This window comes from Streptomyces sp. NPDC047515, from assembly GCF_040643055.1.
Classification (GTDB): Bacteria; Actinomycetota; Actinomycetes; order Streptomycetales; family Streptomycetaceae; genus Streptomyces.
Window position 1 is genome coordinate 1 of record NZ_JBEYTM010000043.1, and the last position, 57,671, is coordinate 57,671.

General features: G+C 71.1%; 52 protein-coding genes (1 of these 52 running past the window's edge). 38 read left to right on the top strand and 14 right to left on the bottom strand.

Annotation, left to right across the window (positions count from 1 at the left end; genetic code table 11):
- The first annotated feature begins 414 nt into the window (after positions 1-414).
- Positions 415-1,128 (top strand): tetratricopeptide repeat protein, encoded by a 714-nt coding sequence (locus ABZ826_RS28350; RefSeq protein WP_361454351.1) that lies wholly within the window; start codon positions 415-417, stop codon positions 1,126-1,128.
- A gap of 56 nt (positions 1,129-1,184) precedes the next feature.
- Here ABZ826_RS28350 and ABZ826_RS28355 read toward each other — a convergent pair whose 3' ends face one another.
- A complete protein-coding gene (locus ABZ826_RS28355; RefSeq protein ID WP_361454192.1) occupies positions 1,185-2,462 on the bottom strand; it encodes a DUF1015 domain-containing protein in 1,278 nt (425 codons plus the stop codon).
- Positions 2,463-2,534: 72 nt separating this feature from the next.
- Here ABZ826_RS28355 and ABZ826_RS28360 point away from each other — a divergent pair, with 72 nt between their 5' ends.
- Complete coding sequence (locus tag ABZ826_RS28360) at positions 2,535-3,563, top strand: HAD hydrolase-like protein (protein WP_361454195.1); 1,029 nt, start codon at positions 2,535-2,537, stop codon at positions 3,561-3,563.
- Between the two features lie 181 nt (positions 3,564-3,744).
- Positions 3,745-4,587, top strand: a complete 843-nt coding sequence (locus ABZ826_RS28365) for an ABC transporter ATP-binding protein (protein ID WP_361454198.1) — start codon at positions 3,745-3,747, stop codon at positions 4,585-4,587.
- Positions 4,588-4,649: 62 nt separating this feature from the next.
- Here the strand turns inward: ABZ826_RS28365 and ABZ826_RS28370 are convergent, their stop codons facing one another.
- The gene (locus tag ABZ826_RS28370) at positions 4,650-4,997 is read right to left on the bottom strand and encodes an SCP2 sterol-binding domain-containing protein (protein ID WP_361454201.1); all 348 of its coding nucleotides are present in this window, start codon (positions 4,995-4,997) and stop codon (positions 4,650-4,652) included.
- A gap of 43 nt (positions 4,998-5,040) precedes the next feature.
- Here ABZ826_RS28370 and ABZ826_RS28375 point away from each other — a divergent pair, with 43 nt between their 5' ends.
- The 6 genes from ABZ826_RS28375 (at position 5,041) to ABZ826_RS28400 (ending at position 11,120) form a co-directional block, all read left to right on the top strand.
- Positions 5,041-5,379 carry a hypothetical protein gene (locus tag ABZ826_RS28375; protein ID WP_361454204.1) on the top strand — a complete coding sequence of 113 codons (339 nt, stop codon included), beginning with the start codon at positions 5,041-5,043 and terminating at the stop codon, positions 5,377-5,379.
- Between the two features lie 7 nt (positions 5,380-5,386).
- Complete coding sequence (locus ABZ826_RS28380) at positions 5,387-6,202, top strand: TlyA family RNA methyltransferase (protein WP_361454207.1); 816 nt, start codon at positions 5,387-5,389, stop codon at positions 6,200-6,202.
- Entirely contained in the window at positions 6,199-7,104 is a 906-nt protein-coding gene (locus ABZ826_RS28385; protein WP_361454210.1) for an NAD kinase, read from the top strand. The genes ABZ826_RS28380 and ABZ826_RS28385 overlap by 4 nt, the downstream gene beginning before the upstream one ends.
- A 108-nt stretch (positions 7,105-7,212) precedes the next feature.
- Positions 7,213-8,958: a DNA repair protein RecN gene (gene recN, locus ABZ826_RS28390; protein ID WP_361454213.1), complete on the top strand. Its 1,746-nt coding sequence runs from the start codon at positions 7,213-7,215 to the stop codon at positions 8,956-8,958.
- Between the two features lie 114 nt (positions 8,959-9,072).
- Positions 9,073-9,837 carry a hypothetical protein gene (locus ABZ826_RS28395; protein ID WP_361454216.1) on the top strand — a complete coding sequence of 255 codons (765 nt, stop codon included), beginning with the start codon at positions 9,073-9,075 and terminating at the stop codon, positions 9,835-9,837.
- A 185-nt stretch (positions 9,838-10,022) separates the two neighbouring features.
- Complete coding sequence (locus tag ABZ826_RS28400; RefSeq protein WP_361454219.1) at positions 10,023-11,120, top strand: glycosyltransferase family 4 protein; 1,098 nt, start codon at positions 10,023-10,025, stop codon at positions 11,118-11,120.
- 67 nt (positions 11,121-11,187) lie between these two features.
- Here the strand turns inward: ABZ826_RS28400 and ABZ826_RS28405 are convergent, their stop codons facing one another.
- Positions 11,188-12,813, bottom strand: coding sequence for a PucR family transcriptional regulator (locus tag ABZ826_RS28405; RefSeq protein ID WP_361454222.1), 1,626 nt, complete (start codon positions 12,811-12,813; stop codon positions 11,188-11,190).
- Between the two features lie 262 nt (positions 12,814-13,075).
- Between ABZ826_RS28405 and ABZ826_RS28410 the strand changes: the two genes are divergently transcribed.
- Positions 13,076-13,957, top strand: a complete 882-nt coding sequence (locus ABZ826_RS28410) for a sulfurtransferase (protein ID WP_361454225.1) — start codon at positions 13,076-13,078, stop codon at positions 13,955-13,957.
- Positions 13,958-14,289: 332 nt separating this feature from the next.
- On the opposite strand, the gene ABZ826_RS28415 is transcribed toward ABZ826_RS28410, so the two are convergent.
- The 5 genes from ABZ826_RS28415 to ABZ826_RS28435 all read right to left on the bottom strand — a co-directional run bounded on the left by ABZ826_RS28415 (position 14,290) and on the right by ABZ826_RS28435 (position 20,450).
- Positions 14,290-15,081, bottom strand: coding sequence for a class I SAM-dependent methyltransferase (locus tag ABZ826_RS28415; protein WP_361454228.1), 792 nt, complete (start codon positions 15,079-15,081; stop codon positions 14,290-14,292).
- Positions 15,082-15,165: 84 nt separating this feature from the next.
- Complete coding sequence (locus tag ABZ826_RS28420; protein WP_361454231.1) at positions 15,166-15,564, bottom strand: hypothetical protein; 399 nt, start codon at positions 15,562-15,564, stop codon at positions 15,166-15,168.
- Positions 15,557-17,701 (bottom strand): Mu transposase C-terminal domain-containing protein, encoded by a 2,145-nt coding sequence (locus ABZ826_RS28425; RefSeq protein WP_361454234.1) that lies wholly within the window; start codon positions 17,699-17,701, stop codon positions 15,557-15,559. Before ABZ826_RS28425 ends, ABZ826_RS28420 begins: the two co-directional genes overlap by 8 nt.
- The gene (locus tag ABZ826_RS28430) at positions 17,698-18,396 is read right to left on the bottom strand and encodes a TnsA-like heteromeric transposase endonuclease subunit (protein ID WP_361454237.1); all 699 of its coding nucleotides are present in this window, start codon (positions 18,394-18,396) and stop codon (positions 17,698-17,700) included. Before ABZ826_RS28430 ends, ABZ826_RS28425 begins: the two co-directional genes overlap by 4 nt.
- Positions 18,397-18,647: 251 nt before the next feature.
- Positions 18,648-20,450 (bottom strand): glycoside hydrolase family 15 protein, encoded by a 1,803-nt coding sequence (locus ABZ826_RS28435; RefSeq protein ID WP_361454240.1) that lies wholly within the window; start codon positions 20,448-20,450, stop codon positions 18,648-18,650.
- 406 nt (positions 20,451-20,856) lie between these two features.
- On the opposite strand from ABZ826_RS28435, the gene ABZ826_RS28440 reads away from it, so the two are divergent.
- From ABZ826_RS28440 to ABZ826_RS28500, 13 genes are all read left to right on the top strand, one after another.
- Positions 20,857-22,542 carry a CTP synthase gene (locus tag ABZ826_RS28440; RefSeq protein WP_361454243.1) on the top strand — a complete coding sequence of 562 codons (1,686 nt, stop codon included), beginning with the start codon at positions 20,857-20,859 and terminating at the stop codon, positions 22,540-22,542.
- An 89-nt stretch (positions 22,543-22,631) separates the two neighbouring features.
- A complete protein-coding gene (locus tag ABZ826_RS28445; RefSeq protein WP_361454246.1) occupies positions 22,632-23,258 on the top strand; it encodes an NUDIX hydrolase in 627 nt (208 codons plus the stop codon).
- Positions 23,259-23,551: 293 nt separating this feature from the next.
- On the top strand, positions 23,552-25,615 hold the full coding sequence (locus ABZ826_RS28450; RefSeq protein ID WP_361454249.1) for a tetratricopeptide repeat protein: 2,064 nt from the start codon (positions 23,552-23,554) through the stop codon (positions 25,613-25,615).
- A gap of 143 nt (positions 25,616-25,758) precedes the next feature.
- Positions 25,759-26,874, top strand: a complete 1,116-nt coding sequence (gene ald / locus ABZ826_RS28455; protein ID WP_361454354.1) for an alanine dehydrogenase — start codon at positions 25,759-25,761, stop codon at positions 26,872-26,874.
- 368 nt (positions 26,875-27,242) lie between these two features.
- On the top strand, positions 27,243-28,361 hold the full coding sequence (locus tag ABZ826_RS28460; RefSeq protein WP_351074738.1) for a ParA family protein: 1,119 nt from the start codon (positions 27,243-27,245) through the stop codon (positions 28,359-28,361).
- Positions 28,358-28,975, top strand: coding sequence for a hypothetical protein (locus tag ABZ826_RS28465; protein ID WP_361454358.1), 618 nt, complete (start codon positions 28,358-28,360; stop codon positions 28,973-28,975). The genes ABZ826_RS28460 and ABZ826_RS28465 overlap by 4 nt, the downstream gene beginning before the upstream one ends.
- A 110-nt stretch (positions 28,976-29,085) precedes the next feature.
- Positions 29,086-30,165, top strand: coding sequence for a ScpA family protein (locus ABZ826_RS28470; RefSeq protein WP_361454254.1), 1,080 nt, complete (start codon positions 29,086-29,088; stop codon positions 30,163-30,165).
- Entirely contained in the window at positions 30,162-30,809 is a 648-nt protein-coding gene (gene scpB, locus ABZ826_RS28475) for an SMC-Scp complex subunit ScpB (protein ID WP_361454257.1), read from the top strand. Before ABZ826_RS28470 ends, scpB begins: the two co-directional genes overlap by 4 nt.
- Positions 30,809-31,939 (top strand): pseudouridine synthase, encoded by a 1,131-nt coding sequence (locus ABZ826_RS28480; protein WP_361454260.1) that lies wholly within the window; start codon positions 30,809-30,811, stop codon positions 31,937-31,939. The genes scpB and ABZ826_RS28480 overlap by 1 nt, the downstream gene beginning before the upstream one ends.
- 147 nt (positions 31,940-32,086) lie before the next feature.
- Positions 32,087-32,734: a nicotinamide riboside transporter PnuC gene (gene pnuC, locus ABZ826_RS28485; protein WP_361454263.1), complete on the top strand. Its 648-nt coding sequence runs from the start codon at positions 32,087-32,089 to the stop codon at positions 32,732-32,734.
- On the top strand, positions 32,731-33,810 hold the full coding sequence (locus tag ABZ826_RS28490) for an AAA family ATPase (RefSeq protein ID WP_361454266.1): 1,080 nt from the start codon (positions 32,731-32,733) through the stop codon (positions 33,808-33,810). Before pnuC ends, ABZ826_RS28490 begins: the two co-directional genes overlap by 4 nt.
- The gene (locus ABZ826_RS28495) at positions 33,807-34,541 is read left to right on the top strand and encodes an NUDIX domain-containing protein (RefSeq protein ID WP_361454269.1); all 735 of its coding nucleotides are present in this window, start codon (positions 33,807-33,809) and stop codon (positions 34,539-34,541) included. Before ABZ826_RS28490 ends, ABZ826_RS28495 begins: the two co-directional genes overlap by 4 nt.
- Positions 34,538-35,560 (top strand): ADP-ribosylglycohydrolase family protein, encoded by a 1,023-nt coding sequence (locus tag ABZ826_RS28500; protein WP_361454272.1) that lies wholly within the window; start codon positions 34,538-34,540, stop codon positions 35,558-35,560. Before ABZ826_RS28495 ends, ABZ826_RS28500 begins: the two co-directional genes overlap by 4 nt.
- A gap of 243 nt (positions 35,561-35,803) precedes the next feature.
- Here ABZ826_RS28500 and ABZ826_RS28505 read toward each other — a convergent pair whose 3' ends face one another.
- A complete protein-coding gene (locus ABZ826_RS28505) occupies positions 35,804-36,508 on the bottom strand; it encodes a nucleotidyltransferase domain-containing protein (RefSeq protein WP_361454275.1) in 705 nt (234 codons plus the stop codon).
- Between the two features lie 168 nt (positions 36,509-36,676).
- On the opposite strand from ABZ826_RS28505, the gene ABZ826_RS28510 reads away from it, so the two are divergent.
- From ABZ826_RS28510 to der, 6 genes are all read left to right on the top strand, one after another.
- Positions 36,677-37,186, top strand: coding sequence for a YidB family protein (locus tag ABZ826_RS28510; protein WP_361454278.1), 510 nt, complete (start codon positions 36,677-36,679; stop codon positions 37,184-37,186).
- 70 nt (positions 37,187-37,256) lie between these two features.
- Positions 37,257-37,619 carry a chorismate mutase gene (gene aroH / locus ABZ826_RS28515; RefSeq protein WP_361454281.1) on the top strand — a complete coding sequence of 121 codons (363 nt, stop codon included), beginning with the start codon at positions 37,257-37,259 and terminating at the stop codon, positions 37,617-37,619.
- A complete protein-coding gene (locus ABZ826_RS28520; protein WP_361454284.1) occupies positions 37,616-38,701 on the top strand; it encodes a prephenate dehydrogenase in 1,086 nt (361 codons plus the stop codon). The genes aroH and ABZ826_RS28520 overlap by 4 nt, the downstream gene beginning before the upstream one ends.
- A gap of 124 nt (positions 38,702-38,825) precedes the next feature.
- On the top strand, positions 38,826-39,542 hold the full coding sequence (cmk, locus tag ABZ826_RS28525; RefSeq protein ID WP_361454287.1) for a (d)CMP kinase: 717 nt from the start codon (positions 38,826-38,828) through the stop codon (positions 39,540-39,542).
- Positions 39,539-40,222 (top strand): lysophospholipid acyltransferase family protein, encoded by a 684-nt coding sequence (locus ABZ826_RS28530; RefSeq protein ID WP_361454290.1) that lies wholly within the window; start codon positions 39,539-39,541, stop codon positions 40,220-40,222. Before cmk ends, ABZ826_RS28530 begins: the two co-directional genes overlap by 4 nt.
- A 63-nt stretch (positions 40,223-40,285) precedes the next feature.
- Positions 40,286-41,755: a ribosome biogenesis GTPase Der gene (der, locus tag ABZ826_RS28535; protein ID WP_361454293.1), complete on the top strand. Its 1,470-nt coding sequence runs from the start codon at positions 40,286-40,288 to the stop codon at positions 41,753-41,755.
- Between the two features lie 69 nt (positions 41,756-41,824).
- Here der and ABZ826_RS28540 read toward each other — a convergent pair whose 3' ends face one another.
- A complete protein-coding gene (locus ABZ826_RS28540; protein ID WP_361454296.1) occupies positions 41,825-42,163 on the bottom strand; it encodes a hypothetical protein in 339 nt (112 codons plus the stop codon).
- Between the two features lie 137 nt (positions 42,164-42,300).
- Complete coding sequence (locus tag ABZ826_RS28545; protein WP_361454361.1) at positions 42,301-43,080, bottom strand: hypothetical protein; 780 nt, start codon at positions 43,078-43,080, stop codon at positions 42,301-42,303.
- Between the two features lie 357 nt (positions 43,081-43,437).
- On the opposite strand from ABZ826_RS28545, the gene ABZ826_RS28550 reads away from it, so the two are divergent.
- The 4 genes from ABZ826_RS28550 to ABZ826_RS28565 all read left to right on the top strand — a co-directional run bounded on the left by ABZ826_RS28550 (position 43,438) and on the right by ABZ826_RS28565 (position 47,212).
- Positions 43,438-44,721: a glycosyltransferase gene (locus ABZ826_RS28550; protein WP_361454300.1), complete on the top strand. Its 1,284-nt coding sequence runs from the start codon at positions 43,438-43,440 to the stop codon at positions 44,719-44,721.
- Positions 44,718-45,560: a transferase gene (locus ABZ826_RS28555; protein WP_361454303.1), complete on the top strand. Its 843-nt coding sequence runs from the start codon at positions 44,718-44,720 to the stop codon at positions 45,558-45,560. The genes ABZ826_RS28550 and ABZ826_RS28555 overlap by 4 nt, the downstream gene beginning before the upstream one ends.
- Positions 45,561-45,617: 57 nt before the next feature.
- A complete protein-coding gene (locus tag ABZ826_RS28560) occupies positions 45,618-46,577 on the top strand; it encodes a YafY family protein (protein ID WP_361454306.1) in 960 nt (319 codons plus the stop codon).
- Positions 46,578-46,996: 419 nt separating this feature from the next.
- The gene (locus tag ABZ826_RS28565; RefSeq protein WP_361454309.1) at positions 46,997-47,212 is read left to right on the top strand and encodes an I78 family peptidase inhibitor; all 216 of its coding nucleotides are present in this window, start codon (positions 46,997-46,999) and stop codon (positions 47,210-47,212) included.
- Between the two features lie 143 nt (positions 47,213-47,355).
- Here ABZ826_RS28565 and ABZ826_RS28570 read toward each other — a convergent pair whose 3' ends face one another.
- On the bottom strand, positions 47,356-48,366 hold the full coding sequence (locus ABZ826_RS28570) for a phosphatase PAP2 family protein (protein ID WP_361454312.1): 1,011 nt from the start codon (positions 48,364-48,366) through the stop codon (positions 47,356-47,358).
- Positions 48,367-48,945: 579 nt separating this feature from the next.
- Here ABZ826_RS28570 and ABZ826_RS28575 point away from each other — a divergent pair.
- Positions 48,946-50,652: an MFS transporter gene (locus tag ABZ826_RS28575; protein ID WP_361454315.1), complete on the top strand. Its 1,707-nt coding sequence runs from the start codon at positions 48,946-48,948 to the stop codon at positions 50,650-50,652.
- A gap of 73 nt (positions 50,653-50,725) precedes the next feature.
- Positions 50,726-51,940 carry an acyl-CoA dehydrogenase family protein gene (locus ABZ826_RS28580; protein WP_361454318.1) on the top strand — a complete coding sequence of 405 codons (1,215 nt, stop codon included), beginning with the start codon at positions 50,726-50,728 and terminating at the stop codon, positions 51,938-51,940.
- Between the two features lie 21 nt (positions 51,941-51,961).
- Here ABZ826_RS28580 and ABZ826_RS28585 read toward each other — a convergent pair whose 3' ends face one another.
- A complete protein-coding gene (locus ABZ826_RS28585) occupies positions 51,962-52,405 on the bottom strand; it encodes a cell division protein SepF (protein ID WP_361454321.1) in 444 nt (147 codons plus the stop codon).
- 308 nt (positions 52,406-52,713) lie between these two features.
- Here ABZ826_RS28585 and ABZ826_RS28590 point away from each other — a divergent pair, with 308 nt between their 5' ends.
- Positions 52,714-53,940, top strand: a complete 1,227-nt coding sequence (locus ABZ826_RS28590) for a DUF5685 family protein (protein ID WP_361454364.1) — start codon at positions 52,714-52,716, stop codon at positions 53,938-53,940.
- Between the two features lie 173 nt (positions 53,941-54,113).
- On the opposite strand, the gene ABZ826_RS28595 is transcribed toward ABZ826_RS28590, so the two are convergent.
- Positions 54,114-55,049 (bottom strand): ABC transporter substrate-binding protein, encoded by a 936-nt coding sequence (locus tag ABZ826_RS28595; RefSeq protein WP_361454324.1) that lies wholly within the window; start codon positions 55,047-55,049, stop codon positions 54,114-54,116.
- Between the two features lie 531 nt (positions 55,050-55,580).
- Between ABZ826_RS28595 and ABZ826_RS28600 the strand changes: the two genes are divergently transcribed.
- Both ABZ826_RS28600 and ABZ826_RS28605 read left to right on the top strand, forming a co-directional pair.
- The gene (locus tag ABZ826_RS28600; protein ID WP_361454327.1) at positions 55,581-56,447 is read left to right on the top strand and encodes an amino acid ABC transporter permease; all 867 of its coding nucleotides are present in this window, start codon (positions 55,581-55,583) and stop codon (positions 56,445-56,447) included.
- Positions 56,444-57,671 carry the 5' portion of an FAD/NAD(P)-binding protein gene (locus ABZ826_RS28605; protein WP_361454330.1) on the top strand. Its footprint extends 629 nt past the window's final position, so the window shows 1,228 of its 1,857 coding nt (coding positions 1-1,228); the start codon lies at positions 56,444-56,446; its stop codon lies off the right edge, out of view. The genes ABZ826_RS28600 and ABZ826_RS28605 overlap by 4 nt, the downstream gene beginning before the upstream one ends.

A 57,671-nucleotide genomic window follows, 5' to 3' on the forward strand; every position in this document is an offset into this window, starting at 1 on the left:
TTCCGTCGGGATGACAGCCGGGGTGGTTCCGGTGGCGGCTTCCGCCGCGACGACCGGGACCGGGATCGTGGGCCGCGTCGTGATGACGACCGCGGTGGATTCCGCGGACCGCGCCGCGACGACGACAGCCGTGGTGGGCGTCCCGGGGGTGGCTTCGAGCGGCGCGACGACCGGCCGCGCGGGCCGCGCCGTGATGACGACAGCCGTGGTGGCGGGTACCGGCGTGACGACAGCCGTGGCGGGGGCTATCGCGGCCAGCGGGACGATCGTGGTGGCCGGGGCGGTTACCGCGGGCGTGACGACCGTGGTGGGTACGAGCGGCGCGACGACCGGGACCGTGAGCCCATCAAGCGGCTTCCGATTCCGGAGGACGTCACCGGCGACGAGATCGACAAGGATGTGCGGCAGGAGCTGATGAGCCTGCCCAAGACCCTGGCCGAGGATGTCGCCAGGAACCTCGTCATGGTGGCCCGCCTGATCGACGAGGACCCCGAGCAGGCGTACGCGTACTCGCGGATCGCGCTGCGGCTGGCCTCGCGGGTTGCGGCCGTGCGTGAGGCTGCCGGGTTCGCCGCGTACGCGACGCAGAAGTACTCGGAGGCACTGGCGGAGTTCCGTGCTGCCAAGCGGATGACCGGTTCCGTGGAGCTGTGGCCTGTCATGGCCGACTGCGAGCGTGGACTCGGGCGCCCCGAGCGGGCGATGGCGATGGCCGGCGAGCCCGAGGTGCAGAAGCTGGACAAGGCCGGTCAGGTCGAGATGCGTCTGGTGGCTGCCGGGGCCCGTCGGGACATGGGGCAGATCGACGCGGCCATCGTCACGCTGCAGAGCTCCGAACTGGCTTCGAACGCCGTGCACCCGTGGACGCCGCGACTGCGCTACGCGTACGCGGACGCGCTGCTGGCGGCGGGGCGCGAGGACGAGGCGCGTGAGTGGTTCGGGAAGGCGCTGGAGGCCGACAAGGACGGCGCCACCGACGCGTCGGACCGGCTCGCCGAGCTGGATGGTGTCGAGTTCGTCGATGCTCTGGATGAGAACGACGAGGGTGAGAACGACGTCGCCCAGTCCTCGGCCGCCGCGGCGGACGACGACCAGGAGAAGGACCAGGGCGGTACGCCCGAGGCGTAAGGCATGAGAAAGGGCGGCACCCCTGCGGGGGTGCCGCCCTTTTGCCGTTGCGGGGGTCAGTCGAGAGCGAGGCTTCGCAGGACCAGCCCGCTGGCCGGCTTGGGGCCGAAGGAAGTCGACTTGCGGGGCATGGTGACACCCTGTCGGGCGAGGTCCCGGACGACTTCCTCGCGCACCGGATGCATCAGGACCGCCGTGGCGTTGTGGCGTTCGGCCTGTTCGACGGCGGCCGCGGTGTCGTGGATGTACGCGATGTCTTCAGGGGCGTCGGGGATCTGCCACACGTGGTCGAGCAGAGCCGCGTGCAGGACCGTCGCGTCGAGGGTCTGCCAGGCGGTCGGACGATCGGCCGGAATCGTACGTGCCAACAGGGCGGCGTCGGGGCGGTCGACGAGGTGGAAGGGGCCGTCGCCCGCGAGCAGGAACGCGTTGCCTTCGACGGCCGCCTCGGCGAGTGCCTCCAGGGCCAGGGGAAGCGGGCCGTCGATGTCGCGGACGCGGAAGAGGCCGTTCAGCGCGGCGAGCGCGTCGGCGACGGGGAGGCGGTGCAGCAGCCGGTGGATGGCGCGGACCCGGAGCGGGTAGCGGGCCGTGTCGACGAGGAGGACCAGGCCGAAGTCCCAGGGGCCGGGAGCGGAGTGCTCCTGTTGCAGCCGGAGATAGGTGGCCCAGCGGTGATGGCCGTCGGCGATCAGGGCCTGGTGGTGGGCCAGATCGGCCTCGATCTCGGCTCGCTCGGCCGGGTCGGTGACGGCCCACAGCCGGTGGCTGTAGCCGTCCTCGGTGGTGGTGGCGAGCAGCGGTGGATGCTCGATGGTCCGCTCGATGACGGCGGTCGCGCCCGAGACTTCCTCGTCGCCGCGGTAGGTGAGCAGCAGCGGTTCGAGATGGGCGGCCGTGGTGCGCATCAAATCGGCCCGGTCCTCGACGACATGGGCCATCACGTCCTCGTGCGGCAGGACGATGCCTTCGGCGGGCGCGGAAAGTGCCAGTGCCCCGACGATGCCGCGTTGCAGGATCTCGGCGTCGCGCTGCTCGTAGACGTACAGCGCGGGCTCGGCATCGGGAGCGAGCACGCCCTCGGCCAGCCAGCGGTCCAGAGTCTCGGCGGCCTGCTTGTGGCGGGCCGCGGCGGTGTCGGCCTGCGGCAGGATCAGGCGGACGATGTTGTGCGGGTCCGCCGACTCCAGGTGATGGAGTCCGTCGGGCCGTACGACGACGTCGTACGGCGGCGAGGTCACGGCTGCGAGACTGCCGACCCGCTCGGGGACGTAACGCAGCCCACGGAACGGGGCCAGACGCAGTCCCTGGCCGGCCGGACCTGATGTGTTCATTTCTGCATCGTATGTGTGCGGCGGGGATGCGCGATGATTCGGGACAGAAGCATGGAATGAGGAGCGCAAAGAATGAGTCAGGTGAGCAGGACCAGGCCGAGCGGCAGCCGCACCGCGTTGAACGAGGCGTACGACACGGCGCTGCTCGATCTCGACGGGGTGGTGTACGCGGGCGGTCATGCGATCGTCCACGCCGTCGACTCGTTGGGAGCGGCGCGGGAGGGCGGGATGCATCTGGCGTACGTGACCAACAACGCCCTGCGGACCCCGGGCGCGGTGGCCGAGCACCTGACCGACCTGGGGGTGCCGGCCGAGCCCGGCGATGTGATCACCTCGGCGCAGGCGGTGGCGCGACTGATGGCGGATCAACTGCCCGCCGGGGCACGCGTGCTGGTAGTGGGTGGCGAGGGGCTGCGCGTCGCACTGCGCGAACGCGGGCTGGTGCCGGTGGAATCGGCGGACGACGAGCCGGCCGCGGTGGCGCAGGGGTACGGCGGGCCCGACATGGCGTGGGGGCGGTTCGCCGAGGCGGCTTACGCGATCGCGCGGGGGGTGCCGTGGTTCGCGTCCAACACGGATCTGACGATTCCGAGTGCCCGGGGGATCGCGCCGGGGAACGGTGCGGCGGTGGAGGTCGTACGGATCGCGACCGGGGCCGAGCCGCAGGTCGCCGGCAAGCCGCTGCCGCCGATGCACCGGGAGACGGTGCTGAGGACCGGGGCCGAGCGTCCGCTGGTGGTCGGGGACCGGCTGGACACGGACATCGAGGGTGCCTTCAACGGCGGTGTGGACTCCCTGCTGGTGCTCACCGGGGTGACGGACGCGGCGCGGCTGCTGGCCGCCGGGCCGAAGCACCGGCCGACGTATGTGGACGCGGACCTGCGCGGGCTGCTGACCGGCCAGCCCGAAGTGACGCGGACGGGGGACGGGTTCGGCTGTGGTGGCTGGACGGCGTCGGTGCGTGGTGACGACCTGGTGATCGAGGGGGACGGGGACGTACTCGACGGCCTGCGGGCACTCTGCGGGGCGGCGTGGTCGTACGCCGGGGACGGCTCGTGCGGGCTGGTCACGGCGAAGGCGGTCGCCGGGCTGGGGCTCTAGGAACGGCTCCCGGCGCTTCGATGACAAAGGAGGGTAGGCTAACCTAACTTTGTTCTGCTCGGTGTGCCGCTGTCCGGACGGCCGACCCGCCCGGCGGGTGGGGCCGGGCTCGGGCCCACCCGCCGCCTGTGGTGAAGGACGGCCCTCGCGCCCGATCACCCCCGACCCCGGGAGTACGACCATGCAGCGCCTCACCGCGGACTCGGTGACCCTCGGCTACGGCCGGCGGGTCATCGCGGAGAATCTCTCCGTCGAGATCCCCGACAACTCGTTCACGGTGATCGTCGGCCCCAACGCCTGTGGCAAGTCAACCCTGTTGCGCGCGCTCGCGCGGATGCTGAAGCCGAGCAGCGGACGGGTGGTCCTGGACGGGCAGGCGATCCACGGGATGCCCGCGAAGAAGGTCGCCAGGACGTTGGGACTGCTGCCGCAGTCCTCCGTCGCGCCGGACGGCATCACCGTCGCCGACCTCGTCGGGCGCGGTCGGTATCCGCATCAGGGGCTGCTGCGTCAGTGGTCGCCGGACGACGAACGGATTGTCGAGGAATCGATGGCGGCGACCGGAGTCGACGCCCTCGCAGATCGCTATGTCGATGAATTGTCCGGCGGGCAGCGGCAGCGTGTCTGGATCGCCATGGCGCTCGCCCAGCAGACGCCGCTCCTGCTGCTCGACGAGCCGACGACGTACCTCGACATCCAGCATCAGATCGATGTCCTCGACCTCTGCGCGGAACTGCACGAGGCGCAGGGGCGCACCCTGGTGGCCGTCCTGCACGATCTCAACCACGCCGCGCGGTACGCCACGCATCTCATCGCGATGCGGGAGGGCGAGGTGATCGCCGAGGGGGCGCCGGGCGAAGTCGTCACCGCGGAGCTGGTGGAGCGGGTCTTCGGGCTGCGCTGCCAGGTCATCGACGATCCGGAGACCGGTACGCCGCTGGTGGTCCCGGCCGCACGCAAGCCGCGGAGCGGCGGGGCGGGCACACGGGGCAAGGCGTCCGCCGGGGCCTCGACGGGAGGCTGATGGAACGAAGGTGACGGAACGAGCCGCCGCGCCACGGGCCGGGGGAGGGGGCCGCGCGGTGGCTACAGCAGCGACCTGAGTCTCAGCAGGTCGCGGAGGCCGGCTTCCAGCCGGACCCGGCCCGTGCCCCATGCCTTGGCGAAATTCAGTTCACCGTCCACCATGGCCACCAGATCGTCGCCGGTCATCGCGAGCCGGATCTCGGCCCTCTCCCGGGGTGGGCCGTCGATCGTGTCCAGGACCTGGATCCGGCCATTGACCAGCCGCCCGGTGAAGGTGATGTCGAGGTCCTTGATGTGGCAGCTCAGTGAGCGGTCGAGGGCGGCCGCGCTGCGCACGTCGCCGTCGGCCCCCGCGAGGTTGCCGGAGAGTTTGTCGAGTGCGCTGCGGCACTCCGCCATGGTCGCCATCGTGACCGACGGTACCGCAGCCCTTCGCGGTAGCGTTTCCCGTATGAGCGACTCGATGCCGGGGCCCGGGGCGGTATATGGAACAGCGCCCGGAGCGACGCCCGGGGAAGCGGCGCAGGGTCCGGCCGACGGCGGCCCGGCCCCGCTTGCCGCACGCCCGTCCGAGCCCGCCGCACCCGCTCCCCTCGGTGTCGGACGCACTCCTACCGGCAACGCCGAGGTCGACGCGCGGCTGGAGCGGCTGGCCGATGCGGACCACCTCCCGGCGGAAGGGCACATCGAGGTGTACGAGGATGTACACCGTGGGCTGCGCGACGCGCTGACCGCGCTGGACGCCGGACCCGCACCCGCACCGATGCCCTCGTACAACCACAGGAGCTGAACCCAACGTGGCAGGAGTGACACGTCGCCGCCTCGACGCCGAGCTGGTACGCCGTGAGCTCGCCCGCTCGCGCGAGCACGCGAGCCAGCTGATCGCCGCGGGGCGGGTGACCGTCGGCGGCAACACCGCGACCAAAGCCGCCACCCAGGTCGAGACCAGCGCCGCCGTCGTCGTGATCAAGGACGACAGCGATCCCGAATACGTCTCGCGCGGCGGACACAAGCTCGCCGGGGCCCTCGCCGCCTTCGTACCCCTCGGGCTGAAGATCGAGGGGCGGCGGGCGCTGGACGCCGGGGCGTCGACCGGTGGCTTCACCGACGTACTGCTGCGGGCCGGCGCCGGTCATGTCGTCGCCGTCGATGTCGGCTACGGACAGCTCGCCTGGTCGCTGCAGTCGGACGAGCGCGTCACCGTCAAGGACCGTACCAACGTGCGTGAGCTGACCCTGGAGGCGATCGACGGGCAGCCGGTGGATCTGGTGGTCGGCGATCTGTCGTTCATCCCGCTGGGGCTGGTCCTGCCCGCCCTGGCCGGCTGCGCGGCCCCCGACGCCGACCTGGTCCTCATGGTCAAGCCGCAGTTCGAGGTCGGCAAGGAGCGGCTCGGCAGCGGCGGTGTGGTGCGCAGCCCCGAACTGCGCGCCGAAGCGGTACGGGAGGTGGCGCGCCGTGCCTGGGCGCTGGGCCTCGGAGTGCGGGGGGTGACGGCGAGCCCGCTGCCGGGGCCCGCCGGAAATGTCGAGTACTTTCTGTGGCTGCGGGCCGGAGCGCCCGAGCTCGACCCGGCGGATGTCGACCGTGCAGTGGCGGAGGGGCCTCGTTGACGACGAATGCGGCACGAACTGTCTTTCTTCTGGCGCACACCGGCCGCCCGGCCGCGATCCGCAGCGCCGAACTCGTCGTACAGGGACTGCTGCGCAGCGGCCTCGGTGTGCGGGTGCTGGCCACCGAGGCGGCCGATCTGCCGCTGCCGTCGTCCGTCGAGACGGTCACGGACACCACGCCCAGGGCCGTGGACGGCTGTGAGCTGCTGATCGTGCTCGGCGGGGACGGGACGCTGCTGCGCGGCGCCGAGTTCTCCCGTGCCTCCGGGGTGCCGATGCTCGGCGTCAACCTCGGCCGGGTCGGCTTCCTCGCCGAGGCCGAGCGGGACGACCTGGACAAGGTCGTCGACCGGGTCGTCACCCGGGCGTACCAGGTCGAGGAACGCATGACGCTCGATGTCGTCGTGCACAGCAACGGCGACGTCGTCCACACCGACTGGGCGCTCAACGAAGCGGCCGTGCAGAAGGTGTCGCCCGAGCGGATGCTGGAGGTCGTCCTGGAGATCGACGGCCGACCGGTGACCGGGTTCGGCTGCGACGGGATCGTCTGCGCGACGCCGACCGGATCGACCGCCTACGCCTTCTCGGCGGGCGGTCCCGTCGTCTGGCCCGAGGTCGAGGCGCTGCTGATGGTGCCGATCAGCGCCCACGCGCTGTTCGCCAAGCCGCTGGTGACCTCGCCGGACTCGGTGCTCGCCGTCGAGGTCCAGCAGCACACCCCGCACGGGGTGCTGTGGTGCGACGGGCGCAGGACCGTGGAGCTGCCCTCGGGGGCGCGGGTCGAGGTACGGCGTGGTGCGGTGCCCGTGCGGCTGGCGCGGCTGCACCACGCCTCGTTCACGGACCGGCTGGTGGCGAAGTTCGCGCTGCCCGTCTCGGGGTGGCGGGGCGCGCCGCACTGACCGGCGGACATGCCTGCGCCGGCGGTGCGAATGCTTCAGGAGCACACGGGAGAGTGAACCCCTGGGGGCGGGGTCCGTCGCACATCGGGGCCCGGACCTCGTAAGGTCATGTCCGTGTTGGAGGAGATGCGGATACGGTCGCTCGGAGTCATCGACGACGCGGTGGTCGAGCTGTCACCCGGTTTCACCGCGGTGACGGGCGAGACCGGCGCGGGCAAGACCATGGTCGTCACCAGCCTGGGGCTGCTGCTCGGCGGGCGTGCCGACCCCGCCCTCGTACGGATCGGGGCCAAGGCCGCCGTCGTCGAGGGGCGGATCACGGTGTCCGAGGGCGAGGCCGTGGCCCTGCGGGCCGAGGAGGCCGGGGCCGAATTCGACGACGGCGCGCTGTTGATCAGCCGCACCGTCTCCGCGGAGGGGCGCTCCCGGGCGCATCTCGGCGGGAGATCGGTGCCGGTGGGGGTGCTCGCCGAGCTGGCCGACGAACTCGTCGCCGTGCACGGCCAGACCGACCAGCAGGGGCTGCTCAAGCCCGCGCGGCAGCGACAGGCCCTGGACCGGTACGCGGGCGACGGCGTCGCCGTGCCGCACGCAAAGTACGCGACGGCGTACCAGCGGCTGCGGGCCGTCGTCACGGAGCTCGACGAGCTGACGACGCGCGCCCGTGAACGTGCCCAGGAAGCGGATCTGCTGCGTTTCGGGCTGGGCGAGATCGCCGGGGTCGAACCGTTGGCGGGCGAGGACGGCGAGCTGGCCGCCGAGGCCGAACGGCTCGGCCACGCCGAAGCCCTCGCCTCCGCGGCGGCCCTCGCGCACACCGCGCTCGCGGGCAATCCGGAGGACCCGGAGGGCGTCGACGCGACGACCGTGGTCGCGGCCGCCGGGCGGTCCCTGGACGCCGTGCGGGCCCACGATCCGGCGCTGGCCGCGCTCGCCGACCGGATCGGCGAGATCTCGATCCTGCTCGCCGACGTGGCGGGCGAACTGGCCGGGTACGCCGACCAGCTGGACGCCGATCCGCTGCGGCTCGCCGCGGTGGAGGAGCGGCGCGCCGCGCTCACGGGGCTCACCCGCAAGTACGGCGAGGACATCACCGCCGTGCTCGCCTGGGCCCGGGAAGGGGCCGCCCGGCTCACCGAACTGGAGGGCGACGACGACCGCATCGGCGAACTGACGGCGGAGCGCGACGCGCTGCGGGCCGAACTCTCGGGCCTCGGACAGGCGTTGACCGACGCGCGTACGGGGGCGGCAGAGCGCTTCGCCGAGGCGGTCACTGCGGAGCTGGCCTCCCTCGCGATGCCGCACGCCCGGGTCTCCTTCGACATCCGGCAGACCGAGGCGGCCGACGAGGCCTCCGGCATCGAGGTCGGTGGGCGGAGCGTGGTCTACGGCCCGTCCGGCGCCGACGAGGTCGAGCTCCTGCTGGCCCCGCACCCGGGAGCCCAGCCGCGGCCGATCGCCAAGGGCGCGTCGGGCGGCGAGCTGTCCCGGGTGATGCTCGCCGTCGAGGTGGTCTTCGCCGGCTCCGACCCCGTCCCCACGTACCTCTTCGACGAGGTGGACGCGGGCGTCGGCGGCAAGGCCGCCGTGGAGGTCGGGCGGCGGCTGGCGAAGCTCGCCAGGTCCGCTCAGGTCGTCGTCGTCACGCACCTGCCGCAGGTGGCGGCCTTCGCCGACCGGCAACTGCTGGTCGAGAAGACCGTCGACGGGGCGGTGACCAGCAGTGGGGTCACGGTCCTGGAGGGCGAGGACCGGGTACGGGAGCTGTCCCGGATGCTCGCCGGGCAGGAGGACTCGCAGACGGCGCGGGCCCATGCGGAGGAGCTGCTGGCGGCGGCGCGGGCGGACGGGTAGCGGGGGGCTTCGCGGCCGGTCGCCGGGCGTCCTCGCCTTTGGCGGGCGCCCGGCGGTGCGCGTACCGGACGGCCGCCGGACGGCCCCGGCGGGCCGCTGCGTAGCCTGGCCCGCATGGGAACAGCATGCAGCAGGGCCGTGGTGTCCGGTGCGGTCGCCGCCGCCGTCGCGGGGGGCGTCTACCGGGTGCTGCGGGCCCGGCCGCGCGGGCGCTGGCAGCGCACCAACTACGCGGGCCGTACCGCCGACCTGTACGCGGGCCCGGCCGTCGCGCTCGGAGCCGTGGCCGGAACCGCCGCCCTTCCGCTGTCTGCCCGCACCAAGTACGCCGCCGCGCTCGCCGTGCTCGCGGCCGGCGGCTGCGGCGCCTACGACGACCTCGCCGGTGCGGACGATCCGCGCCGCGGGTTCCGGGCCCACCTGGGGGCGCTGCGGGGCGGCGAGGTGACCAGCGGCGCGGTGAAACTTCTCGGGATCGGGACCGCCGGGCTCGCGGCCGGCGCGCTGCTCAAGGAGCGTCCCGTCGACCGGATCCTCGCCGGGGTCGTGATCGCCGCAACCGCGCACCTCGTCAATCTGACGGATGTACGGCCCGCCGCTGCCGCCGCCACCGTGCTCGCACTCGGGGCCCCGGGGCTGCCGGGGCCCGCGCTCGCCGCCGCGCCGATGGGCGCCGCGGCGGCCCTCGTCGCCGACGACCTGGGGGAGCGCACCATGATCGGGGACACCGGGGCCCATGCCCTGGGCGCCGCGCTCGGCGTCGCCGTCGTCGCGGGCCGCGGCCGGGCCGGTCTCGTCGCTCACACCGTGGGGCTCGTCGTGGCGGCGGTCCACGGGGACCGGGTCAGCCGGCTCGTCCGGATGCTGTGGGACCGCTGACGGAGGAGGCCGGACCACGGACACGTCAACATCACGCCACCTTTTCACCTGTACGAGTGGTAGGTCGCGGCCGGTTGCTGTTGTATGCGGCGGGACCATGGCCCGACCGTGCCGGAACGTGCGTACGGACTGGCATCCTTGGCGTGCCATCACCGCCGACTCGGGAGCCCCGGGAGCCATTCAACGTGTCACAGCTGCGTACGGTCCAAGTCCTGGGCGGCGGCAGCGCGGGCAGCAGTGCCCACGTCAGCTCGCTCGCCGCGGGGCTGGTGGCGAGAGGCGTGCACGTCACCGTCTGCGCCCCGGCCGAACTGGACCACGCCTACGACTTCTCCGGTGCGGGAGCCGACTTCGCCCCCGTACCGCGACGCAGTGACCCCACCGCCGTCGCCGCGCTGCGTACCGCGTGCCTGACCGCGGACGTGGTCCACGCGCACGGTCTGCACGCCGCCGTACGGGCCGCTCTCGCGCTCGGCGGCCGACGCGTCCCGCTGGTCGTCACCTGGCACGCCCGCGCCCACGCCGAAGGCGCCCGCAGCCGACTGCTGCATCTGGTGGAGCGAAGGGCCGCCCGTGCGGCAGCAGTTGTGCTCGGCACGACATCGGACCTGGTCGACCGGGCGCGGCGCCGAGGAGCGCGCGACGCCAGGCTCTCGCCGGTCTCGGCCCCCGTGCCGCAGCTGCCCGCCGTCGTCCACGAGGGCAAGGCGCGGGCCGAACTCGGTGTGATGGAACGACCGTTGATCGTGTCGTACGGAAGTCTCGTGCCGCACCACGGGTACGACACCCTGCTCGACGCCGCACGGATGTGGCGCCGGCTCGACCCCGCGCCGCTGCTGGTCATCGCGGGGGAGGGGCGGGAACGGGCGGCCCTGCAGCGCCGGATCAGGGACGAGGAGCTGCCCGTCCGGCTCATCGGCAGCCGCGACGACATCGCCGAACTGCTCGCCGTAGCCGATCTGGCCGTGCTGTCCAGCCGGTGGGAGGCGCGCTCGGTGCTGGCCCAGGGTGCGCTGAGGCTCGGCGTCCCGCTGGTCGCCACCGCGGTCGGAGGGGTACCCGAACTCGTCGGCGACGGGGCGGAGCTCGTGCCGTGCGGCAACGGCGAGGCGCTCGGGCGGGCGGTCGTCAGGCTGCTCGGTGATCCGGAGCGGTGTGAGCAGTTGGTGGCCGCGGGGCGCGCGCAGGCCGCCGACTGGCCGACGGAGGACGACACGATTACGCAAGTCCTCGCCGTCTACGACGAGTTGACGCAGCCGCTGGCGGTGGCCCGGACGCGGTGAGCGTTCCCCTGCCGCGCTCCGAGGGCCCGGGGCCATGGGGCTGCGACGTGCGGCGGCGGGCCCGGGGCTACGACGTGTGGCGGCGGGCCCGGAGCGCCAGGCTCAGGGCCAGGACCGCCTGGGGGTCGTCGAGGTCGGTGCCGAGCAGCTCGCCGATGCGGGCCAGCCGGTTGTACAACGTCTGCCGGTTCAGATGGAGTTCGCGTGCCGTCTCCGCCTTGCGGCCCGCGTGGGCCAGGTACGTCTCCAGCGTCGGCAGCAGCGGAGGGCGCGAGCTGCGGTCGTGGTCGCGCAGCGGGCCGATCGCCCGGTCCACGAACGCGGCCAGATCCGGATGGTCCCGCAGCCGCCACAGCAGCAGATCGATGTCCAGCCGCCGGGCGTCGTACCAGGGCCGGTCGCTGAGCCCCTGCGCGGCCGTCGCCGTCTCCGCGGCGTGCCGCAGCCCGGCACCGGCCGCGGCCCAGCCGCCGGCCACGCCCACCACCACGACCGGCGGATGCGATCCGGCCCGCTCCAGACCGGCGCGTTCCACACCGGCCCGCAACGCCGCCGCGACCCGGTCCGCGACCGCCGTGCGCTCCGTCTCGGACCGTAGCCCCAGCAACACCGGAACCCGGCCCTCCACGGGCCGCACGCCGAGCAGCACCGGCACGCCCACCGACGAGAGCTCCTCCAGCACCGCCCGCGCCAGCAGCGCCCAGTTCCCCGACACGGACAGCTCGGGGGCCAGCCGCATCACCACCGGCAGCAGCGGCGTCCCGCCCGGTTTGAAGCCCAGCACGCGGGCCTGCGCCGGGGCGTCCTCCGGAGTGATCCGGCCCTCCGCGAGATCCGACAGGAAGTCGCCCCGGCCACGCGCCGCGAGCTCCTCCTCCTGACGGGCCTGCATCAGCACGACGGCGAGGATCCCCGCCGCCCGTTCCGCCGCCATCCGGTGCACCGTCACCAGCGGTGCGGACACGGCCAGCAGCACCAGCCTGGCCCGTACCGAGCCGGTTCCCGGGCCGCCGCCCGGCACATCCACCAGCACCGAACCCGTGGGCGGCGTCTCGCGGGCCGCCCGGCCGCCGCGCATCCCGTCCCACACCTGGAGCGGATCGGCGGACACCGGGCCGGACCCGGGGCCGGCCGCGTACAGCAGTTGGCCGTCCGCCGTCTCCAGGAAGACCGGGTTGGCCGCGAAGTCCGCCAGGATGCCCAGCACCTGGGGCACCCCGCCACCGCCGAGGAGCGCCTCCGTACACCTGCGGTGCACGTCCTCGGCCTGCCGCAGCAGGGCGTAGTGACCGTTGACGATCTCGGTGTGTATCTCCTCGGTCACCGTCACGAACGGCACCTCGCGGTGCAGCTGCACCAGCGGCAGACCGGCCGCGCGGGCGGCGTCCACGATCGATGCGGGCAGCCTGCTGAAGCGCGGACCGAGCTCCACCACCAGGGCGGCGATCCCGCGGTCGGCGAGCCTGCGGACGAAGGCGCGCTGCTCGGCGGGGCGGGTACCGAGCCCCAGTCCGGTGGTGAGCAGCAGTTCACCGCCCTTGAGCAGCGAAGCGATGTTCGGGACCTCGCCCGCGTGCACCCAGCGCACCGTACGGTTCAGCCGGTCCGCACCGGCCACCACCTCCGGGAGCCCGCTGCGCAGCCCCGGCAGCTCAAGGGCTCGCTGCACGGTGATTCCGCCTTGCGTCTCCACTGGCTCTGGCCTCGCGTTTCCATTCGGGTCGGACGGGGGGTCGCCCTGATTCAGGAAGGTACCGGCCTCGGGCGCGGGAGGCGCGGTCGGGGAGGTGCCGAGGCAGTCCGCCGACCGGGAGCGGCGGTCCTGATCTGCCACTTTCGACCTGTCCGGGGACATGGAACCACGGTTGACACGGGTCGGGGCCGCTGCGATCTTGTGACCGCCGCGCGGTTCGGGCCGCATGGCTCTCCCGAGCGGACCTGGACCTGGAGCAGACGTGGACGACGACGTATCGGCGTACGCAAGCCGGGTGGACCTTCCTGGCCCGCTGGTCGGGGCCGACTGGCTCGCGCCGCGGCTGGGCGAGCCCGGACTGGTGGTCCTGGACGCCTCCGTGGGCGCGCACCGGGGCTCCGGGCGGCGGATCCCGGGAGCGCGGCCCTTCGACATCGACGGGGCACTGTCCGACCACTCCGGACCACTGCCCCACACGATGCCCGACGCCCGCCGGTTCACCGAGGAACTGCGCTCCCTCGGCGTCCACGACACCGACACCGTCGTCGTCTACGACGGCGCGGGCATCTACTCCAGCCCGCGTGCCTGGTGGATGCTGCGCGCGATGGGTTTCGACCGGGCCGCGGTGCTCGACGGCGGCCTGCCCGCCTGGACGGACGCCGGGCTGCCGCTGGAGAACGGCCGGCCCGCGCCTGCCGCGGAGCGCGGCGACTTCACGGCCCGGCCGCGCGCCGGACTGATCGTGGGCAGCGACGAGGTGGTGGCGGCCCTGGCCGACCCCGCGGCGGCGGTCTTCGACGCCCGCTCCGGGGAGCGGTATTCCGGCGTGGTCGCCGAGCCGCGGCCGGGACTGCGCGCCGGTCATATGCCGGGGGCGGTCAATCTGCCCTTCGGCGAGCTCCAGCGCGACGGCCGGATGCGCCCGGCGGAGGAGCTGCGGGCCGTGTTCGCCGCCCTCGCCGGGGACCGGCAACGGCTGATCTTCAGCTGCGGATCGGGCGTCACCGCCTGCGTGCTGACGCTCGGGGCGGAGCTGGCCGGGTACCGCGAGCCTGCCGTGTACGACGGGTCCTGGAGCGAATGGGGACTGCCTTCGAAGCTGCCCGTCGTGACCGGCGCGGGCAGCGCCGGGCAGCCGCACTGACAGGGCTCACCGGAGACCCCTACGGGCGCACCCGGAACCGGAGCGGGGCAGGTCCTGCCGGCGAACGGAGGCGAACGCAAGGGGGCGGACACCGCTCGCGCGATGCCCGCCCCCTTCCCGAGGTGTAGGTTTCCGACACCTGACGCTCCGTTAGGTCCTCTGACCTGGGGTTTTATGATCCATTTCTACCGTTGTGCCGGTGGCTTCGTCCCGTGGCGCTGTCGTTTTCCTCAGAGCAAAGGGGCTCGGCGAAGTTAGTGGGGGTCGGGCCGGCACAGCGCTCCACTTGGCCATTCGGAGACATGGCCGTCCCGGTCGGCCCCACGGCCGGGTCAGCCCGGCTTGACCGCCAGCGTCGCAAAATAGTTCGACATGTATTGAGCGGATGCGTTGGATTGGTGCGGCGCTTCCGCGAAGCCGGTGAGGACGAACCCCGCGGCGAGTTGCCCGCCGATCTGGTCGGTGAGGGTGTGGCTGTATTCAAGAGCGGCATCCGCGCCGAACTTCGTGGCGCGTTCCTCGGCGGAGTACTGCGTGACATCGCTGTAGGGCAGCTTGTGCACGACGATCAGCTCGCCGCGCTCGTCGAGCGCCTCGTGGTCGAACAAGTACACATCAGGGTTGAGGAAGCCCACGAGCAGAGTTCCGCCCGGTCGCAGGACGCGGAAGCACTCACGCCACACCAGTGCCAAGTCTGGTACGAATAGGTTGGAGACCGGATGGAATACGATGTCGAATGTCGCGTCGCCGAAGGCGCTGAGGTCGCGCATGTCGCCTTGGACGGTGCGCAGCTCGAGTCCGTCGCGCGCCGCCACCATCTGGTCCTGGCCGAGCTGGCGGGGTGAGTTGTCGAACACGGTGACCCTCGCCCCTGCAGCGGCGAGGATCGGACCCTGCTGGCCACCGCCGGAGGCCAGGCACAACACGTCCTTGCCGGTCAGGTCCGTCGGCAGCCAGGAGCGGTCGACTGGCTCACGCCCGATGAGAACAATCGACCAGTCGCCCATGCGGGCGCGCTCGACATCCTCAGCACTCACCGGCCTCGACCACTCGTTGCCCTCTTGGACATACCTGTCCCAGGCTGCCCGATTGTGGGCAACGGGGTCGACAACAATGTCCTGCACGTTTAACTCCCTGCTACAGCCAAGCGGACACCTGCGGTGCTGACGGTTCGGTGCCGCTAGCCAACACGTTTGCAGGGTGCGGGCTCAACTAAATTTGCGGGCATCGAGGTGTCCACGGGCTCGACGGGTGGTCGCGCAGCGGGTGCGTAGACCCGGGAAGGCGTCGAGGGCGATCCCGCCCTTGACCTTGTCGCCATCCTGGTCGTTGCTATCGAAGATGTCCCAGAGATCTTCGTGCAGGGCCTGCATTTGCCAGGTGTCCAGCGGGCCGAGGTTCGCGTGCCACTTGCGGCGGGCGCGGTTGTACTCGGCCAGCGCCTCCTCAGGTAGCTTCTTCAACTGCCGACGGGACAGAAGCTCGGGACGGATCCGGCGCGGGGCGTTGGCGAAGCGGACGAAGCCTTCCTTACGGGACAGTGTGACGTGGTCCAGCCGGGAGCGCAGATCGGCTTCCTCGGACAGGGCCCGGGGCGTCTTACTCATCGTCATCGACGTCCTTCAAAGCTGTGGCGTAGAAGTCGAGTTCTTCGTCCAACTCCTCCAGACCGTCCGCGTCGTCATCCCCCTCGTTGGTGTCGCTGGACTCGATGGCTGGCGCCGAGGGCTGTTCGGGAAGGGACAGCACGCGGGCGACCGACGGCAGGACGCTGACCTCGGAGACTTCCTCCCTGGGCAGGTCCACGGCGGCCTGTTCGCGAGACAACCGCAGGGCTATGCGCCGCTCGACCAGGGAATTGCCGAGCCCGAGATTCCACCGCTCCAGCAGCAGCGCGACGGCGAGCCGGTCGTTGGGGTAGGTGTACTGCTTCGCGGCCAGGCGCCGGGCGAACTGCAAAGCCTCCTCGCTCAGCGGCATCTGGAGACTTGGTGCGTGTTCCCAGCGAAGCGTGTGCCACGTGCGCTCGGCGTCGCGGAAGTAGATGCGGGTGACGTCATCGGGGTCGGCGAAGAACTCAAGCCGCCGCTGGGACAGCGAAATGTCTGATCCGGCCATGTCTCGCAGGCCGTCGAGCCCCGGACCGTCGTAGCGGCGTCCCTTGATCTCGACGCCGTAGTGCTGGACGGTCCGCATCGTGACCTCCAGGAACTCGTAGGCCAGGTCCGGATCGCGGGGCACTTCGATGTAGCCGGCCCGCGCGAGCCCGTGCTCGAACATCGAAGTCGGCGACAGGTCCACACTCGGAAGGTGCGGATCGACGAGACCGCTGTGTGGCCTGCGGTGATACACACAGGCAACCCACTCGCGGATGATCGCCTCAAGCTCGTGCAGGAAGAAGAAGGCGTCCCTTTCGGGGTTGAGTCCCCGCGAATGGATGTCGGGTCCCTTGTAGCCGGGCAGCAGCTGCAGCACGTCTTCCCGCAGGGTCCGGAAAAATCTCTCGATCGGGCCCTTGTCCCGGCCGGTCCGTAGCCGGGCCGGCTGGATCGACATCCCCAGCCGGCGGCAGACGCTGGTCAGATGGGCAGAGAGGTAGATCTTGCCGTGGCCGACGATGACCGTCTCCGCCGCAAGTGCCGGGCCGACGGCCCCCGTGACGGGGCCATGGACCGCCTCGGCTTCCACCAGCACACCGCGGGGGATCCCGTGATCGGGCCGGGCTGCTTCCTTCGGCCAGGTCTCGGGGACGGGCCGGGGCCGGTAGGTCTGGAACAGGACGGCCGCCGCGTCGACGGCCTTGGTCGACACCGGTGTGACGCGGATGCCGGTGATGCAGCGGGTGTACCAGTCCATCGCGACGGTCAGCTCCGCTTGCACCCACTTCAGGGTCACTGGGTCGAAGGCGAAGACGTCCAGTCGTGTGGTGTCCATCAGCACGTACTCACCCGGCCGGGTGGGTCGCAGCTTCCCGTAGACGCCAGCGGGACGAGCCGCGATGTCACGGTTGAGTTTCGTGCTCAGCCGGAACGTCGGATGACGCCGATCGAGCTCGTGCATCCACCGATAGCCTGCCGTCCGCTTCGGCAGCGGCACTACCTTGGGCCCGAAACGCTCCTCCAGTCGGGCCTGCACCCGCTCCAGCACGAGCTTGATCGAGGGCCGGGACTCCTCCTCGTACTCGCCCAGAACCTCTTCAGCCACCTCCACCCAGCGCGGATCGGCATGAGACAGACCGCCCTCCGCCTGGGCCTTCTTCGGGACGAGCCCCACCTCACCGCTCTCAAGGAACGCGCGTGCCCAGCGCTCCACCGACCGCACGGTCGCACCCAGCTCGGACGCCTTGGCCGCATACCGCTTCCCCAGCGAAAGGCCGGGAGCGTACTGAGGTCGCGGCTCGCCGGGCCGTGCCAACTCCTCGGAACCCGAGCGGTAACCCGTCAGGGTCTCCTGGATGTGCTCGGCCCGTTCCAGAACGTCCTTGCGTTCCTCCTTGGTCAGCCGGGCCAGCACCACGGAGACCATGTCCCCGTCGTCCGTGGCCAGCCCCTGGCCCTCGGGGATCACCTCAGCCCGGTCCGAAGTCAGCAGTTCCCGCATCGACATCCGCACCAGCCGGTCACGGGCATCCTTGAGGATGACCTCCATGCCCGTGGCCAGGCTCGTGAACTCCACAACCTTGACCGTCTCGCCGTCGAGCCGAAAGCGTGTGCCGACCCCGAGCCGCGTTCCCGCCCCGCTCATGCGACCCTCCTCAGCACGTGCCCCGGGCTGAGCGGCCGGTCCAGCTCCGTCGTCACGTGCCCCGACCACAACAGGTGCAGCACCGCTGACTTCACCAGCGGCCGGGGCCGGTCGGGCAGCAGCCGGAAAGCCTCGCCCAGTGAGAGTCCCTCCAGCTCACAGGCCCGCAGGCCGTCCAAGAGGCCCGGATCGAACAGCCAGTCCCTGCGGTAGCCGGCGAGGAAGCGGACGTTCTCCAGCTCATGAGAGTCCGGTTCACTCCAGACCTCGTAACGCCACCCGCGGGAGGCGACCGCCGCACGAGTCCACGCGAACGTGAACGCGACCTTCGGCCGCTCCACCCGATGCCGCGGCTTGACATCCACGACCACCGGCCCGTCATCGGTCAGCAGCAGATAGTCCGGGATGTGCCGCCGCAACCTGCCCTCAACCACTGCCTTGAGCAGGAAAGGCTGAGCGACGACAAGCCGGACGTCCGGCGCGAAGTCCGCGAACAGCAGCCGGGCCAGCTCCAGCGGCGACTCGTAGATCACGTGGCCGCGTACCGTCGCCGCCCAGTACGTCCCCGAGTAGTGCTGCTGGCCCTTGTACCAGCGGAACGTCCGCCACGGCTGTGCGTTCCGCAGGAGATCGAGCGGCGCGGACGCCCACTCCAAGTCCTCCACCACACACTCGTCGGCCTGCCGGACACTCACCTGTACCGACGTAGCCCAATCTGTCGTGCTCACCGGACCCCCAGCCTCGCGTTCTCCACGGCAGCCTGATCGGCCGCCGAACGCTGCTGGCATGCCCCGATCGTCTGTGTTGATGACGACCGGGACGGTCCGGTACACGAAGAGTGGAACTGCTCGAGTTAGAGGCATGAATCCCGCTCACCTGTCGTATCCGACACGGCTACGACAGCCCCGCGCGGAATCCGACACGGGGAACGGGATCCCACACGAGGTCAGCCGACGTACGCCCCGCTCGCCGTCAGGCGCAGCGCCGTGTCGATCAGCGGCACGTGACTGAACGCCTGGGGGAAGTTCCCCACCTGGCGCTGCAGGCGGGAATCCCACTCCTCCGCGAGCAGGCCCAGATCGTTGCGCAGGGACAGCAGCCGCTCGAAGAGCTGGCGCGCCTCGTCGACCCGGCCGATCATCGCCAGGTCGTCGGCCAGCCAGAACGAGCAGGCCAGGAACGCGCCCTCGTCGCCCTCCAGACCGTCGACGCCGGCGTGCTCGCCCTTGGTGGGGTAGCGCAGCACGAAGCCGTCCTCGGTGGACAGCTCGCGCTGGATCGCCTCGATCGTGCCGATCACGCGCTTGTCGTCGGGCGGCAGGAATCCCATCTGGGGGATCAGCAGGAGGGAGGCGTCCAGCTCCTGCGATCCATAGGACTGCGTGAAGGTGTTGCGTTCCTTGTCGTAGCCCCGGTCGCAGACGTCGCGGTGGATTTCGTCACGCAGCGCGCGCAGCCGCTCCAGCGGCCCCTCCGCGTCACCGGACTCGATCAGCTTGATGGTGCGGTCGACGGCGACCCAGGCCATCACCTTGGAGTGCACGAAGTGGCGGCGCGGGCCGCGCACCTCCCAGATGCCCTCGTCCGGCTCGTCCCAGTGCTTCTCCAGGTACTCGATCAGCTTGAGCTGGAGGCCCGTGGCGTAGTCGTTGCGGGTCAGGCCCGTCATGTGGGCCAGATGCAGTGCCTCGGTGACCTCGCCGTACACGTCCAGCTGGAGCTGGCCCGCGGCGCCGTTGCCGACCCGGACCGGGCCGGAGTTCTCGTAACCGGGCAGCCAGTCCAGCTCGGCCTCGCCCAGCTCGCGCTCGCCCGCGATGCCGTACATGATCTGCAGGTTCTCCGGGTCCCCGGCCACGGCCCGCAGCAGCCACTCGCGCCAGGCGCGGGCCTCCTCGCGGTAGCCGGTGCGCAGCAGGGAGGAGAGGGTGATCGCGGCGTCGCGCAGCCAGGTGTAGCGGTAGTCCCAGTTCCGGGAGCCGCCGATGTCCTCGGGCAGCGACGTGGTCGGCGCGGCGACGATGCCGCCGGTCGGCGCGTACGTCAGGGCCTTGAGGGTGATCAGGGAGCGGACCACGGCCTCGCGGTAGGGCCCGTGGTACGTGCACTGTTCGACCCATTCACGCCAGAAGTCCGCGGTCGCGTCCAGCGAACCCTCCGGGTCCGGCAGGCCCGGCGGCTCGTGGTGCGAGGGCTGCCAGCTGATCGTGAACGCGATCCGGTCACCCGGTGCGACCGTGAAATCGGAGTACGTCGTCAGGTTCTCGCCGAAGGTGTCGGCGGGGGTGTCCAGCCAGACGGAGTCCGGGCCGGCGACGGCGACCGTACGGCCGTCGACCTTGTGCACCCACGGCGTGACCCGCCCGTAGCTGAACCGCATGCGCAGCTCGGAGCGCATCGGCACCCGGCCGCTGATCCCTTCCACGATCCGGATCACCTGCGGGGCACCGTCACGCGGCGGCATGAAATCGGTCACTCTGACCGTTCCACGCGGGGTGTCCCATTCCGATTCCAGGATCAGGGAATCCCCGCGGTAGCGGCGGCGGTCGGCGGAGGGCGCCTCGGCCCCCTCCTCCCGTGCCGGTCCCAGGCGCCAGAAGCCGTGCTCCTCAGTACCCAGAAGTCCCGCAAAAACGGCATGCGAATCGAAGCGGGGAAGGCACAGCCAGTCGACTGTGCCGTCCCGGCAGACCAGGGCGGCGGTCTGCATGTCTCCGATAAGTGCGTAATCCTCGATGCGCCCGGCCACGTGCATCTCCAGTCGAACGGCCTTGTCACCCCGTAGGGCATTACTGCGGGTCAAGAGGTCGTCGCAAGGGGTTGTTGTGGGGGAACCTGCGTGCTCGGAACCTCGCCCGGAGCGAGTGTCCGAGCAGGATACGACGCACCCGGGTGATCTGCGCGACCGTCTCATCAACGGACCTGCGCCGAACGGGTGGGGTGTGAGGGGCTTGAGATGATCTTGTGTGGTGAGTGTGCGGTGTGTGGCCGGAAGCAGCCTCCCCGGGTCGCTGATACCCTGGTAGCCCGTGGACCGGTGGTCGTCCGCAACAGCGGACGAGGCCCCCGAACCGCAGCGACGGCACCTCCGGAACGACCGGACGGCAACGCCGGTACGCACCTCACGATCGCGACCACGGGAGCCCCCTTTGGCTATGCAGCCCACATCCACGACGACCAAGCACATCTTCGTCACCGGGGGTGTCGCCTCTTCCCTCGGCAAGGGTCTGACTGCCTCCAGCCTCGGCGCCCTGCTCAAGGCGCGCGGACTCCGGGTCACCATGCAGAAGCTCGACCCCTACCTGAACGTCGACCCGGGCACGATGAACCCGTTCCAGCACGGTGAGGTGTTCGTCACCAACGACGGCGCCGAGACCGACCTGGACATCGGCCACTACGAGCGCTTCCTCGACGTCGACCTCGACGGCTCCGCCAACGTCACCACCGGCCAGGTCTACTCCCAGGTGATCGCCAAGGAGCGGCGCGGCGAGTACCTCGGTGACACCGTGCAGGTCATCCCGCACATCACCAACGAGATCAAGCACCGCATCCGCCGCATGGCCACCGACGACGTCGATGTCGTCATCACCGAGGTCGGCGGCACGGTCGGTGACATCGAGTCGCTGCCGTTCCTGGAGACCGTCCGCCAGGTCCGCCACGAGGTCGGCCGGGACAACGTCTTCGTCGTGCACATCTCGCTGCTGCCCTACATCGGCCCGTCCGGCGAGCTCAAGACCAAGCCGACCCAGCACTCCGTCGCGGCGCTGCGCAACATCGGCATCCAGCCCGACGCCATCGTGCTGCGCGCCGACCGTGACGTGCCGACCGCCATCAAGCGCAAGATCTCGCTGATGTGCGACGTCGACGAGGCCGCCGTGGTGGCCTGCGTGGACGCCAAGTCGATCTACGACATCCCCAAGGTGCTGCACACCGAGGGCCTGGACGCCTACGTCGTGCGCAAGCTCGACCTGCCGTTCCGCGACGTCGACTGGACCACCTGGGACGACCTGCTGGACCGCGTCCACAACCCTGACCACGAGGTCACCGTCGCGCTCGTCGGCAAGTACATCGACCTGCCCGACGCCTATCTCTCGGTCACCGAGGCCATCCGGGCCGGCGGCTTCGCGAACAAGGCCCGGGTCAAGGTCAAGTGGGTCGCCTCCGACGACTGCAAGACCCCGGCCGGCGCCGCCAGGCAGCTCTCCGACGTGGACGCGATCTGCGTCCCGGGCGGCTTCGGCGACCGCGGTGTCAACGGCAAGATCGGCGCCATCCAGTACGCCCGTGAGAACAAGGTGCCGCTGCTCGGCCTCTGCCTCGGCCTCCAGTGCATCGTGATCGAGGCGGCGCGCAACCTCGCCGAGATCCCCGACGCCAACTCCACCGAGTTCGACGCCGCCACCGCGCACCCCGTCATCTCGACGATGGAGGAGCAGCTCGCGTACGTCGAGGGCGCGGGCGACCTGGGCGGCACCATGCGGCTCGGCCTGTACCCGGCGAAGCTGGCCGAGGGCTCGCTGGTCCGCGAGGCGTACGCCGACCAGCCGTATGTGGAGGAGCGTCACCGCCACCGCTACGAGGTCAACAACGCCTACCGCGCCGAGCTGGAGAAGAAGGCCGGTCTGGTCTTCTCCGGCACCTCCCCGGACAACAAGCTCGTCGAGTACGTCGAGTACCCGCGCGAGATCCACCCCTACCTGGTCGCCACCCAGGCGCACCCGGAGCTCCGCTCCCGTCCGACCCGCCCGCACCCGCTCTTCGCCGGCCTGGTGAAGGCCGCCGTCGAGCGCAGGACGGGCGCCGCCGCCGGGGCCGGGCAGGCCGCCGCATCGGGCAAGTAGTCCGGCGGTACGCAGGCGTTAACGTTGACCGGGGTACGGATCCACTGCGGATGCGTGCCCCGGTTCCTGTTCTTCGTGGGAGGACGTAGATGGGTTTCCAGGACACGCCCGAGGAGTGGCAGGTCACCGCGACCAAGACGCCCTTCATCGGCAACAAGACCAGCGTCCGCACCGATGAAGTGGTGATGCCCGACCGCACGGTCGTACGCCGCGACTACCAGGTCCACCCGGGTTCGGTCGCCGTGCTCGCGATCGACGAGGAGGACCGGGTCCTCGTGCTGCGGCAGTACCGCCACCCGGTGCGCCACAAGCTCTGGGAGATCCCGGCCGGACTGCTCGACGTCCCCGGTGAGAACCCGCTGCACGCGGCGCAGCGCGAGCTCTACGAGGAGGCGTACGCCAAGGCCGAGGACTGGCGGGTGCTGACGGACGTCTACACCACACCGGGCGGCTGCGACGAAGCCGTACGGATCTTCCTGGCCCGGAATCTCTCCGAGGCCGACGGGGAGCGCTACGAGGTCTCCGAGGAGGAGGCCGACATGGAGCTGGCCCGGGTGCCGCTCCAGGAGCTGGTGCGCGGGGTGCTCGCCGGGGATCTGCACAACAACTGCCTCGTGGTGGGCGTCCTCTCGCTCGCCGCGGTGCGCGCCGGTGACGGAATCGAGTCCCTGCGTCCGGCCGAGGCGCCGTGGCCGGCCCGCCCGTTCGAGGCCTGACGATTCGCGAGGGCCGTTCGGGGCCCGGCCGTCCGACGAGGACGGATCGTGCGAGGGCCGGGGGTTCTGCGGGGCGCCGTCCGGGGCCCGGTGGTCCGGCCGGCAGCCAGTTCGAGCGGCTCGGCGGACCACTGAACGGTTCACCGACCTCCCCCGATCGGAAAAAATGCTGATCCGATCGGGGGACCTCTGCGCCATGCTCCACGGAATTCGTCCATACGCCTGAACTACGCTCGGAATGCCCTGACCGGAGTCCCGGCGGGCGATGCGTGCAGCGAAGTGGAGCGTGGCTCGTGACGGATCAGGCGGTGGACACCAGCGGCCCGGTCGAGGCAGCGGGAACCGAGGAGCCGTCCGGCACCGCCCCACCCCAATTCTTCGGGCGCGAACGCGAGTTGAAAGCGCTGCGGGCCGATATCGAGCGGGCCGGACTGGACACCCTGGCCGGCCGCAAGGCCGCCCGCGCCCGGGTCCTGCTGATCGCCGGACGCCCCGGTTCCGGACGTACCGCGCTCGCCGGCGAACTCACCCGCCGGCTGCTCGCCACCGACGATTACGCGGACGGAATGCTGAGGGCCCGGCTCACCGACCCCGGCGGCGCGCCGGTCCCCACCGAGCGCACCGCGCGGGAGCTGCTCGACCAGCTGGGTGTGACGGGGCCGCCCGGCGCGGACGGGGACGAACTCTCCGAGCTGCTCCGCGAGGCGCTCGCCGGGCGCCGCGCCCTGCTGCTCCTCGATGACGCCGTGGACGCGGAACAGGTCGACCCGCTGCTCCCGGACGACCCCGACTGCCTGGTCGTCGCCACCTCCGAGGGCCCGCTGACCGGCATCCCGGGCGTCCGCCCCTGCACCCTCGGCGGTCTGGACGCGGGCTCCGCGGTCCGGCTGCTGGCCCGCGTCATCGGCCAGGTAAGGATCACCGTCGACCCGCGGACCGCCGAGACCCTGGTCGAGGAGTGCGGTGGACTGCCGGCGGCCCTGGTGATGGTCGGAGGCTGGCTCGCGGCCCGTCCCATGGCCTCGGTCGCCGATGTCACCAAACAGCTGCGGGAACTGCCGGACGAGCCGGAGCAGTCCACCGGTGTCCGCCCGCTGGCCCGCGCCTTCCGGCTGGTCCACGACTCCCTGCCGGCGACCGCCGCCCGGATACTGCGCCTGCTCGCCCTCGCCCCCGCCGGGCTCGCCGACGCGCACACCGCCTCCGCGCTGGCCGGCTGCTCCGTCTCGGCCGCCCGGACGACCCTCGACGACTTCGTGGCCCTGGGCCTGCTGCGTACCGACGGGGCGGACGAGCCGCAGTACGAGGTGCCCGGCTGCCTCGCCCCGTTGCTGCGGGCGCTCCTGGAGGCCAGGGACCGGCCGACGGAGATCCAGCTCGCCAGGGCCCGGATGCTGGAGCGGACCGTCCGGCTGTTGCAGTCCTGCCGGGCGGTCACCGACCCCGAGGGTTCCCCGGCCCGTCGCAAGCTCGCCGGACTGCCGCGCTCGCTGCGCTTCCCCGGCCCCGACGCCGCCGCCGAATGGCTGCGGATCCACCGGCCCGCGCTGCTGGCCTCGGCCAGGATCGCCGTCGAGGACGGTGAACTCGACACTCTGGCAAGGAGGTTGGTGGCGGCTCTGGTGCGGGCGCTGGCCGTGCATCAGGGCACCGAGGCCGCCGCGCCCGAGCTGTACGGACTGCACGGTCTGGTCCTGGCCGTCGCCGAGCGGCGCGAACTGCCGCGCGAGCGGGCCGCCGCACTGCTCAACCTCGCCGACCTCGATGCCAGGACCGGCCGTACGCGGGAGGCGCTGGCCCGCTACCGGGCCGCGCTGGACGCCGGACGGGCCGCGAGGGATCCGTACGCCACCGGCCGCGCGATGGAATCCGTCGGCGGCGCCTACGCCGAGCTGGGGGACTTCCAGCGCGCCTCCGACTGGTACGGCCGGGCGCTGGCGCAGCGGCTCACCCAGGGCGAGCGGGCCGACGAGGCGCGGCTGTACGGGCGGCTCGGCGCCGTCCACACCTACGCCGGGCGGTACGGCGAGGCGTTGCGGAACTGGCGGGCCGCCGCCGCCGGGTACCGCAGGCTCGGCGATGTCCCGGCCCAGGCGCGGGCGCTGAGCGAGGCCGCCCGGGTGCAGGAGTACGCGGGCCGCCCACATGAATCGCTGCACACCTGCCAGGAGGCCGTTCAGTGGGCCAGGCAGGCCGGGGACGTACGGCTGCAGGCGGCGCTGGAGCTGCGGCTGGCCGACACGCTCGACCGGCTCGGCGACCCGGCCGCGGCCCGGCTGCACCGGGGTCTGGCCGACAGATTGCTGGGCGAGGAGGGTGCAACCTACGAAATCCGTAGTGTGATCACTGAAAAATAATGCTTTGTAAGGCTAGACAGCGAGAAGTCCTTCATTAAACTGGCTCTACCGCGTGTGTTCGCGGTGTCTCCATTTACGCAGTGTCTATCCGGGTATGTGTAGCTATGTCCGGGTAACTCTCTGAGCCAAGGACCGTGATCGACGTGAAGGTCGGCATCCCCCGCGAAGTCAAGAACAACGAGTTCCGCGTGGCGATCACGCCTGCCGGTGTGAACGAGCTCGTCCGCCACGGCCATCAGGTCGTCGTCGAGGAGAACGCCGGGGCCGGCTCCTCCATCACGGACGAGGAGTACATCGCCGCCGGAGCGCAGATACTCACCACCGCCGACGAGGTCTGGGCCACCGCCGACCTGCTGCTCAAGGTCAAGGAGCCGGTCGCCGAGGAGTATCACCGCCTCCGCAAGGGCCAGACGCTCTTCACCTACCTGCACCTCGCCGCCTCCCGCGAGTGCACGGACGCGCTGCTGGAGTCGGGCACCACGGCCATCGCGTACGAGACGGTCGAGACCGCGAACCGCGCGCTGCCGCTGCTCGCCCCGATGTCCGAGGTCGCGGGCCGGCTGGCCCCGCAGGTCGGCGCCTACCACCTGATGCGCTCGGCCGGCGGCCGCGGCGTGCTGCCCGGCGGGGTGCCCGGCACGGCGGCCGGCAAGGCCGTCGTCATCGGCGGCGGTGTCTCGGGCTGGAACGCCACGCAGATCGCCGTCGGCCTCGGCTTCCACGTCACGCTGCTCGACAAGGACATCAACAAGCTGCGCGAGGCCGACAAGATCTTCGGTACCAAGGTGCAGACGGTCGTCTCCAACGCCTTCGAGCTGGAGAAGGCCGTCGTCGAGGCCGACCTCGTCGTCGGTGCCGTGCTCATTCCGGGTGCGAAGGCCCCGAAGCTCGTCACCAACGAGCTCGTCGCCAAGATGAAGCCCGGAAGTGTACTTGTCGACATTGCAATCGATCAGGGCGGTTGCTTCGAGGACTCCCACCCGACGACTCACGCCGAGCCGACCTTCATGGTCCACAACTCGGTCTTCTACTGCGTCGCGAACATGCCCGGCGCGGTGCCGAACACCTCCACGTACGCCCTCACCAACGCCACGCTGCCGTACATCGTGGAGCTCGCCAACCGCGGCTGGGCCGAGGCGCTGCGTCGTGATGCCGCGCTGGCCAAGGGTCTCAACACCCATGACGGACAGGTCGTTTACCGCGAGGTGGCTGAGGCGCACGGCCTGCAGCACGTCGAGCTGAGCTCGCTCCTCGGCTGACCGGTCAACATCTCCCGTCAACCTCACGCGTCCGGCCGGACCTTGCCGAGCAAGGTCCGGCCGGACGCGTTTCGGGCCCCTGCGGGTTCCCGTACAACTCGTCTCGAACGTAACCCTTCAACCGATTCGTGCACCTGTTGAAAGTGTGCGCCGGTGGCTGCGTGCCCTTGACAGGGAGGTGTTCGATTGCCGACACATCGGGCCGGGTCCGGCGGATTGTGTTGCTGCGGAGCGGTGACACGCCATAGAGTCGCCAATCGTCGGCATGGTGCCACGCTGACCTATCGATAAGTTTCCTGGTCACATCCAAGGAGGTAAGACGACTTGTGAATGAGTCGACATTTACTCCCGGGGGTGTTCAAACAGGGATGCCTGCACGGGGCCAGAGCCCGAACGGGCTGGAGGCTGTCGGCTCCGTCGCTGTCCGCACCTTCGCCACCCACCAGCACATGACGACAGCCCCCCAGATGATGGACGGCCTACACGTGAACGCCATGGCCGGCAACGAGAGTGGCCGAGACACCGCCCACTTCGCCGACTTCGACGAGGTGCCCCAGGGGCACTTCTACGACCCCGACGCCGAGTACGAGCCCGATCCGGAGTACGCGGCCACCCTCGCGCCCGACGCTGCCCGACAGCGCCGCGAGCGGATCGGCCCGACCGGTCGGCCCCTGCCCTACTTCCCGATCCCGGGTCCGCTGACCGATCACGGTCCCGCGAAGATCATCGCGATGTGCAACCAGAAGGGCGGCGTCGGCAAGACCACGTCGACCATCAACCTGGGTGCCGCACTCGCGGAGTACGGACGCCGTGTCCTGCTCGTCGACTTCGACCCGCAGGGAGCCCTGTCGGTCGGGCTCGGCGTCAACCCGATGGAGCTCGACCTCACGGTCTACAACCTGCTCATGGAGCGGGGCATGTCGGCCGACGAGGTCCTGCTGAAGACCGCGGTCCCGAACATGGACCTGCTGCCCAGCAACATCGACCTGTCGGCTGCCGAGGTGCAGCTGGTGAGCGAGGTGGCCCGGGAGTCCACGCTGCAGCGCGCCCTGAAGCCGCTGATGGCCGACTACGACTACATCGTGATCGACTGTCAGCCCTCGCTGGGCCTGCTCACCGTGAACGCCCTGACGGCGGCCCACAAGGTCATAGTGCCGCTCGAATGCGAGTTCTTCGCGCTGCGCGGCGTGGCTCTGCTCACGGAGACCATCGAGAAGGTCCAGGAGCGGCTCAACCCGGATCTGGAGCTCGACGGCATCCTCGCCACCATGTACGACTCCCGTACGGTGCACAGCCGCGAGGTCCTCGCGCGCGTTGTCGAGGCCTTCGACGACCACGTCTACCACACGGTCATCGGGCGCACCGTGCGTTTCCCCGAGACCACGGTCGCGGGTGAGCCCATCACCACGTACGCCTCCAACTCGGTCGGTGCCGCCGCCTATCGCCAGCTCGCCAGGGAGGTGCTCGCCCGGTGTCACGCCGAGTGAGTCTGCCCGGGGCCGACGAACTGTTCCGTACCACCGGAGGGATGGGTCTGCAGGCCTCGTCCCCCGCGGACCGGCGGCGCAAGGTGAACGGCGAGGCCCGGGTTCCCGGTCCGGCCGGTGAGAGCGACACCGGGGCCGACGGCCCGGCCGCGGGCACGACGGAGACCGGCACCGCTGCAGCCGCGCGGGAGGAGCACTCCGCGGCGGACGCCGACGCGGGGGAATCGCGCAGCCGCGGCGGCGACCGGGTCGCGCCGACGGAGCAGTCGGGGCGCAGACCCCAGCAGCCCTCGCCGTCCGCGCAGTCGTCGGCGCCGTCGTCCGCACAGGAGGCGGTTCCCGCCCCCGCCGTCCAGCAGCAGCGCAGGCGGGGCGGCGGGCGCGGGGCGAACCGGCGGCCCAGCGGGCGTGAGCGCCACGACGAGAAGATCACCGTCTATGTCTCCGCCGAGGAACTGATGGACCTCGAACACGCGCGTCTCGTACTGCGCGGGGAGCACGGGCTCGCGGTCGACCGCGGACGGATCGTCCGCGAGGCGGTCGCGGTGGTTCTCGCGGACCTGGAGTCGCGCGGCGACGCGAGCATCCTCGTACGGCGGCTGCGCGGCCGCTGACGGAGCGGGCGCCGGTAGCCTGCCCGGGGATGCCGCCGTCGGCCGAGCGGCCCGGCCCCTGCCGTACGGGCCACCGCCCGCCGCCCGAGTCCCGCTGCCCCTGGATCCTGATGCCGACGAACGACGACCCCGCCCGTACCCCTCGCCGCCCCTTGGGCCGAGGTCCGGGCAGTCGGCATGCTCCGGCACCGGCGGTGAACGGGGGCGGCGACGGTGAATCCTCCGCCGTGCCGCTGCCCGACACCGGTGAGGCGGCCCCGGGCCCGTCGGTGACGGTTGTGGCGCCGGCCGGGCCTGCCGGCTCCCCGGAACCGGTACCGCCTCCCGAGCCCGTCGAGGCAGCGGCACCCGGCCCGTCCCCCGAACCCGCCGACGACGGGCGGTTCACCGTTCGGCTGGCGAACTTCGAGGGACCGTTCGATCTGCTGCTGCAGCTCATCTCCAAGCACAAGCTGGATGTGACCGAAGTCGCGCTGTCCAAGGTCACCGACGAGTTCATGGCCCACATCCGGGCCATGGGGCCGGACTGGGACCTGGATCAGACCACCGAGTTCCTCGTCGTCGCCGCCACCCTGCTCGACCTGAAGGCCGCCCGCCTGCTGCCCGCTGCGGAGGTGGAGGACGAGGCCGATCTGGCTCTGCTCGAAGCGCGCGACCTGCTCTTCGCCCGGCTCCTCCAGTACCGTGCGTACAAACGCGTCGCGGAGATCTTCAGCGACCGGCTGGAGTCGGAGGGGCGGCGCTTCCCGCGGACCGTGGGCCTGGAGCCGCACCACGCCGAACTGCTGCCCGAGGTCGTCATCAGGATCGGGGCGGAGAAGTTCGCCGCGCTGGCCGTGCGGGCGATGCAGCCGAAGCCCGAGCCGCAGGTGTACGTCGACCACATCCACGCGCCGCTGGTCAGCGTGCGGGAACAGGCCGAGATCGTGGTGGCGCGGCTGCGCGAGGCCGGGGAGACCAGCTTCCGGGTGCTCACCGAGGACGCCCCGGACACCCTCACCGTCGTCGCCCGGTTCCTCGCGCTGCTGGAGCTGTACCGGGAGAAGGCCGTCGCGCTGGACCAGGACGAGGCGCTCGGGGAGCTCCTGGTGCGCTGGGCCGGTGGAGAGGGGGCCGAGCCCGTCGTGACGGACGAGTTCGACACCGAGGTGACCGAGGCGCAGGACGTCCGGGAGGATGGGAAGGCATGAGTCAGCAGGACACCACGGGCTTTGACGTCGCGGACCTTGATCTCAAGCCCGCGCTGGAGGCCGTTCTCATGGTCGTCGACGAGCCGGCCACCGAGGAACACCTCGCCAAGGTGCTGGAACGGCCCCGCAGGGCCGTCGCCGACGCGCTGCGCGAGCTGGCCGACGAGTACACCGTGCAGCGCCGCGGGTTCGACCTGCGGCTGGTCGCGGGCGGCTGGCGCTTCTACACCCGCCCCGAGTACGCGGCGGCCGTCGAGGGCTTCGTCCTGGACGGTCAGCAGGCCCGTCTCACGCAGGCGGCACTGGAGACCCTCGCGGTGGTCGCGTACCGCCAGCCGGCCAGCCGGTCGAGGGTCTCCGCGGTGCGCGGCGTGAACTGTGACGGGGTCATGCGGACCCTGCTGCAGCGGGGCCTTGTCGAGGAAGCGGGCGCGGAACCCGAAACAGGTGCGATCCTGTACAGGACGACGAACTACTTTCTGGAGCGGATGGGCCTGCGTGGCCTGGATGAGCTCCCGGAGCTCGCGCCCTTCCTCCCCGAGGCGGACGCGATCGAGGCCGAGACGCTAGAGGGTGTGCCGTCGTTCGATCCGGACGCACCGGACACCCCGGAAACTCACGCAGACGACAAGACGGAATTTTGATGCGAAGCAGTGGCAGGAACAGCGGAAGCGGCAGCGGCCGGAGCGGCGGAAGCGGCAGCGGCCGGAGCGGCGGCAACCGGAATCCCCGGGGTGCCGGCGCCGGGCGCGACGGCAAGCAGGAGCAGCGTCCCCGTCGGCCCCGGCCCGAGGAGCGCCGCTACGACGTCGGCTCCACCGGGGAGACGAGCGGCGACGGTCCCCGCAAGGGCCGCGGCGCCGCGGCCCGCGGCGGCGCCAAGGGCGGTCCGAAGCCCGCGCAGGCCGGTAGCGGCCGGAGCGGCGGCCCGCGTCGCCAGGGCGCCCCGTCCCGTCCGCGTGAGCTCGACGCCAAGATCGAGCAGCGCAACCGGGACAGGTACGCGAACAAGCCCGACATCAGGACGCCCAAGACCTTCCCGGGCGCCGAGCAGGAGGGCGAGCGGCTGCAGAAGGTCCTCGCCAGGGCCGGCATGGGCTCGCGCCGCGCGTGCGAGGAGCTGATCGAGCAGGCCCGCGTCGAGGTCAACGGCGAGATCGTCGTCGAGCAGGGCATGCGCGTCGATGTGCACAAGGACGAGATCAAGGTCGACGGTCTGACCGTCGCCGCGCAGTCGTATCTCTTCTTCGCGCTGAACAAGCCCGCCGGTGTCGTCTCCTCCATGGAGGACCCGGACGGCCGTCAGTGCCTCGGCGACTACGTCACCAACCGTGAGACGCGGCTCTTTCACGTCGGCCGGCTGGACACCGAGACCGAGGGCATCATCATGCTCACCAACCACGGCGAGCTGGCCCACCGCCTGACCCACCCCAAGTACGGGGTGAAGAAGACCTACCTGGCCGCCATCCAGGGACCGCTCCCGCGCGACCTGGGCAAGCGGCTCAAGGACGGCATCCAGCTGGAGGACGGCTTCGCCCGCGCCGACCACTTCCGGGTCGTCGAGAACACCGGCAAGAACTACCTGGTCGAGGTGACCCTCCACGAGGGCCGCAAGCACATTGTCCGCCGGATGCTGGCCGAGGCCGGCTTCCCGGTCGAGCGGCTTGTCCGGACGTCCTTCGGGCCGATCCCGCTGGGCGACCAGAAGTCCGGCTGGCTGCGCCGCCTCACCAACACCGAGGTCGGCATGCTGATGCGCGAGGTCGGCCTGTAGGACCCGTCCGGACGCGCCGCCCCGGCTCCGTCCGCTCCACGGCCCGCGGCCGGTTCCTGCTTTCGATTTTCGAACAGGAATCGGCCGCGGGCCTTTTGCTGCGACCGTTCTGCCTTTATAGTCAAGTTGACTATTAAGGAGGCGGGAGTGAGTCTCGCGGATGTCCTCGACCCCCTGCAGCAGCCCCTGGTGACGGTCCTCGACACCCCGGTCAGCTGCACCGAGGTGCTCGGCTTCGGCAGCGGGGCGCTGTGCGTGTGGCTCGTGGCCCGCCAGCACCTCGCCAACTGGCCGATCGGCATCGCCAACAACCTCTTCTTCATCCTGCTGTTCGCCCAGTCAGGCCTGTACGCCGACGCCGGACTCCAGATCGTCTTCATCGCCCTTGCCGCGTACGGCTGGTGGACCTGGACCCACGGGGGTGGACCAGGGGCGCCGGACCTGCCGGTGCGACGCACCTCGCGCACCGAATGGACCTGGCTGCTCGCGGTGGGGGCGGTGGGGACCCTCTCCCTCACCGTCCTGCTGGACCACGCCACCGACTCGACCGTGCCCTTCTGGGACGCCCTGACGACCGCGTTGTCCCTGACGGCGACGTACGGGCAGTGCAGGAAGCTCGTCGAGTCGTGGTGGCTCTGGATTGCCGCCGACGTGGTGTACATCCCGCTGTACGCGTACAAGGAGCTCTATCTGACTTCCCTGCTGTACGTCGGCTTCCTGACGTTGTGCCTGATCGGCCTGCGCAACTGGCGGCGTGATTTCGCCGTGCGGCGGCCCGTGGAGGTGATGGCGTGAAGCGCTTCGCGCACGGGCTCGTCCTCGGCAAGTTCTACCCGCCGCACGCCGGCCACCACCACCTCGTCCGCACCGCGCAGGACCGCTGTGAGCGGCTGACCGTCCTGGTGTGTGCCGCCTCCGTCGAATCCGTACCGCTCGCCGACCGGGTGGCCTGGATGCGGGAGGTGCACCCGGACACACAGGTCGTGGGTGCCGTCGACGACATCCGCATGGACCTCCACGACCCGGCGATCTGGGACGCGCACATGGCCGTCTTCACCGAGGCCGTGCCCGAACCGGTGGACGCCGTCTTCACCTCGGAGTCGTACGGGGACGAACTGGCCTGCAGGTTCGGCGCCGAGTCGGTCTGTGTCGACCCCGACCGCACGGTCTTCCCGGTCTCCGGCACCGCCGTCCGCAAGGACCCGGTCGGCTGCTGGGACTTCCTCGAACTGCCCGTACGGGCCGCGCTCGCCCGCCGGATCGTCGTCCTCGGCGCGGAATCCACCGGCACCACGACGATGGCCCGCGCCCTCGCCGACCACTACCGGCGGCGCGGCGGTGTCTGGGCGCGGACCCGTTGCGTCGCCGAGTACGGACGGGAGTTCAGCGAACAGAAGCTGGCCGCGCTGCGCGCCCGGTGGCCCGGGGCCCAGTGGGAGGACGTCGCCTTCACCACCGATGACTTCCCGCTGATCGCCGAGACGCAGAACGTCAAGGAGGAGGCGGCCGCGCGCACCGGTTCGCCGGTGCTCTTCTGCGACACCGACTCCTTCGCCACCACCGTCTGGCACGAGCGGTACGTCGGCGGCCGCAACCCGCTCGTCGAGGAGACCGCCGACCGCGTCGCCCACCATCTGTGGCTGCTCACCGACCACGAAGGGGTCGCCTTCGAGGACGACGGGCTGCGTGACGGCGAGGAGCTGCGGCCCTGGATGACCGACCGCTTCCGGGCCGAACTCACCCGTACCGGAAGAGAGTTCATCGAGCTCACCGGGGCCCATGAGGAACGCCTGGCCACCGCCGTGGCCGCTGTCGACACCCTGCTCGCCGCCGGCTGGAGCTTCGCCGCCCCCCTCCCGGAGCACCGATGAGCGCCGGTGCCCCCGCGGGCTACGACCCGTACGCCTTCGAACCCTTCGCGGTCACCGTCGACCTGGCCGTCTTCACGGTCCGCGACAGTCGGCTGCACGTCCTGCTCGTCGAACGGGGCGAGGACCCCTACAAGGGCCACTGGGCACTGCCCGGCGGCTTCGTCCTGCCCCGCGAGTCGGCCGAGGACGCCGCCCGCCGGGAGCTCGCCGAGGAGACCGGCCTCACCGAGGGCACCGTCTCGGCCCTCCACCTGGAACAGCTGCGCACCTACAGCGCCCCGGACCGCGACCCGAGGATGCGGGTCGTCTCCGTCGCCTACGCCGCACTCGTCCCCGACCTGCCCGAACCCCGCGGTGGCGGAGACGCCGCCAGCGCCCAGTGGTGGGACGTCCGGACCCACGGCCCGCTCGCCTTCGACCACGACCACATCCTTGCCGACGCGCACGACCGGATCGGCGCCAGACTCGAATACAGCTGCCTGGCCACCGCCTTCTGCCCGCCCGAGTTCACCCTGGGAGAGCTCCAGCAGGTGTACGAGACGGTCTGGGGAGTCGAGCTGGACCGGCCCAACTTCCGGCGCAAGGTCCTCACCACACCCGGCTTCGTCCAGGCCGTGGAGGGACCGCCGCGCCGCACCGGCGGACGGGGGAAGCCGGCCGCTCTCTACCGGGCGGGCGCCGCCACCGCCTTGCACCCACCACTCCTGAGACCGGAAGGAAGAACCACGTGATCGTGACCAGGACCATCACCAAACAGGCCGCCACCGGCGCACTGACCGGGCTTGCGCTCGGCGATGCACTGGGCTTCCCGACCGAGTTCAACAACGTGCCGTCGATCCTCGCCAAGTGCGGGCCGTGGCGCCGGATGCGGCTGCCGAAGCCGGCGATCGTCACCGACGACACCCAGATGACGCTGGCCCTGGGGCGGGGCATTCGGACCGCCATGGACCGAGGGCTGCTCACCCCGCTGCGGCTGACCCGCCCGGTCCGTGAGGAGTTCGTCGACTGGTACCACTCGCCCGACAACAACCGTGCCCCCGGCCGCACCTGCATGACCGCCTGCCGCCTGCTCGACAGCGACCGGCTCTGGCAGGAGGCCAGCCAGACCGGGTCCAAGGGCTGCGGCGCCAACATGAGGGTCGCGCCGGTCGGACTCGTGCCGGGGCTGAGCGACGAACAGCGCTCCGGCGCGGCCCAGTTGCAGGCGGCCCTCACCCATGGGCACCCGACGGCGCTCGCCGCGTCCGATCTGATGGCCCGAGCGGTGTACCTGCTGGCACAGGGGGCGGAGCCGAGGGGCCTGATCGGGCAGCTGCGCAGTTACGCCTACGAGAACAGCAGCCGCTATCTCACGCGCTGGCTCGGCGACCTCTGGCGGTACGCGGGCGACTCCTCGCCGGAGCTTTACATCAAGAGGGGCTGGGACGAATGTCTTGCCGCCCTGGCCCGCGTCCAGGACGCCCTGCGCGTGCCGTCCCCGGAGAGCGACCCCTGCGAGGCGACCGGCGACGGCTGGATCGCCGAGGAGGCCCTGGCCACAGCCCTGCACTGCTTCCTGCTCTTCCCCGACGAACCGGTCACCGCGCTGCGCCGGGCCGCCTGCACCCGGGGCGACTCGGACTCCCTCGGCTGCCTGACCGGCGCGCTCGCCGGTGCGCACCTGGGAGCGGGGGCCTGGCCCAAGGAGTGGGCGGAACGGATCGAGTACCGGAGTGATCTGCTCTCGCTGGGGGCGCTCTGGGACTCCTGATCCACGCGTACGGGAACGACGCGCCTGCCGTCCACCACGGTCTCCGGGGTGCGCCCGCACAGGATGTGGACCTTCGGGGGGTCCGTCTCCCGCACGGTCCCGGACCGGCCGCCGGGCGCACGCGGGCGCTGACGACGCGAGGGCGGGGTTCTGCGGGGCCGGGTCACCGTAGGGACCGGTGTGCCGGTGCCGAGGAGACGGCCGACAGGTGCCCCGCCCCGCCCACCGGGCGGGGCGGGGCGTTCAGCCGTGGCCGGGCCACGACACGGACGCCCGGCGGGTGCGGACCAGGAAGTCCTCCACCCGGGCCCGGTCCGGTTCGGGCGGCAGCGGTGAGGAGGTGACCGCCGCGTCGTTCTCCTGGGTCAGGCGGGTCATACGGCGTTCGACCTCCGCCCAGGGCACCTCGCCGCGTTTCACCGCCAGCAGCTCCTCCCGGGCCGGGCCCACCTCGATCGTGAGCTCGCCCGTGCGCAGCAGATCCCGGCCACTGGTCAGCAGCCGCAGCAGATGCATGGCATGCTTCCAGCGCGGAGCCCCGTACCGCCGCATGTCCGCCTCCAGCTTGCTTCGCTGGCCCCACGCATAGCGGACGAAGGTCTGATGAGCCAGCCGGGACAGGAACGCCCCCCGCAGGGAAAGGAGTTCACGGCCCACGGTGTCGACGTGCTCCACGAGCGGCGAGTGCAGGCACTCCAGCACATTGGGATTGGCCCGCAGGGCCAGCTCGCAGAAGCGCTCCAGTTCCCAGGAGAACTGCTCCTGCGCCGGGCCCTCGACATGCGTCGGCGGCTTCTTGAACCGCCAGAACAGCGGCGTCGGCGCGAGGAAGACGCCACGCCGGTCCGTGTCGCTGCCGTCCGTGGCGAGCCCGAAGGCGCGTGACCCCATCACACAGGAGTAGACCGTGTGGTCACGTACCAGAGTCTCGGCATCGGCGTTGATCATGCCGGTGAGGGTACGCGAGCGAAATTGCCTTGCACCGGGGGTTTTCGCGGTGCCGGGACCGCCGCCGTGACGGTGGGCGCGGGGGATCGGCCCGCCCGGCCCAAGTGGCAGAAGCCCGGGATCTGATCGACATTGTCGATAAATCATCCCCTCTGGAAAGGTGTAACCATGGCGGAAAACGACCTCGGCAGCCTGCTCGGCGGTCTGCTGGGCGGCGGTCAGGGCGGCCAGGGCGGCCAGGGCGGCGCCTCCGGCGGCGCAGGGAACATCCTCGGCGCGCTGCTGGGCGCACTGGGCGGCGGCCAGGGCGGTACGGGCGGCAGTGGCAACGCGCTCGAAGGGCTGATCGGGATGCTCACCAGGTCCGGCCTCGTCGACCAGGCGCACTCCTGGGTCGGCACCGGTGAGAACCAGGCGGTCAGCGGCTCCCAGATCGCCGAGGCACTGCCGGACGAGACCCTGCGCAGGGTCGCCCGGGAGGCCGGGGTCTCCACGGAACAGGCGGCCGACGAGATCGCCCGGTCGCTGCCGACGGCGGTCGACAGACCGTCACCACGGCGGAGCCCTCCGGCCGCAGGTTCCGCCCGCCACGCACCGGTGGCCGCGGGGCCGGCCCCCTGCACGCCGCCCCGTCTCACTGGCAGAGCACCCCGGCCGCCCGCCGCGCCACCCCTCTAGGCTGATCACGCGGAAAGGTCACGCAGGCGGACAGCAGGCGCGACACGCACGAAGAAGCGAGGAGCACGACGTGGCGGTACGAGCGGTCCGTGGAGCCGTCCAGCTGGAACAGGACGAGGCCGGACACATGGGTGAGCGGGTCAGTGCCCTGCTCACCGCCGTCCTGGAGCGCAACAACCTCGTCGCGGACGATCTGATCAGCATCTGGTTCACGGCCACCCCCGATCTGCACAGCGATTTCCCGGCCGCCGCGGCGCGCGGGATCGGTATCGTCGACGTACCGCTCATCTGCGCCCAGGAGCTGGACGTCGTGGGCGCGATGCCCCGGGTGGTGCGCATCCTCGCGCACGTCGAGACATACCTCCCCAAGTCCGAGATCGCACACGTGTACCTCGGCGCCACCGCCGCCCTCCGCAAGGACATCGCCCAGTGAGAACCGCCCTCGTCATCGGAACGGGCCTCGTCGGCACCTCCGCGGCCCTCGCCCTGGCCGGGCGCGGGATCCATGTCCACCTGGTCGACCACGACTCCGAGTCGGCGCGTACCGCGGCCGCGCTCGGTGCCGGTACGGACGAGGCGCCCGAGGGCCCCGTCGACCTGGCGATCATCGCCGTGCCGCCCGCGCATGTGGCCTCGGTCCTGGCCACGGCCATGCGGGACGGCGTCGCCCGCGGCTACCTCGACGTCGCCAGTGTCAAGGGCGGCCCGCGCCGTGAGCTGGAGGCCCACGGCGTCGACCTGACCCCGTACATCGGTACGCACCCCATGGCCGGAAAGGAGCGATCCGGCCCCCTCGCCGCCACCGCGGACCTCTTCGAGGGCCGTCCCTGGGTCCTCACCCCGACCCGTGACACCGACACCGAGGTCCTGAACCTCGCCCTGGAACTGGTCGCGCTCTGCCGCGCCGTCCCCGTCGTCATGGACGCCGACGCGCACGACCGGGCCGTCGCGCTGGTCTCGCATACCCCGCAGCTGATCTCGTCGATGGTCGCCGCCCGTCTGGAGGAGGCCGACGAGACCGCCGTACGTCTCTGCGGCCAGGGCATCAGGGACGTCACCCGGATCGCCGCCTCCGACCCCCGGATGTGGGTGGAGATCCTCTCCGCCAATCCCGGGCCGGTCGCCGACGTACTGGCCGGGGTCGCCGCCGATCTGGACGAGACGGTACGGGCGCTGCGCGGTCTGCAGTCCGGTGACGACGACAGGCGCCGCGAAGGCACCGAAGGCATCGAGGACGTCCTGCGCCGCGGCAACGCGGGACGGGTCCGGGTGCCCGGCAAGCACGGGACGGCCCCCGCCTCGTACGAGATCGTGTCCGTACTCATCAGCGACCGGCCCGGCGAACTGGCCGGGATCTTCGCCGACGCCGGACGGGCAGGGGTCAACGTCGAGGACGTCCGCATCGAGCACGCCACCGGGCAGCAGGCCGGCCTGGTCCAGCTGATGGTCGAGCCGAGCGCGGCCGCCGGGCTGAGCGCGGCGCTGCGCGAGCGGGGCTGGTCGCTGCGCCAGTAGGCCCTGGGCGGCGGGCCCGCGAGGAGGTTGTCCACAGGGGTGCAGAGGACCCCTCCGGCACTCGGTAACCTTGTGCGGGGCGGGTTCGCGCGTCCCCGTCCCGCCCACCCCGAGTACCAGGAAGGTGTCCACCACCGTGGAAACCGCAAGCGCCGCCGCCCGGACGGCCCCGGCCGCAGTGATCGTCGCCATCGACGGGCCCTCCGGCACCGGCAAGTCCAGCACGTCCAAGGCCGTCGCCGCCCAGCTCGGCCTGAGCTACCTGGACACCGGCGCGCAGTACCGGGCGATCACCTGGTGGATGCTGAACAACGGCATCGACGTGCAGGACGCGATGGAGGTGGCGACCGCCGCCGCCAAGCCGGTCATCGTCTCCGGCACGGACCCGGCCGCCCCGACCATCACCGTCGACGGCGAGGACGCCTCGGGCCCGATCCGTACCCAGGAGGTCACCTCCAAGGTCAGCGCCGTCAGCGCGGTCCCCGAGGTGCGCACCCGGATCACCGAGCTGCAGCGCACGATCGCGGCCTCGGCCGAGCGGGGCATAGTGGTCGAGGGCCGCGACATCGGTACCACCGTGCTGCCCGACGCCGACCTGAAGATCTTCCTCACCGCGTCGCCGGAGGCGCGTGCCGCCCGCCGCAGCTCGGAGGTGAAGGGCTCCGATCTCGCCGCCACCAAGAAGGCGCTGATCAAGCGGGACGCGGCCGACTCCGGCCGCAAGACCTCCCCGCTGGCCAAGGCGGACGACGCCGTCGAGGTCGACACCACCGAGCTGACTCTTCAGCAGGTCATCGAGTGTGTCGTCACCCTCGTCGAGGAGAAGCGGGCCGCGCAGTGACCCGAGCCACGGGCTCGCCCACGCCGCGCGGCGCGGCGGTCGGACGCGGGATCGGTATCGGGCTGATGTACGGGCTGTGGAAGCCCCGCGTCCTCGGTGCGTGGAAGGTCCCCGCCTCCGGACCCGTCATACTCGCGGTGAACCACTCCCACAACATCGACGGTCCGATGCTGATGGGCACCGCGCCCCGGCCCGTCCACTTCCTGATCAAGAAAGAGGCGTTCGTCGGCCCGCTCGACCCGTTCCTGCGCGGCATCGGTCAGCTGAAGGTGGACCGTACGACCGTCGACCGGACCGCCATCATCGACGCCCTCGGCGTGCTGGAGGGCGGTGGGGTGCTCGGGATCTTCCCCGAGGGCACCAGGGGCGAGGGCGACTTCGCCTCTCTGCGTGCCGGGCTCGCGTACTTCGCGGTACGCAGCGGAGCGCCGATCGTCCCCGTGGCCGTACTGGGAAGCACCGAGCGCCGCGGACGGTTGATATCGGCACTGCCGCCGTTGCGCAGCCGGGTCGACGTCGTCTTCGGTGATGCCTTCGACGCGCAAGAGAGGGCGCGCAGCTCGGACAAGGGCGGCAGTGGGCGGCGGACACGCAAGGCGCTGGACGAGGCGACGGTGCGGATCCAGGCGCGGCTGACCGCCCACCTGGACGAGGCCAGGCGTTTCACCGGGCGTAGGTAAGACTTGAGTAGTGGGCCGCGTGGTCGCGGCCCATCGATGATGATGCAAAGAGGAACGGACTTCATGAACGACCAGATTCACTCCGACGGCTCGGACCACGAGCACGGAGCGCTTGGCGACGCCGAGTACGCGGAGTTCATGGAGCTCGCCGCGGAGGAGGGCTTCGACGCCGAAGAGGTCGAGGGCGCGCTCGGGGAGGCCGGTCACGGACCGCTTCCCGTGCTCGCCGTCGTCGGCCGCCCCAATGTCGGCAAGTCGACGCTGGTGAACCGGATCATCGGCCGCCGCGAGGCGGTCGTCGAGGACAAGCCCGGTGTCACCCGTGACCGCGTCACCTACGAGGCCGAGTGGGCGGGCCGCCGCTTCAAGGTCGTCGACACCGGCGGCTGGGAGCAGGACGTGCTGGGCATCGACGCCTCCGTCGCCGCCCAGGCGGAGTACGCGATCGAGGCCGCCGACGCGGTCGTCTTCGTGGTCGACTCGACTGTCGGCGCCACCGACACCGACGAGGCCGTCGTCAAGCTGCTGCGCCGGGCCGGCAAGCCCGTCGTGCTGTGCGCCAACAAGGTCGACGGCCAGAGCGGCGAGGCAGACGCCACCGCGCTCTGGTCGCTGGGCCTCGGCGAGCCGCACCCGGTCTCCTCGCTGCACGGGCGAGGCACGGGCGACCTGCTCGACGCCGTACTCGAAGCGCTGCCCGAGGCCCCGGCGCAGCGCTTCGGCACCGTGATCGGCGGACCGCGCCGGATCGCGCTCATCGGCCGTCCGAACGTCGGCAAGTCCTCGCTGCTGAACAAGGTGGCGAACGAGGACCGCGTCGTCGTCAACGAGCTCGCGGGCACCACCCGTGACCCGGTCGACGAGCTGATCGAGCTGGGCGGCATCACCTGGAAGTTCATCGACACGGCCGGTATCCGCCGTCGCGTCCACCTCCAGGAAGGGGCGGACTACTACGCCTCGCTGCGTACCGCCGCCGCTGTGGAGAAGGCCGAGGTCGCCGTCGTCCTGATCGACGCCGCCGAGTCCATCAGCGTCCAGGACCAGCGCATCATCACCATGGCCGTGGAGGCCGGGCGTGCCCTGGTGATCGCGTACAACAAGTGGGACACCCTCGACGAGGAGCGCCGCTACTACCTGGAGCGCGAGATCGAGACGGAGCTCGCGCAGGTCGCGTGGGCCCCGCGGGTCAACGTCTCCGCGGTCACCGGTCGTCACATGGAGAAGCTGGTCCCGGCGATCGAGACCGCCCTCGCCGGCTGGGAGTCCCGCGTCCCCACCGGTCGGCTGAACGCCTTCCTCGGTGAGATCGTCGCCTCCCACCCGCACCCCGTCCGCGGCGGCAAGCAGCCCCGGATCCTCTTCGGCACCCAGGCGGGCACCAAGCCGCCGCGCTTCGTGCTGTTCGCCTCAGGCTTCCTGGAGCACGGTTACCGGCGCTTCGTCGAGCGCCGCCTGCGCGAGGAGTTCGGCTTCGAGGGCACCCCGATCCACATCTCGGTGCGGGTCCGCGAGAAGCGCGGCCGCAACAAGTAGCACGCAAGGGCCCGTGAGAGAGCCCAGGACCGTTCCGGATCCGGTACGGTCCTGGGCTCTCTCATACGGTCAGGCCCCTCGCGATCCCGGGGGCAGAGCCGCGGGCTGGGTGCGTCCGGAGTGCCTCCCCACCCGCTGCCAGGAACCCAGGCTGCCGGTGTGCGTGCTCGCGCCGCTGCCGTGTCCGGCTGTCGTGCTGTGTGCGGAGAGGCCGGTGGAGTGACCGGAGTGGCCGCTCAGCGGGAGGCGGCTGCCGAAGAGCCCGGAGCCGAAGGCAATGAAGCCGAGATTCTCCTCGCCGCTCCGATCGCCCGGCAGCGCCCGGAACGACCGGCGGTACTCCGAGTACAGCGCGTCGTAGATCGGGGTCTGGGACTGACCGCCCAAGGGTTCCTGCGAGGGACGCATGGCAGGGATCGGGCTCGGGCGCTGGTGGGAGGAGTCGTATGCGTGCACGTATGTGCCAACGACCCCGGTGTCCGTCGGATGCGGGCCCGGCGGAGAAATAGCTGTTCGCCGCAGGCGCGAGGAGCCGACGGACACGATCAGGTCCCGGCCAGCGGCATCGCCGCGGCGACCAGGAGCCCGGCGGCGGCGGCCTTGTCCAGGGCGTCGCGCAACAGGTCCTCGCGGGGCTGCTGGCCGATCGCTCCCGCCGGGGCGGCGAAGACGAGCACGGTCTGCGACTTGTTGGCCGCCGTTCGCCAGCCCTCGGTGACCTGGAGCGGCGCGTGTGCCTGCCACCAGGCGACGGGGGCGCCGCCGGTGCCCGGCTGGAGCACGGCGTGCAGCCGGCCCATGGCGAGCAGGATCGACCAGCCGCGCAGCACCGGGGGCATCCCGTCCACCCGGCGGACCGGATGGAAGCCCTGCTCCAGCAGCAGCTGCAGGAACTCGTCTCCCCGGCTGCCGTCGGTGCCCGGACGGGCGATGGCGCCGGTCGGCTCGACGACGAGGGCCGGATGGAGCTCGTCGTCGATCAGGACGAGGCCGCTGGTGACCCCGAGGACGGCCTGTTCGGTGCTCGGGCCCTCCGGGCGTTCCGCGTCGCTGCCGGTGATGCTGCGGACCGCGCCCTGAAGCTGCTCCTCGGCGACCTGGACGACCTGCGAGGGGATGCAGCTCGCGTGGGCGAAGGCGAGGACGGCGGTCTCGTCACCGACGAAGAGCACCGTGCTGGTGCGTTCCTGCTCGGAGTCGCCGGGAGTGCGGCAGGAGGTGCAGTCGTAGCTGCCTGGGGTGTTGTCGCCGACGAGCAGCCGGTCGGCTTCGGCGTCGCCGATCTCGGCGCGTACGTCCTCGCTGACGTCGAGCATGCGCGGCACGGGTGGCTCCTCGAACTCGTTGCGTGGGCCGAGCGGTTCCCGGCTCATGAAGAAGACAACGGGCGATCCGCGGCCGGGGTCACGCGAGAAAGGGAACGTAATCGAACCATCCGACGCCGAGGGTGAATCTCGGGATCGGAAGGGCCCTTTACGGATTATTTGTCCCGATTGGTCGTGAGGTGATGTGATCGACTCGGCCAGGGAGTGGTTCGCCGATACATCGACAAATCAGGAAAACAGGCGAATATGAAAACGGCTGAAACTGGCCGATGTCAGGAGTGAACCTCCGGCCGGTCCGCGTCGTCATGGGTAGTACCGCCCTCCGCTGGTCGGCCGAACCGGGAGATGCACTGTTTTATGCACATTTCTTTCCTGCTCCACAACGCCTACGGAGTCGGGGGCACGATCCGCACGACGTTCAATCTCGCCGGGGCGCTGGCCGAGCACCATGACGTCGAGATCGTCTCCGTCTTCCGGCACCGGGACGTTCCGGCGCTGGGCGCTCCCGTGGGCGTGCGTCTGGGCCACCTCGTCGACCTGCGGAAGAAGAGCCCGACGTACGACGGCGACGCGGCCGAACACGCCCGTCCCGCAGCCGTGTTCCCGCGTGGCGACAGCAGGTACCGGCAGTACAGCAGGCTGACCGACGCGCGGGTGGCAGACCATCTGCGGTCGCTGGACGCGGACGTCGTGGTCGGAACCCGCCCCGGGCTCAACGTGCAGATCAGCAGGCAGACCCGGCGCGGTCCGGTCCGGATCGGCCAGGAGCACCTCACCCTCGACAGCCACGGCTACCGGCTGCGCCGCGAGATCGGGCACCGCTACGCCCTGCTGGACGCGATCACCACCGTCACCGAGGCCGACGCCCGTGCCTACCGGAGCGGGTTCAAGCTGCCCGGTGTGCGGATCGAGTCCATCCCCAACAGCGTGCCCGCGCCGGGGATCGCGCCCGCCGACGGCGACAGCAAGTGGGTGATCGCCGCGGGTCGGTTGCACAAGGTCAAGCGGTACGACCTGCTGGTCCGGGCCTTCGCCGACGTGGTCGCCGCCCGTCCGGACTGGCGGCTGCGCATCTACGGCGGCGGTGACGCGACCGGGAACGAGCGGCAGGCGCTGCTCACCCTCATCGGTGAACTCGGCCTGCACAACCACGTGTTCCTGATGGGCTCGGTCAACCCGCTGGAGGCCGAGTGGCCCAAGGGGGCGATCGCCGCGGTCACGTCCGACCGCGAGTCCTTCGGCATGACCATCGTCGAGGCGATGCGCTGCGGCCTGCCGGTCGTCGCCACCGACTGCCCGCACGGCCCCCGCGAGATCATCGAGGACGGCACGGACGGGCGGCTGGTGCCCGTCGGTGACACAGCGGCGGTGGCGGCGGCCCTGCTCGGTCTGATCGACGACGACGAAGCGCGGCACCGGGCGGGACGCGCGGCGCTGGCCGCGTCGCAGCGGTTCGATCCGTCGCGGATCGCCGAACGCCATGAGCGGCTCTTCACCGAACTCGCCTCCAGGGCCCCGAGCGGCCGTTCGCACGGCGCTCTGCGCACCACACTGCACCGCGCCCGCGGCACCGTGCTCGACGGGGCGTACGCCCTGCGCTACAAGGCCGCCGACGCCATCCGCAAGGGGAAGCCCGCATGACCGTCTCCGCAGAGCGACTGACACCACGAGCCGACTGCACCGCGGGTCCCGACGGCGAGATCGCCTTCGACCTCGACCCCGGTCTCCGCGCGGAGGGGAAGGCACCCGAACTGCTGCTGAGGCTGCGCGGCGGCAAGGGGGCCGCCGACGGCACCCTGCGACTGCCGCTGAGCCCGCTCGGTGACGGACGGCTGCGGGCGGAGCTGCCGAGCGCCCTTGAACCCGCCGAGGGACGTTGGGACGTCTATCTGTGTAAGCCGGGCGAGGACGAGGGGGTGGCCGTCGAGCCCGGGATCAGGGATCTGCGGCTCCTCATGGACCGCACGCCGCGGACCGGGCGGATCGTCGTCCGCATCCCGTATCCGACCGTCGACGGCCGGCTCGCCCTGCACTGCTGGATCCGCTCGCCGCACGCCGAGGCCGGACCGGTCACCTTCGACCGGGACGCGATGACCGTCGAGGGCACGCTGTACGGGACCGGTCTCGGCGACGACGCCCGCGTCGAGGCGCGCGTGGCCGGTACCACCGAGCGGGTCTGCCGGGTGCCGGTCACCGGGAAGAAGGACACGTTCTCCTTCACGCTGCCCCTCGACCGGCTGGCCGCCGGGCCGGTCACCGGGAAGCAGCTGTGGACGCTCTGGCTGATCCCCGGCACGTCGACCGGTGCGCCGGCCGACGGCGTACGGATCTCCCGCCTCCTCGACGACGTCTGGGACCGCAAGAACATCTACGTCTACCCGGGACGTGGCGTCGGGGAGGGGGTGCGCGCCACCCCCTGCTACTCGGCCGAGAACGACCTCTGCGTCCGGATCGAACCCGGTCCGACGCCGGCCCGGTAAGGCCTCGGCAGCCGATCGCGGACGCGGGCTGTCCGCGATCCCTGGCAGACTCGCCCCATGTTGGAGACCTCGGCACGACTGCTGCGCCTGCTCTCACTGCTCCAGGGGCACCGGGACTGGTCGGGCGCCGATCTCGCCGAGCGGCTCGGAGTCACACCACGGACCGTCCGACGCGATGTCGACAAGCTGCGCGAACTGGGCTACCCGGTCAACGCCGCCCCCGGCACGGGCGGCGGATACCGGCTCGGCGCCGGTGCGCAGCTGCCGCCGCTGCTCCTCGACGACGAGGAGGCCGTCGCCGTCGCCGTCGGGCTGCGCACCGCGGCGGGCAACGGGGTCGAGGGCATCGGCGAGACCTCCGTACGCGCCCTGGCCAAGCTGGAACAGGTGCTGCCGGACCGGCTCCGGCGCCGGGTGAACGCGCTGAACACCTTCACGGTGCCGTTGCTGCGCGGGCCCGGTGCGTCCACTGCCGACCCGGGTGTGCTCACCGAACTGGCCGGAGCCTGCCGGGACAGCGAGCGGCTGCGCTTCGAGTACCGGGACCACTCCGGTTCGGTGTCGCGCCGGGCCGTCGAACCGCACCGGCTGGTGTGCACGGAACGCCGCTGGTATCTGGTCGCCTGGGACCTGGACCGCGCGGACTGGCGTACGTTCCGTGCGGACCGGATCACCCCCACGCCGCCGCACGGCCCGAGGTTCGTGCCGCGCGACGCACCGGCCGCGGACCTGGCCGCCTATGTCTCGGAGGGCATCTCCACCGGCGCGTACGCGACCCGTGCGGTGATCCGGCTGAAGACGGGTATCGAGCGCGCGGCGGAACGGATCCCGCCGTCCGCCGGGGTGCTGGAGGCGGACGGCGCCGACAGCTGTCTGCTGCGCACCGGGGCCACGAGTCCTGATGTGCTGGTCATCCACGTCGTGCTGATGGGGATCGACTTCGAGGTCGTCGAACCCCCGGAGCTCAATGACGCCATCAGAGCGGTCAGGGACCGGCTGTCGAGGGCCCTGGGCTGAGCGCCTCCACCGGTGTTCCCCCCGCGGCGAACCGAAGGTTCGGCTTGTCCGCTATACGGGCAGCGGTGGGCGGTAGTGCCGGTCCATGGCACGGATTTTGTGACCAAAGGATAAGGGTGCCATAAGGAAGCGTGAATTCCCGGTGGCATGCTCATTTACGCGGGTTATTGAGCACGGCAATTCCGGCTGCTCGATACGGTGTAATCCGTTTCGTTTTCAGGTGTTCCGTATGATCGTTTCCCGGCTTGTGTGATTACTGTGTGTCGGGTCGTGGGTCGCATGTCCGGGCGGCGTGATCCGGGCAGCTCATGTGTCGAGATCCTGTGACACAAGCGTGACAGGCGGGGGACGTGAGGATGCCGTGGGGCAGCCCGCGCCCCGGCTTCCGTCGCGGTCCGGGGGAGCCTACGGTGAGAGACATGGCACCTATACCGACCCCTCCCGTCCAGCCCGAAGACGCACCCGGCGCGTACGTCGGCCTCGCTGTCGACGTGGCCGAACGGCGAGCGCGCAGCCATGGCTGGACCACCGTCAGATCGCTGCCGCCGGGGGCGATCATCACCATGGAGTACCGGGGCGGACGGATCAACTTCGAGGCCGTCGACGCCGTCGTCACCCGCTGTTGGGTGGGCTGAGCACCGCCGCGGCCGGGCTCCGGGTTCCGGGTTCCGGGTTCCGGGCTTCGGGCTTCGGGCTTCGGGTACAGCGAAGGCCCCGACCTGAGTCGGGGCCTTCGCTGTGCTGGGGAGCGGCTGTGCGTACCGGCTCCCGGCGCTGTTCAGCCGCCGGACACCGGGCGGGCCGGGGCCGTGCCGCCGCGGGGCGTACGGTCCGTGTGCGGCGGGCGCCGACTCCCGGCCGGGGTGACCGGAGTCCGTTCCGAACGCACCAGATGCGACGGCGGGGCCGGGTGGGTACGCGGGCGGGGACCCGTGACCGTGCCCGCGGCGACCGGTTCCAGCACCGGGCTCTCCGTAACGGCGTCGCCGCCGTCCAGCTGCGCGGGCAGCGCGGTCCGGGGTCCACCCACCGCGACGGGCAGGGAGGGAACGGGGCGGGCGCGTCCCCGCAGGATCTCGCGCTGGGCGAAGATCCAGGCCTCGGCCCGGGTGATCAGCGGCTCGACCCAGGGCAGAGCCAGCAGGATCAGCAGCCCCGCGGCCCAGCCGAGCAGCACATCGCTGAGCCAGTGCGTGCCGAGGTAGACGGTGGTGAGCCCGACGCCGAGCGAGACGATCGCGGACACGGCCGACAGATAGCGTCTGGCCCGCGGGGTGGTCGCCAGGTAGGCGAGGATCCCCCAGGTCACGACCGCGTTGGCGGTGTGGCCCGACGGAAATATATCGCCGCCGGCGAAGAGTTCGGCGGAGCCGATCTGGGTCGCGTAGTGCGGGCCGAGCCGCCCCAGGCCGATCTTGACCGCACCGACCGTCGCGTTGAGCAGCAGCAGTGCGGCGCCGAGTGTCAGCAGGGGCCGCAGTGTGTGCTGCCGCCAGGAGCGCCAGCCGAGCCAGCAGGCGACCATGGTGGCGGTGGGGCCGCGCTGACCCAGCACGATGTAGTAGTCGAGGAACGCATGGATTTGCGGCCACTGCTGATAGGGCCGGAAGAGCATGACCTTCCAGTCCAGAGTCACCAGCCAGGAGGAGACCAGCACGGCGACGACGATGGCGAGATAGAACGCCAACGTCCCGCCGAAGAGAGCGATGCGGTGACGGCTCATCCGCGGTGGCTCTATCTTCGGCGGCTCCGGCTCCCGGTCCAGGCGGGCAAAGATGTCGGTACGCACCCAATCGACGTTACAGCGAGTTAGTGCGTGGACCGGTCGATCCGGTCTCTTTGTGATGACGATGTGATGTGGACTATGTCTCAGTCGGACCTTAATTCCTGACGCGAAGAAGCGCCCCGACAAGCCTCCACGCTTTTTATTTCGCACTTATTTCGGAAGGGTGTTTGGGGGTGGGAAGAAAAACGAAGGAGGTGTCGGTATGAATTTATCCGGCCCCTCGAAGGGATGGAACCGAAGGTGTCCGTCCGGTCACCGACCGCTTTCGGCGCAGGCCCGGCCGGTGGTGCCGGAGTGACGCCGGGTACCTTCTGTGCCGGGTACGGAGGCCGGCGGCGCAGCCCCGAGCGGTCCCGGGTGGCGGTCGTCCGCGCAGGTCCGACGGGCTCCGGGCGGCGACGCGGCGTGGCGCACGCCACACTCCACGGCTCGTCGGGGTATGAGGTGGACCACGTGTGGGTGCTCCGAACTCGCGTACGCTGACGGATCACTCGCCCGTCGATGCCGGGCCCCGAGGGGTGGCGAACCGCCGCGTCCCCGGCTGGCCCGCCGAACGCGAGGGACCTTTTGGGAGGTACATGCATGTCCGGGACGACCACAGCCCGAATCCGGCTGCGCTCAGCCGCCGACGGTGCCAATCGATGGGTCGTCCTCGTCGTCCTCTGCCTCAGCCTGCTGCTCGTCGCACTCGACGCGACCGTGCTCCACGTCGCGGTCCCCGCCGTCACCGAGGACCTGCGGCCCAGCGCCGCCGGTCTGCTCTGGATCGTGGACGCCTATCCGCTGGTCTGTGCCTCGCTGCTGATCCTCTTCGGCACCCTCGGCGACCGGGTCGGCCGGCGCCGCGTGCTGCTGCTCGGCTATGCCCTGTTCGGTGTCGCCTCCGCGATCGCCGCGATGGCCGGCAGCCCCGGCGCACTGATCGCGGCGCGCGCCCTGCTCGGTGTCGGCGGGGCGATGATCATGCCCGCGACGCTGTCGATCCTCCGGCAGGTCTTCCCCGACCGGCGCGAACGGGCCGTGGCGATCGGCGTCTGGAGCGCGGTCGCCGCCGTCGGAGCGGCCACCGGGCCCGTCATAGGCGGCTTCCTGGTCGAACACTTCTGGTGGGGCTCGGTCTTTCTGATCAATGTCCCGCTGATGGCCCTGGTCCTGCCGGTCGGCCGCCTGCTGCTGCCCGAGTCGCGCGGCAGCGACGACGGCCCGTGGGACGTGCTGGGCGCGCTGATGGCCGCGGCCGGTGTGCTCGGCGTGGTCCTCGGGGTGAAGCGGGCGGGCACCGGGGAGGGGCTGCTGAGCCCGGTCACACTTGCCCCGCTGCTGATCGGGGCCGTACTGCTGGTCACCTTCGTGCGCCGTCAGAAGCGCCGTACGCATCCGCTGATAGACATCGGGATGTTCGCCCGGCCGGCCTTCTCCACCGCGGTGGGCTGCATCGTCCTCGCCATGCTGGCCCTGGTCGGGCTGGAACTGATAGCCGTGCAGTACCTCCAGCTCGTGCTCGGGCTGAGCCCGCTGGAGACCGGTCTGCGGCTGCTGCCGCTCACCTTCGCGGCCATGGCCGCGGGCGCCACCGGGTCGTACACGCTGCGCCGCGTCGGACCGCGGCGGATGGTCGGCTGGGGCTTCGTGCTCACGGCTGCCTCGGTGCTGATCCTGACCGCGATGGGGCAGCACGACCGGCCCGGCCTGCTGACCGCGGCGTTCGTCGCACTCGGCTTCGGACTGCAGAGCACGCTCTTCGGGGCATACGAATCCATGCTCAGTGATGCCCCGGCCGACCGGGCGGGCGGGGCGGCGGCGATCGGCGAGACCTCGTACCAGCTGGGCGCGGGCATGGGTATCGCCCTGCTCGGCAGTGTCATGAACGCCGCCTACGCCCCCGGACTCGCGAAGCTCCCCGGAGAGGGTGTCCCCGTCGGGGACGGCGCGGCCGCCACCCACTCGCTGGGTGAGGCCTACCAGGTGGCGGACCGGCTCGGCGGTCCGCTGGGCGAGGCGCTGCGCTCCACGGCCCGCCACGCCTTCATCACCGGGCTGCATGTCACGCTGCTGGTCAGCGCGGCCCTGCTGCTGGCCGGGGCGCTCGCCGCGCTGCGGCTGCCGCGCGCGATGGAGTGCCCGTCGCCGGCCCTTCGCGAAACCGGGGACGCCGGCGCGGGCGAGGCGCCGGAACACCCCGAGCCGCACGAGGCGCCCGTCGTTGCGGGCCGCACGCAGCGGTCGCTCGCGCTGCCCGCCCGGCGCCGACCCGCCGAGGCGACCGGCTCTGGACGGGCGGGACACTGAGCCGTAACGTCGACACGAGGCCATAACTAACACTGCTAGTTTTAGCATCGTGCGAGCCGCCGGAGGCGCCCTCATGTCCACCACCCCGTCCTCGAAGCTCCCGCCCTTCGACCCCGCCGACCCCATCGGCATCGACGACCTGCTCGGACCCGAGGACCTCGCTATCCGCGACACCGTCCGGGACTGGGCCACCGACCGCGTGCTGCCGCACATCGCCGAGTGGTACGAGAACGGCGAGCTGCCCGGCATCCGGGAACTGGCCCGCGAGCTCGGTTCGCTCGGTGCTCTCGGCATGTCCCTGCAGGGCTACGGCTGCGCGGGCGCCACCGCCGTGCAGTACGGGCTGGCCTGCCTGGAACTCGAAGCGGCGGATTCGGGGATCCGCTCGCTGGTCTCCGTGCAGGGATCGCTCGCCATGTACGCCATCCACCGCTTCGGCTCCGAGGAGCAGCGGCAGCGGTGGCTGCCGGGCATGGCGGCCGGCGAGGTCATCGGCTGCTTCGGTCTCACCGAGCCGGACCACGGCTCCGACCCGGCCGGGATGCGGACGTACGCCAGGCGCGACGGAGGGGGGGACTGGGTCCTCACCGGTCGCAAGATGTGGATCACCAACGGCTCGGTCGCCGGGGTCGCCGTCGTCTGGGCGCAGACCGACGAGGGCGGCGCGGGCGGCGGAATCCGCGGATTCGTCGTGCCGACCGACACCCCGGGCTTCACGGCGCCCGAGATCAAGCACAAGTGGTCGCTGCGCGCCTCGGTCACCAGTGAGCTGGTCCTCGACGAGGTACGGCTGCCCGCCGATGCCGTACTCCCCGCAGCCACCGGTCTGCGCGGCCCGCTCAGCTGTCTCAGCCACGCCCGCTACGGCATCGTCTGGGGAGCCATGGGCGCGGCGCGCTCCGCCTTCGAGGCGGCCCTCGGCTACGCGCGGACCCGGGAACAGTTCGGCAGGCCGATCGGCGGCTTCCAGCTCACCCAGGCCAAGCTCGCGGACATGGCCGTGGAACTGCACAAGGGCATCCTGCTCGCCCACCATCTGGGCCGGCGGATGGACGCGGGCCGGCTCCGGCCGGAGCAGGTCAGTTTCGGAAAACTCAACAATGTGCGGGAGGCGATCGACATCTGCCGCACCTCGCGCACGATCCTCGGCGCCAACGGGATCTCGCTGGAGTACCCGGTGATGCGCCATGCGACGAATCTGGAGTCGGTGCTCACCTACGAGGGAACCGTGGAGATGCACCAGCTGGTGCTGGGCAAGGCGCTCACCGGTCTCGACGCGTTCCGGTAGACCGGTTGGCGAGCGCCCTGCTCAGCTCTGGTTGAAGAAGCCGTCGGCCGGCCGGCCGGCGGCTTCGCCGTTGACCACCCGGGTGTCGGCCGGCGTCAGCAGGAAGACCCGGGTGGCCACGCGCTCGATCGAACCGCGCAGCCCGAAGGTCAGCCCCGCGGCGAAGTCCACGACGCGCTTGGCGTCCGTGGGGTCCATGGTCGTGAGGTTGACGATCACCGGCACGCCGTCCCGGAAGAGCTCGCCGATGCCTCGCGCGTCCCGGAAGCTGTCCGGGGTGACGGTGGCGATCCGGCGGCCCGTCTCCTCGGCCGTCTCGGAAGCCACCTGCACCCGGGGATCGGTCACCCAGACCTGGCCGGTCCCGGTCTGCGCACCCCCGGCGTACTCGTCGTCGTCGTAGTACCGCTCGTCGTTGTCCTCCACGAGGCCCAGCCAGGCACTCGCCTTGCGCACCGATCCCATGGACGCCTCCTCTCACCGCGGTTCCGTGATGTTCCGCATCTCTTTCGTATCCCTATGGTCGTCCATGATGCGGATCGTGCGCCAAGTGGATAGTCGGCGCGCAGGGGATTCGTGACGGTACTGGTGCAGAAGATGTGGCGGTTCGTCAAGGTTCCTCCTGCATCAGGGGCCTGGAGGAAAGAAAATATGATGCGCCGCTCCGTATGGGTGACACGGAGGACGTACGGGTGAACGGGGCGCTCGATACGATGCATGTCGCGCACGCGCACGAGCTCGGCGCACGGGTGAACGACTCTCGGGGGATCGTCGTGTTCGGAATCGTCAGGCCCTGTACGCACCGGTTGTCCGAGGGGCTCAGGACCGAGTGGATGGCCCATCTCTGCGGGCTCTGTCTGGCACTTCGCTCGGACCATGGGCAATTCGCCCGCATCGTGACGAACTATGACGGCCTGATCGTCTCGGTCCTGACGGAGGCTCAGGCCGAACGCACCAACGGATGGCGGCGCACCGCGGGACCCTGCCCGCTGCGCGCCATGCGGACCGCTCCGGTCGCCCACGGCGAGGGAGCCAGGCTGGCCGCCGCCGTGTCGCTGGTGCTGGCGTCGGCGAAGGTACGGGACCACGTCGCCGACCGGGACGGCCTGTTGAGGCGCCGCCCGGTCGCTGCTGCCGCGCGCCGGGTCGCGGCGGGCTGGGACCGCGCCGGTGCGCGCACCGGCGCGCAACTCGGCTTCGACACGGCGCTCCTCGTCGACGCCGTCGACCGGCAGACCGGAATCGAGCTGCTCGCCGGGCCCGGCACCCCGCTGCTCACGGTCACCGAGCCCACCGAGACCGCCACTGCGGCCGCCTTCGCCCACACCGCGATACTCGCGGGCAGGCCGCGGAACGCGGAGCCGCTGGCCGAGGCGGGCCGGCTCTTCGGGCGCCTGGCGCATCTGCTGGATGCCGTGGAGGACCAGGAAGCTGACGCCGCGTCGGGTGCCTGGAACCCGCTCACCGCGACCGGCACCTCGCGGGCCGAGGCCCGACGGCTGTGCGACGACGCGCTGCGCGGGGTACGGCTGGCGTTGCGCGACGCGGAATTCACCGACGACAAGCTGGCCCACGTGCTGCTGGTGCACGAACTGCGGCAGTCGGTGGACCGGGCGTTCGGCACCACGGCGTGCTCGCACGGGGCGGGCGTTGCGGTACCGGACGGAGCCGGCCGCCCGTCGGGTGCGCGGCAGACCGGGTCCTTCGGCCCGCCGCCCGGCAATCCGTACGCGCCGAGCCCCGGAAATCCCTTCGGCCCGCCGCAGCCGCCGCCCGAGCCCCCGCGGGACCGGCGAGGACTGATCGCCGGCTGCCTGGTGTGGGCGGGGCTGGCCTGCACCTGCCAGATGTGCTGCGGCACCTTCGAGGACCCGTGGACCCGTCAGCGCCGCGAGGGACTGTGCAGTCAGTGCGACTGCTGCGATGCGTGTGACTGCTGCGGCAACTGCGGGGAGTGCTGCGACGGGTGCGATTGCTGCGACTGCGGGTGCGACTGTTGAGCGGAGGCCCGGTTCACGACGTGGCGGGACCGCGCCGTCCCGGCCCCGGAGCCGGGGCGGAGTCGGCTTCGGGACCCGGGCCAGCGATCCGCGTCAGGGACCCGCGCCAGTGATCCGGGCTCGGCCGGGCCGGGACCCCGCTTCCGCTCTTGGCTCCGGACCGCGGGTCCGTGTCACCTGATCTCGGGCGGTGAGATCTGCGAGGTCTTGATCGCCGACGCGCCGATGCCCCACTTCTTCAGGATCCGGTCGTAGGTGCCGTCCGCCTTGAGCGCGTTCACCGCGGCCTGGAACGCGGGTGCCAAGGGGGTGCCCTTCTTGAAGGCGAAGCCGACGTCGAGGCGCTTGAACTCGTTGAGGAAACGCACGCCCTTCTGCTGATCCACCGCGTACCGCAGCCCGTTGATGGTGGACATCACCACGTCGCTGCGCCCCTGCTGGAGCGAACCCCAGGTCGCCCCCTGGTCGTTGTAGGTCTTCACCTCGTACGGCTTCTTGCCCGCGTCGGGGCACCGGTGCCTGTTCTCCTCCAGCGTCACCTCGAACGTGGTGCCCGCGCCGGTGCCGACCGTCAGACCGCAGAGCTGGGTGAGATCGGTGACCTTCTTCAGCTTGCTGTCGTCGCGTACCGCGAACCCCTGGCCGTCATTGATGTACGTGACGAAGTCGATCGTCCTGCGGCGTTCCTCGGTCACCCCGAAGTTTCCGGTGCCCACGTCGTACTTGCCGCTGCCCAGCGCGGGCAGGATCGCCTCGAAGGAGGCCGTCTCACGCCTCAGCGTCAGCCCGAGCTTCCTGGCCACCGCGTCCGCGAAGTCGATGTCCGTGCCGGCCACCGTCTTCCCGTCGGCGAGGTAGGTGGCACCGGGCGGATTGCCGACGCTGGAGGCGATGGTCAAGGTGCCGGAGGCGCGGACGCCGGCGGGCAGCAGCTTCGCCGCCTCGTCCTTCCGCACCGACGACACGACATCGGTGGTCGGGACCTTTTCCTTCGCGTCCGCGGCGGCGCCGGCCGGCGCGGACGCCGGATCGCCGGACCCGCACGCGGTGAGGGCGAAGGTGGCGACGGTGATCAGCGCGAAGGCGGCGGTGTGCCGGGTTCGGGGCATGAGGCGTGGTTCTCCAGGGTCATCGGCCGTGAGCGGGCGCGGCGGCGGGCCCGTGGGCAGGGCAGCACGCGACGACCCCACGGCCGGGGCGAAGCGGGAAGCAGAGCGAAAGTCGACAGAACGAGAGATCGACACAGCACAGAAGGACGGTGGAACGGGAGAGGGGAGGGTGAAGCGATGTTGTGTACGTGAAGACGCGCGGGGAACAGTGCTCAGGCGCCGCACACGGCGCCAGGCGAGACGCGAGGAGATGCAGGGGGTCGGCTCAACAGGAGGAGGACCACACGCGACCGAAGTCGATGTGGGAGCGCTTGACCAGCCACTGCTGCGAATGCATGGCCCCAGCGGAACAGGCATCCGGTGGTCCGTCAACTGAACTGAGACGTACGGCTCACAGTGTGGACAAGCTTGACAACGCGCGGTGGACAGCGTTTATCTCGGAAGCGGACCGGCGCTGAGGGGCCCGGTCCGCGTTGTGTTCCTGCTGAAGACGCGCCCCGTGTTCGATCTCTGCATCCACGGAGCCCTCGCATGTCCGCGCAGACAGACACCCTCGCCTCCGCCCTGCCCGACCCACTCGCGAAGAGCGAGCGGACCGACCGCCTCAGGATCGTCCCGGCACGCCGAACAGGGCAGTGGGCAGGGGCAGTTGTCGCCCTGGCGCTCCTCGCCCTGGCCCTGAACTCCGTCATCCGAAACGACGCCTTCCAGTGGGACGTCGTCGCCGAGTACTTCACCACCACCGCCGTCCTGCGGGGCCTCGGCCTCACTCTCTGGCTGACGGCACTGGTCATGGTGCTCGGCTTCGCCCTCGGTACCCTGCTCGCCGTCCTCAGGCTCTCCGACAACCGTGTCCTGCAGGCGGCGGGTTGGGAATACATCTGGCTCTTCAGGTCCACCCCGATCCTGGTCCAGCTGCTGTTCTGGTTCAACATCGGCGCGCTCTACCCGGAGATCCTCGGCGTACGCACGGTCAACCTCCTCGGCCCCGTCACGGTCGCCGTCATCGGGCTCACCCTGCACGAGGCCGCGTATGCCGCCGAAGTCGTCCGCGGTGGCATCCTCTCCGTCGAACGCGGACAGATCGAGGCCGCCCAGTCGCTCGGCCTCAAGCCCTGGCGCCGGCTCCGCCGGGTCGTGCTGCCCCAGGCGATGCGCTCCATCGTCCCGCCCGCCGGGAACATACTGATCGGCAGCCTCAAGGGCACCTCGATCGTCAGCATCATCGCCGTACAGGACCTGCTGTACTCGGTACAGCTCGTGTACCACCGCACCTACCAGGTCATCCCCCTGCTGCTGGTCGCCACCCTCTGGTACGCCCTCGTGACCTCGCTGCTCAGCATCGGCCAGCACTGCATCGAGCGGCACTACGCGCGCGGCGCGGCCGGTGCCCGATGAGCCGGACACCGGCGCTCGTCGTCATCGGCGCCGGACCGCGCGGCACCGGCCTGATCGAGCGCATCGCCGCCAACCTCCCCGGCCTGTACGAGGGTTGCCTGCTGGACATCCATCTCGTGGACCCCCACCCGCCCGGCGGCGGGCGGATCTGGCGGCACGACCAGTCGCCGCTGCTCTGGATGAACTCCATGGCCGAGGACGTCACGATGTTCACCGACGACACTGTCCGGCTGGAGGGGCCGGTACGTCCGGGGCCCGCGCTGCACACCTGGGCGGCGGACATCCGGGACGGACGTCTGACGCTCTCGGAACAAGCGGTGCCGGAACCCGAACTCCTGTGCGAGATCAAGGCGTTGGAAGGGCAGGACTTTCCGAGCCGGCGGCTGCAGAGCGTCTATCTGCGCTGGGTGTACGAGCAGGCCGTGGCCGCGCTCCCCGAAGGCGTCACCGTCCACTGGCACCGGGGCAGGGCCGTGCGGGTGAGTGGTCCGCGCGAAGGGCGTCAGAGCGTCTGGCTGGAGGGGGTCGACAAGCCGCTCCTCGCCGACCTCGTCGCAGTCACCATCGGCCACCTGGACGCCGAACCGGATCCGGAGCAGGTCGAGTTGGCCGACTTTGCGCAACGGCACGGACTCGTCCACCTGCCGCCCGACTTCACCGCCGACACCGATCTGACCGGGCTGCCCGCGGGCGAACCCGTCATCGTCCGGGGCTTCGGACTCGCCTTCGTCGATCTGATGGTGCTGCTCACCGAGGGCCGTGGCGGGCGCTACGAGAACGGCGAGTACGAGCCGTCCGGAAGGGAACCGGTGCTGCACATCGGATCGCGCCGGGGCGTTCCGTACCACTCCAAGATCGGCTACGGCTGGCAGGGCGAACGACCTTTGCTGCCACGCTTCCTGGGCCCGGACCGGACCGAGGCACTGCTGAAGACGGACGAGCCGCTCGATTTCCGGCGCGATGTGTGGCCACATGTCGACAAGGAGCTCGGCTACGCCCACTACCACCGGCTTTTCACCGCCCACCCCGAGCGGACCACCATCGACTGGCACGATTTCGAGGCGAAGTACGCCACCGCGGATCCGGCCGGCCCCGAGCTGCGCGCCCTCGTGGCGGCAGCCGTACCCGACCCCGCCGACCGGCTCGACCTCGAAGCGCTCGACCGCCCGCTGGACGGGGTGCGCCACCCTTCGTACGACGCGCTCCAGGAAGGGCTGCGCGCCT

Bases quoted from the DNA above. Each gene is read 5' to 3' on its own strand.
- scpB (WP_361454257.1), top strand. From the start codon at position 30,162: ATGAGTCAGCAGGACACCACGGGCTTTGACGTCGCGGACCTTGATCTC.
- ABZ826_RS28510 (WP_361454278.1), top strand. From the start codon at position 36,677: ATGGCGGAAAACGACCTCGGCAGCCTGCTCGGCGGTCTGCTGGGCGGC.
- ABZ826_RS28600 (WP_361454327.1), top strand. From the start codon at position 55,581: ATGTCCGCGCAGACAGACACCCTCGCCTCCGCCCTGCCCGACCCACTC.
- ABZ826_RS28565 (WP_361454309.1), top strand. From the start codon at position 46,997: ATGGCACCTATACCGACCCCTCCCGTCCAGCCCGAAGACGCACCCGGC.
- ABZ826_RS28575 (WP_361454315.1), top strand. From the start codon at position 48,946: ATGTCCGGGACGACCACAGCCCGAATCCGGCTGCGCTCAGCCGCCGAC.
- ABZ826_RS28580 (WP_361454318.1), top strand. From the start codon at position 50,726: ATGTCCACCACCCCGTCCTCGAAGCTCCCGCCCTTCGACCCCGCCGAC.
- ABZ826_RS28395 (WP_361454216.1), top strand. From the start codon at position 9,073: ATGGGAACAGCATGCAGCAGGGCCGTGGTGTCCGGTGCGGTCGCCGCC.
- ABZ826_RS28375 (WP_361454204.1), top strand. From the start codon at position 5,041: ATGAGCGACTCGATGCCGGGGCCCGGGGCGGTATATGGAACAGCGCCC.
- ABZ826_RS28550 (WP_361454300.1), top strand. From the start codon at position 43,438: ATGCACATTTCTTTCCTGCTCCACAACGCCTACGGAGTCGGGGGCACG.
- ABZ826_RS28470 (WP_361454254.1), top strand. From the start codon at position 29,086: ATGCCGACGAACGACGACCCCGCCCGTACCCCTCGCCGCCCCTTGGGC.
- ABZ826_RS28425 (WP_361454234.1), bottom strand. From the start codon at position 17,701: ATGAGCGGGGCGGGAACGCGGCTCGGGGTCGGCACACGCTTTCGGCTC.
- der (WP_361454293.1), top strand. From the start codon at position 40,286: ATGAACGACCAGATTCACTCCGACGGCTCGGACCACGAGCACGGAGCG.
- ABZ826_RS28350 (WP_361454351.1), top strand. From the start codon at position 415: ATGAGCCTGCCCAAGACCCTGGCCGAGGATGTCGCCAGGAACCTCGTC.
- ABZ826_RS28445 (WP_361454246.1), top strand. From the start codon at position 22,632: ATGGGTTTCCAGGACACGCCCGAGGAGTGGCAGGTCACCGCGACCAAG.
- ABZ826_RS28420 (WP_361454231.1), bottom strand. From the start codon at position 15,564: ATGAGTAAGACGCCCCGGGCCCTGTCCGAGGAAGCCGATCTGCGCTCC.
- ABZ826_RS28495 (WP_361454269.1), top strand. From the start codon at position 33,807: ATGAGCGCCGGTGCCCCCGCGGGCTACGACCCGTACGCCTTCGAACCC.
- ABZ826_RS28370 (WP_361454201.1), bottom strand. From the start codon at position 4,997: ATGGCGACCATGGCGGAGTGCCGCAGCGCACTCGACAAACTCTCCGGC.
- ABZ826_RS28360 (WP_361454195.1), top strand. From the start codon at position 2,535: ATGAGTCAGGTGAGCAGGACCAGGCCGAGCGGCAGCCGCACCGCGTTG.
- ABZ826_RS28505 (WP_361454275.1), bottom strand. From the start codon at position 36,508: ATGATCAACGCCGATGCCGAGACTCTGGTACGTGACCACACGGTCTAC.
- ABZ826_RS28355 (WP_361454192.1), bottom strand. From the start codon at position 2,462: ATGAACACATCAGGTCCGGCCGGCCAGGGACTGCGTCTGGCCCCGTTC.
- ABZ826_RS28585 (WP_361454321.1), bottom strand. From the start codon at position 52,405: ATGGGATCGGTGCGCAAGGCGAGTGCCTGGCTGGGCCTCGTGGAGGAC.
- ABZ826_RS28480 (WP_361454260.1), top strand. From the start codon at position 30,809: ATGCGAAGCAGTGGCAGGAACAGCGGAAGCGGCAGCGGCCGGAGCGGC.
- ABZ826_RS28540 (WP_361454296.1), bottom strand. From the start codon at position 42,163: ATGCGTCCCTCGCAGGAACCCTTGGGCGGTCAGTCCCAGACCCCGATC.
- ABZ826_RS28460 (WP_351074738.1), top strand. From the start codon at position 27,243: ATGCCTGCACGGGGCCAGAGCCCGAACGGGCTGGAGGCTGTCGGCTCC.
- ABZ826_RS28555 (WP_361454303.1), top strand. From the start codon at position 44,718: ATGACCGTCTCCGCAGAGCGACTGACACCACGAGCCGACTGCACCGCG.
- ABZ826_RS28365 (WP_361454198.1), top strand. From the start codon at position 3,745: ATGCAGCGCCTCACCGCGGACTCGGTGACCCTCGGCTACGGCCGGCGG.
- ABZ826_RS28560 (WP_361454306.1), top strand. From the start codon at position 45,618: ATGTTGGAGACCTCGGCACGACTGCTGCGCCTGCTCTCACTGCTCCAG.
- recN (WP_361454213.1), top strand. From the start codon at position 7,213: ATGTCCGTGTTGGAGGAGATGCGGATACGGTCGCTCGGAGTCATCGAC.
- ABZ826_RS28440 (WP_361454243.1), top strand. From the start codon at position 20,857: ATGCAGCCCACATCCACGACGACCAAGCACATCTTCGTCACCGGGGGT.
- ABZ826_RS28595 (WP_361454324.1), bottom strand. From the start codon at position 55,049: ATGCCCCGAACCCGGCACACCGCCGCCTTCGCGCTGATCACCGTCGCC.